This window comes from Bradyrhizobium sp. sGM-13, assembly GCF_018398875.1.
In the GTDB taxonomy this organism is placed as follows: domain Bacteria; phylum Pseudomonadota; class Alphaproteobacteria; order Rhizobiales; family Xanthobacteraceae; genus Bradyrhizobium.
The window spans coordinates 336,043-390,017 of record NZ_JAGWDK010000004.1 but is presented as its reverse complement, the minus strand read 5'-3'; the positions used below and the strand labels follow the sequence as shown (position 1 = coordinate 390,017).

Sequence of the window (53,975 nt, the reverse complement as noted above, 5' to 3'; positions counted from 1 at the left end):
GGTCGGAGGCGGGGTGCTCGGCCAGATCGTAACATTGTTGATGCCATCAATCATGGCCGCAGCCCAGTCGGGCGATCTGAGTATTGGCGGCATTGTCTCGCACGCGATCGCCGGTGGTGCTGGCGGGGCCATACTCACGGCGCTCGTCGGTGCAATCAAGAACAAAGCTGCTGCCTGACGGTCAGCTGGGGTGGGGGGTGCCTCCACGAGTCACGCTCCCCGTATGGAAAGAGCCCCGCCCGGATCGCATCTTCGATGCGATCCGACCTCCCCCGCAAGCGGGAGAGGTGGAGCAATCGGCGAAAGTCAGTTCGTGAAGGCAGCACCGTCTGGTGGCGCTGTTTCGCGAGCGGTCTATATTGTGCGGACGCGCTAATCCCGGGCGGTTGCCATGAACGGAATTGCATCTGTCGATCAACTCTGGCGATCGATCCGCCGTGAGGCGGAAAGCGCCGTGACGCGCGACCCGGTGTTCGGCGCCGCGCTCTCCTCATCTATTCTCGATCATCCCGACTTCGCTCATGCACCGGCGCACCAGATCGGCGCGCGGCTCGGCAAGACGCACGCGGACCGCGCGCGCTTTGCGCAGCTTGCCCGTGACGCTTTCGCGTCACGCGATCTGATCGACGCGGCGAGCCGCGATCTGCAGAGCATCGCCGTTCACGATCCCGCGACGACGACGCTGCTGCCGCCGCTGCTGAACTTCAAGGGCTACGTCGCGCTGGAGGTTTGGCGCGTCTCCAACTGGCTCTGGCGTCAAGGCCGCAACGATCTCGCGCTGTTGCTGCAAAGCCTGTCGTCCGATCAGCTTCAGGTCAGCATTCATCCCATCGCTTCGATCGGCACGTCGGTGTTTCTCGATCACGCCACCGGTATCATCATCGGCGCCTTTGCTGCGATCGGCGACGAGGTGACGATTTTACAGAACGTCACCATCGGCCGAAATCATTCGCAGCCAGACCGCGCGCCGAAGATCGGCAGGGGCGTGTTGCTCAGCGCCGGATCGACCATTCTCGGCAATGTCAGCGTTGGCGATGGCGCCAAGATCGGCGCAGGCGCAGTCGTCGAGCACGATGTGCCGCCCGGCTGCACCGCCGTCGGCGTTCCCGCACGGTTGACCAATTGCCCAGAAGCGTCGGTGCCGGCCTAAGCGCGACATAGCCGATCTCGCGTATTGTCTTCCCTGACAGTCTGTCATCGGGCGCACGTTCTCGAGAACCGGTTTCCTTTTCCTTGAGCAGCGGCGCGGGCGCCCGCATAGGCGGCACGCCGAGTCCTCGAACAGCGTAGGTGGGAAGAAGAGGTAATATGGCTGCCCTGATTTTGTGGGCGCCTCGCTTGGTGTTGTCCGGCCTCAAGCAGCGGTCTGCGTGACCTCGCTACAAAGGAAAACTCGGCAATGCGAGGAACAACGCGTCCCTCGGTAAATTGTTTTGATCGTCTGGGAGACCGCGAATGGTCCCTCCACAACCCCGGAGGTCACCCATGAGCGAGCATTCGAAAAAGGAATCCATTTCGCGTCGCAATTTTATTGGAAAGACACTTTGTGGAGCGGCACTTGCCGGGACGGCGCTGCCGGCATTGGCGGCTCCGTCGATTACGCCTCTGCCATTCGAGGACGGGCTGCTGCAAGAGGTACGCGGCCGGCCAAAAGTCAGCAAAGCATCGGCCCAGTATCGCGATAGTCCAAATGGACCACAGCGCTGCGCCGGCTGCGTCAATTTCCGCGGAGGGACCTGCGCGATCGTCGAGGGACGCATCAGCGCCAACGGCTGGTGTCGCCATTACCAAGCCGCTGGCAGAGGCCGAGCGCCGGGTGCATCCGGTGGCGGAGGTGCGCGTGGAGGCGCCGGAGGCAGTTACTAGAACTGCCCCAATGCGTACGGCACCGTAAGCGGTCTCTGCGCTGACGGTCGTTCTAACAGAGGGGGTACATTGGCTGTGCTGCGACCATAGCGGTGCAGACAACGAACGTCTGGGCGCAGCAAAGACGATGGAGGGCAGACCACTGAAGGGCAGACCATTGATCGACCTGAATGCGGCGCTGCACTCAAATGTCTTAAATTCGAAAAGCCTGACTCGACTTCGATGGGAGGCTCGCAATGAAAATCCCTTCTTCCCGCCTCGTGACCCTTACGGCAGCTCTCGTGGCGATTGGCTTCGCGCTTGCACCAGCCTGGGCCCAGCGTAAAAACGCGCCCGCCGCTCAGCCACCGGCAGAAAAGCCGGCGGACCCGGCGCTGTTGCCCGACCAGGAACTTGGACGCCGGTTCACGGTCAAAGCGGAGGACCTGCCGACCCCGAAGACCGGCCCGATCGTCAGCAGCCGCTCCCTTGTCATTCCCCACCAGGGCCAAACACCCCGCGTCCTTGAAGGCTTCATCACGACAGCCTTCATGACCGGCCTTGAGCATCCGAGGCGTCTGCTTGTGCTGCCAAACGGCGACGTGCTCGTGGCCGAACAGAAGGCGGGCTATCTCACATTGCTGCGCGATGAGGACGGGGACGGCAAGGCCGACTGGGTTCAGCGCCACGCGGAGGGACTCAATCAACCTTACGGACTCGCCTGGCGGGACGATCACGTTCTGATCGCGGATCAGGATGGGATCTGGAAGGTACCGCACCGGCTTGGCGCATTGCGTGCAGGCCGTGGTGGCGAGCAAACGAAGGCTGCCGATGTGCCGCCGGATCAGCGCAAACCTTCGCCCGCCGTGGTTGGCGAGGAAATGATCACCAAGAAGGGCGTGTTCGGCATCGCTCAAGGCCATACGAACCGACACCTCGCGATTGACCCCAAGACTGGCGGGCTGTTCGTTGGCGTCGGCTCGTCCGGAAACATCGGTGTTGAACCGGAGGTCAAGGCGACGATCCAGCGCTTCGATCCCAATGGCGCGAACCAGGTCACGTTCGCTTCGGGATTGCGCAATCCGACGGCGCTCGCCTTCGAACCTGGAACGGGCGATCTCTATGCAGTGGTTCAAGAGCGCGACGGTCTCGGCGACCGGCTTCCGCCCGATTATTTGACGCGTGTCGAGAAGGGCGCCTTCTACGGCTGGCCTTACGCATATATCGGTCAGCACCCGCAGCCCGGTTTCGCCAATTTGAAACCAGACAAGGTCAAGGCTTCAACCAAGCCCGACCTTCTGTTCGAAGCGCATTCCTCGGCGATGGATCTGGTGTTCTACGATGGCGAACAGTTTCCGCCCGAATTCCGCGGCGGCGCCTTTGTTGCCCTCAAAGGATCGTGGAATCGATCCGAACCGACCGGTTACAAGATCGTGTTCGTGCCGTTCAAGGATGGCCGTCCGCAAGGTTGGTACCAGAATTTCGCCGTTGGCTTCTGGGTCTCCGGCATGCATCGCGCGGAGATCTGGGGCCGACCTGCCGCGCTTGCGATCGCCAAGGACGGTTCGTTGCTCGTTGCCGACGACACCGGCGGCACCATCTGGCGCATCGCTTACACAGGGCCTGAGAACCGTACAGGCAAGCCTGATGGCAATACTGTAGCGCCACGCTAGCTTGAATGCCCGTCCGAACCGCCAGCGTGGCGGATGCCGGCACGATCACAACCTGGATTCATGCCGCAGAGTGCGTATCGCAGTCAGGTGCTCCTGAGCTCTCCGTTCATTCCATTCGGGTAGAACCCGCCCTTGCTGACGCCGGCTTTATCGGTCAGATAGACGATACGCAGCACCTGTTGCGGTGTACGCTTGAACGCGATCGCGTCGGGGGTCGAAGGCACGAAGTTGGCTTTGCCATCGACCCTGATGCCTTCGTCTTCTTTTTCGGGGGTCCCGTCAATTTTGTCCCGTGCATCCGAGATTGCGTTGGCGGCGTCCCATGCCTTCTCGCCCATCATGTAGAGTTGGGAGCGCGCCATTCCCATGTGGTAGGCCTCAACAGCAAGTATCCCCGCTGCCGCCTCCACGAATTCCTTTTTCTTGAGCAGGGGAGCCGCACCTGCATAGGCGGTCACGCCGACTTCCTCGAACAGCATGCCGCCGAGCAGCACCGACATGTCGTCGGCAAAGGGATCGAAATCGGCGGGCAATCCGGCAGCCGCAGCAGCAGCCTTGAAGCCGGCATCGAAGTCGATCGCAGGTCTTGAAATGGCGCTTCGGCCAAGCGTCTTGCGATAGAAGCGGACGTGGGCCAGTTCGTTCTCCGCTGTTTCTTCGATGAATTCGCGGATCGCTTTTTCCTTGAATTGGGCCTCGTGGCCGCCCACGACCCTGCCGGCATCCATACCTGCATCGGTATCGCTGATGCCCTTGCCGGTCGTTGCACGCAGATAGAACTCGGCTTCCATATATTCGAGGTTCAGCGCGAACGTAAGAATGTCCTCGTCGTCGATCGCTGCTCCCTTCTTGCCGATCCCAACGCCCGTGGTCTCGCGCTTCTGCTGGGCGTAGGCAGGTGGAATAAGCAATCCCGCGAGTCCTGCGACGGATATGCCGGCGATCGATTGCCGGCGGGAAATGCGCAATGCATCCATGGCGTAACCTCCTCCGTTTCTGGATTGAGAAGCCGCGCCACTCACTGTTCAGCGCTATTGAGGGCGCTCATGGCGCGACCTCGGTACCAGCTAGTGCTGGCGCGGTACAACGTGAGGCCGCAGGTCACGTTCCAAGCGAGCTCGAAACCAGGCAGGCACGAGGTCGTGAGGCCGCTGAGCCATGCTTGGGCCTGTGCATGCAAGAGTGGACAAAGGCGCGAATGCGCCGTGGGCAAATCACTTCTGATTTTCAGAAATCGTGTCAAGCCCGAGAATAAAAAATATTCCGCTTCACGCGAGAGGCAAATCAGCCGCATATTTCTGGCCGTCTCACCCGATGGAGGGGCGGCTCGCGATCGTCACGAACGTGCGGTGAGATGCGATGGACGCTGATGGCGCGCTAGACGTACGCGCGGGAAGCGTACGGCGAAGTCGTGTGGTTCGGGCGTGGCGGTGCTGGCGCTAAGCTGCGTGAAACTATTTGCGCAGCGACGGAGGCAAAAGAGCCGTTCTCCGGGAAGAGCACGAAGTAAGCCGTAAAGCCATTGCGCAGGGAAGGCCGGGATGCTCCCGCTGTACCTGTATGCTCGTGTGCATTTTCTTTAGCGCAAGCAGCACACGAGACCGCGGGTGCAGCCAGCACCCGGTCTTCCCTGCGCCCTCTGAACGCGAGGGCCGGAAGTTTTAAGGCAAACCTCGGGCAATTCATGTCGCGAGATCGCGAAGTCATACTTAGTTGTCATCGCCCGGCCTTGACCGGGCGACCCAGTATTCCAGAGACAGCAGTGATAGAACCGAGAGGCCGCGGCGTACTGGATCCCCGCCTTCGCGGGGATGACAGCTTGTGATTCATGCCGAATGAACCGCCCCACCCAGCCAATCGTCGAAACGCGTCGGCATGATCCGCGCGCCGTCGTCCGGCACCAGCGTGCGCAACGCGAGTGGAGCGCCGAAATACGGCACGTCCACGCCCGCCACGATCTTGCTGGTATCGCCTTGCTTGCGGAGCCAGCGGCCGGCGAAATCCGCAAGCGGCGCCGCTTCGGGACCCGCGACCTCGCATACGCCGTTGGCGGGCTCGCCAAGCGTCACGTCGGCCAGTGCTTCCGCGACTTCGTCGGACAACAACGGCTGCATCAACTGGCTGGAAACGTGAACCTCGCCGCCTCTGCGCCCGGAATCCGCGATCGCGCCGATGAATTCGAAGAACTGGGTGGCGCGCAGGATCGTGTAGGTCACCCCGGAATTTTCAATCAGCCGCTCCTGCGCCAGCTTGGCGCGGAAATACCCGCTGCTCTCAAGCCGGTCGGTACCGACGATCGACAGCGCAATGAAGTGCCGCACACCGGCCTGTTTCGCCGCCGCAATCAGGTTGCGTGTTCCGCTCTCGAAGAAGTGCAGCACGGTCCTGTCCTCGAACGAGGGCGAATTCGAGACGTCGACGACAATGTCGGCTCCCACGAGCGCCGGTTGCAGCCCTTCCCCGGTCACGGCGTTGATCCCGCTGCTCGGGGACGCCTGCAGCACCTCGTGACCGCGCGAGGCGAGCAACGGGGCCAATTTCGAACCGATCAGACCTGTACCGCCGATAATGACGATCTTCATTTCCTCGCTCCTCTGTCGTTAAGGCCGCGGCACCACGCGCCATCGCCAAGACCAACTGGAACGGGCCGGTGTGACACGTGCAACCGTAACCCCGGATTAATTTGCACCACCTATACTGGCAGTCCGCACATCCGTTACCAGCGCAAATGGCCTAAGATCCCATGAAAATCGGTACCCTCCTCACCGCTGCCATCGCTTCGCTTTCCGCCGTCGGCGGCGGGCTCGCCGTCTATGTGGCGGTTTCGAAGTACCAGACCATGGACAAGGTCTCGGTCGCGCAGACCCGGCTGGAAGTGGTGCGCGCGGTCGGCGATATCCCGCGCTATATGAATCCCGAGCGCGGCTTTGCCACCAACATCATGTTCGGACCTCCTGCCGTGGATCCGAAACTGCTCACCGAACTCGATAAATATCGCAAGAACACCGATGCGGCGCGCGACAAGATGAACCGGGTCAAGGCGACCCTGGCGGGCGCGATCGAAGACAGTGCTGCCGTCGGGAGCAGCATCGATGCCCTGAATACCCAGTTCGCCGCGCTGCGCGCAGCCATCGACAAGGCCCTCACCGGTCCGCCGGAAGCTCGCCGCGATGCGGCCAAGAAAATCGTCTCCGACAACTCGGTCTTCAACAAGGCTGTCACGACGCTGCTCGACGAGCAGGTGCGCAAGATCGCGCAGCTCGACGGCACGGCCTACCGGCAGGCAAGCTACGCCAATATCGCCTGGACGCTACGCGACGTCGGCGGTCTCAACTCCAGCCTGCACAAGAATCTCATCGGTGCCAACCGGGTAGCCACTGAAGCAGAGAAGATGGAGATCAGCCGCTCGCAAGGGAGAAACGATCAGATTCTGATGTCGCTGCAGGAATTGCGCGGCAATCCCTCTACGCCGGCCAATGTGGCCGCGGCGCTCGACAAGATGAACGCGGCCTATGTCGATCGCTTCGGCAAAGAGCTGAAGCTCGTCAAGGATGGCGCCATCAGCGGCAAGTATGAACATGATATGGAAACCTACTACGCGGAGACGCAACTCGGTCTTGCATCGATCATTACGGTCCGCGACGCGTTCTACGACAACGCCGAGCAGGTGCTCGGTGAGGCCTATTCCTCCGCGCGCTTCAGCTTCCTGATCGCGCTGGCGGGCCTGATCGCGGTTGTCGCCGCCAGCGCAACGCTGATCGTGATGGTACGCCGCCGCGTCTGTAAGCCGATCTTGGACCTCACCGCAACAATGTCGCGGCTGGCCAGCGGCGATGTATCCGGTGAAATCGCCGGCGCCGGCCGCGGCGACGAGATCGGCGCGATGGCATCGGCGGTAGGCGTCTTCAAGGACAGCATGGTCGAGGCGGAACGTCTTGCCGCCGAGAAGGCCGCCGAGAGCAATGGCAAGATGCGTCGCGCCCAGCTGCTCGACGAACTCACCCGCGCCTTCGAAGCCAAGGTCACCGAATTGGTCGGCGGACTTTCGGCCGCCTCGTCCGTGATGGAAGACACCGCACAGTCGATGTCGTCGACGGCGACCGCCACCAACCGCCAGGCGGCGATCGTTGCCGCCGCTTCCGAGCAGACCTCGGCTAACGTGCAGACGGTTGCCAGCGCCACCGAAGAATTGACCTCCTCGATCTCCGAGATCGGCCGCCAGGTCGCGCAATCTACCGAAATCGCCGCCCGCGCCGTCGATAATGCGCGGCGCACCGGCGAGACCGCCCGCTCGCTCGCCGAGGGCGCGCAGAAGATCGGCGACGTCGTGACGCTGATCCAGAGCATTGCCGCGCAGACCAACCTGCTGGCGCTGAACGCGACCATCGAAGCCGCGCGCGCCGGCGATGCCGGCCGTGGCTTTGCGGTCGTCGCTTCCGAAGTCAAATCGCTGGCCGGTCAGACTGCCAAGGCGACCACCGAAATTTCCGAGCAGATCGCGTCCATTCAGGCGGCGAGCGATCAGACCGTGACGGCGATTCAGAACGTGGCCAACGTGATCGCCGAGATCGATCAGATCGGAACCGCGATTGCCGCCGCAATCGAGGAACAGGGCTCCGCGACCAAGGAAATCTCCCGCAGCGTGCAGGAAGCCGCGCGCGGCACCCAGGAGGTCAATTCCAACATTACCGGCGTCCAGAAGGCCGCCGACGATACCGGCGCTGCCGCCAATCAGGTGCTCGGCGCGGCCGAGCAGTTATCCTCGCAGTCCAAGGATCTCGCCGGGCAGGTCAACCGCTTCCTCTCGGAGGTGCGTGCGGCGTAAATTCGCTTGTCAGTCGGCAAAGCCGACATAGCGGACGAAATCGCGGTTGGCTCCGGCGCGATGCAATGCATGCGTCTCGCGCCTCTCCCACCCGCCGCCGCAAATCGACCAGAAATTGTGTCTAGCCACTGCGCCTCGTATGTGGGGACAAGCCTTGAACAAGAAACTGAAATATGCGGCGACGGCGATCGCCGTCTTGGGCGCAGCCATCTACCTCAACAACACTAACCATCTCGCCGCCCATCAGGAGGGAAAGCCCGTCCTGCTCGCGCATCGCGGCATTGCCCAGCGCTTCGACGAGCGCGAGCTGAAGAACGACACCTGCACGGCGGCGCGAATGCTGCCGTCAAGCCATCACTATCTGGAGAACACGATCGAATCGATCCGAGCCAGCCTTGCGGCCGGCGCCGATGTCGTCGAGCTCGACGTTCACCCGACGACCGACAGCGAATTCGCGGTGTTTCACGACTGGACGCTGGATTGCCGCACCGACGGGCGCGGCCTCACGCGCGAACACTCCATGGCCTATTTGAAGAAGCTCGATATCGGCTATGGCTATACAGCCGATGGTGGCAAGACCTTTCCGTTTCGCGGCAAGGGCATCGGCCTGATGCCGACGCTCACCGAGGTGCTGGCGACCTTTCCGCGAGAGCGGCTCCTGATCAATGTCAAGAGCCGCGACCCGTCCGAGGGGGAGAAGCTGGCGGCCGTGCTGGACAAGCTCCCCGCCGAACGCAGGGCGCAGATCATGATCTATGGCGGCGACGAGCCGGTCGAGATCGTGCGCCAGCGCCTTCCGGATGTCCGGACGATCTCGCGCACCACGATCAAGAGCTGCCTGCTCGGCTACATCGGCTACGGCTGGAGCGGCGTGGTGCCGAAAGCCTGCAGCAACGCGATGGTCATGTTGCCGATCAATGTCGCGCCGTGGATGTGGGGTTGGCCGGACCGCTTCCTCAACCGCATGAAGGCGGCCAACAGCGAGGTTTTCGTGCTCGGCCCCTATCGCGGCGGCGAATTCTCGACCGGGATCGATACGCCGGAGCAGTTCGCGCGGCTGCCAGCAAACTATTCGGGAGGCATCTGGACCAACGAGATCGAGGCCATCGCGCCGCTCGTGGGCAAATAGCGTTCGTGGACTTGCGGGATCCGAGAACCCGACTCGCTGCGAAGCGGAACATCCCTCGCTTGCTGTCGTTTTAGCCGGCGTTAGCGGAAGGGAATGCACCCATGACGTGGAAAGGCAAATGGCGAAATCAATACGGCTCCATCGTCGACATTACCGACGACGCCAATCGCAGGATCAGCGGCACCTTCAAAACCGCGCTGAGAGACAGCGGGTTCTACGGACAGGAAATTCCCGTCGTCGGTATCCATCAGGGTGATTGCATCAGCTTTGTCGCCGGTGGTGCAACTGCAGCGGGAGATGCCGCGGTCTCCTACACCGGCCTGCTGCGCGACGGAAAAATGGAAATGATGTGGTTCGTGGTCGTTGACAGCGAGATCCGGGCGCCGACAGAAGGTGCATCCGGCAAGAAGGAAAAGCTAAACTGGTGGCGTTCAATCAGCACCAACTCCGATACGTTCGAGCGCATCTGACGGCTCTGCATCAACTCCGCAAGCCCGGCGCTTCCTGCCCGGTGCGCGCGACATATTCGGTGTAACCGCCGCCAAATTGGTGGATGCCCTCCGGCGTCAGCTCGAGCACGCGGTTGGAGAGCGCGGCGAGGAAATGCCGGTCGTGGGACACGAATAGCATGGTACCCTCGAACTCGGACAACGCATTGATCAGCATTTCCTTGGTCGCGAGGTCCAGATGGTTGGTCGGCTCGTCCAGCACCAGGAAATTCGGCGGATCGTAGAGCATTTTTGCCATCACCAGCCGCGCCTTCTCGCCGCCCGAGAGCACGCGACACTTCTTCTCGACGTCGTCGCCGGAGAAACCAAAGCAGCCCGCGAGGGCGCGGAGCGAACCTTGTCCCGCCTGCGGAAAGGAATCTTCCAGCCATTCGAACACCGTACGTTCGCCGTCGAGCAGGTCCATGGCGTGCTGGGCAAAGTAGCCCATCTTGACGCTGCCGCCGATCGCCACGGTGCCATCGTCGGGTTCGGCCGAGCCCGACACCAGCTTCAACAGCGTCGACTTGCCGGCGCCGTTGACGCCCATCACGCACCACCGCTCCTTGCGGCGGATCATGAAATCAAGGCCCTGATAGATGGTGCGGCTGCCATAGCCCTTGTGGACGTTCTTCAGGCTGACGACATCCTCGCCCGAGCGCGGCGCTGGCAGGAATTCGAACGCCACCGTCTGCCGCCGCTTCGGCGGCTCGACGCGCTCGATCTTGTCGAGCTTTTTCACCCGGCTCTGCACCTGCGCCGCATGCGAAGCGCGCGCCTTGAAGCGCTCGATGAACTTGATCTCCTTCGCCAGCATCGCCTGTTGGCGCTCAAACTGGGCCTGCTGCTGCTTTTCGTTCAGCGCGCGTTGCTGCTCGTAGAACTCGTAGTTGCCGGAATATGTCGTGAGCGTCCCGCCGTCGATCTCGACGACCTTGTTGATGATACGGTTGATGAACTCGCGGTCATGCGAGGTCATCAACAGCGCGCCCTCGTATCCCTTCAGGAACTGCTCGAGCCAGATCAGGCTCTCGAGGTCGAGATGGTTGCTCGGCTCGTCCAGCAGCATCACGTCAGGCCGCATCAGCAGGATGCGCGCCAATGCGACCCGCATCTTCCAGCCGCCGGAAAGCGCGCCGACGTCGCCCTCCATCATCTCCTGGCTGAAGCCTAAGCCGGACAACGCCTCGCGGGCCCGGCCATCAAGCGCATAGCCGTCGAGCTCCTCGAAGCGGTGCTGCACCTCGCCGTAGCGCGCGATGATATCTTCCATCTCGTCGGCGCGATCCGGATCGGCCATCGCGGCCTCGAGCTCCCTGAGCTCGTTTGCCACGACGCTGACAGGCCCGGCGCCGTCCATCACCTCGGCCACGGCGCTGCGGCCCGACATCTCGCCGACGTCCTGGCTGAAATAACCGATGGTGATCCCGCGATCGAGCGAGACCTGGCCCTCGTCGGGTAGCTCCTGGCCCGAGATCATCCGGAAAAGCGTGGTCTTGCCCGCACCGTTCGGGCCGACGAGGCCGATCTTCTCGCCCTTCTGAAGGGCTGCGGAGGCTTCGATGAAGAGGATCTGGTGGCCGACTTGCTTGCTGACGTTATCGAGACGGATCATTGGGCCCTGAGGGGAGGAAATCGCGGTGGCCGCTGCTTAGGACATCTAGCGTGCTTGTGGAAGCGGTTCCGAAATATCCCGGCCGCTATCTGACGGTGTGCTGGATCGACGCTGCAACTCCATACCCAGAGACTTTTCCCGATGACCGAAATGAGCTCGCGTGCATGGCAGTAAAACCTTCCAGCGCTGCGAACCGATCTGTACCAGCATCGTTAGCCCTTCATCTCCAATTGAACCGACGGAGAGTTCCCATGAGCGCAACGGGTCTCGAAGTATTCGACAGAACACTCCAGATCACCAACACGTGGTTGGACGAAGTGATGGCAAACCTGCCGCGCGATCGCAAGCTGGCGTGGCATATTCTGGGATCGGTATTGCGAACCATCCGCGACCGGGTTCCGGTCAATCTTGCCGCACATCTCGGCGCGCAGCTTCCACTACTGGTGCGCGGCACCTATTACGACCAATGGCGGCCGAGTGAAACGCCGAAGGCGTGGCGATCGGCAGATGAGTTTCTCTCCATCGTCTCGGCAGAACTCAGTTCGCAGAAACCGGTCGATTCCAAGGATGCAGCGCAGGCGGTGTTCCGCGTTCTGAACCATCATGTCGATCCCAATCAGGTCGAGAAGGTGCGCCACGCACTTCCGGAAGACGTTCAGGCGTTGTGGCCGCGTAACAACCGGGTTTCATCAGCGGCCTGATGCGGCATCTGATCGCGGTTCCGATAATCGAAAAGAACCCTGATGTTCGCTGGGCGTTGTCCTGCAGCACAAAAGCAATCAACAACGGGAGCCAGCAATGACCAGACCTCCGCCCGTGCCGCAGGACAATCAAAGCCACAAGGGGACCGGCGATCCCAAATCCGGCAACGCCCATGAAGTTCGGAAGGGCCGCGGCCACGTTGAAAATCCCCGTGAGCAGGGCCAACAGGGCAACACCGCGCAAAACACGACCCATCAGGGGTATCAGCAGGATCGCTAGTCAGGAGCACGCACCATGTCGACTTCAACCAAGACGCCCGCGAGTATTCGGCAGGGCGGCCCGGGCGCTTCCCACGAGAACGCCAGAGCGCCGCTTCACGCCAAAAAGCCGCCTGCCGACGATCCGCAGCGCCGGCACAGTAAAGTGTCGGGCGGCGGAGGCGAGCATGACACCCACCATACTCACGAGCCGGAACGAAAGGGCGGGGGCACCCACCCCGCTGCGAAGGTCAAGCCATGAGTACAAAACACGTGAAACTGAGCAGACCGACCAACGTCGACCTTGTTCGCAATCCGCTGATCGGAGGCTCGAAAGGAGCATCGATGGCGCAGGTAACGTCTGACGAACTCGAGGAATTCGAGGGCGCCAATACGTTCGAGGGCGACATCGAGAATGATACCAATCCGCAGGGTGGTATCGACAAGGCAGAAGTCCGCGACAGACGCCGCGGACCGCCGCAAAACGATCGGGACAGCGGCCCACGGAGAATGCCGCTGCAGGGGAAGAAGACGCATGAGCAGCAATTGCGTATCCTTGAAAGGAAGCCTGATGTCCCCGACGCGAGACAGGTGGAGGAGGAGATAGCGCGCACGCAGCAGGCTGGTGGTGCAAAAACCGTCAAGCGCGAAGCACGCCAATCGGAATTTCCGGTAAGCCGCGGCGGACTCAACCAGGAAAGCCAGCACAACAAGCACAATCGTCCGGGCCAGTCGGGCCACAAGCCTCAAAAGCCAGAGGGATAGAAATCATGACACGTGGAGCACACGGAGACGGCAAGCATCTCGGCCCTGGCGCAAAGGGCAAAGGCGCCGGGACCGGCGCCATGACCGACGTGCAGAACGATCTGATCGGCGACAACGCGGTGCTTTCCAACCGCGACAAGACCGAGCATTCGCGCGATCGTGGCCAGGACAGCAAATGGTCCCAAACCGAGCAGTTGAAAGACCACGCCGCAAACAAGGGCCGCGGATAAGGCGAAAGATTGCCGGCCGGCCACGCGCGGGATTACAGGTTGATCACGCCAAGTCGCGCGGCATGTGCCACGGCATCGGTGCGGCCGGTGGCATCAAGTTTGGAAAGCAGCGAAGCCACGTGGAATTTGGCGGTGTGCACGGATATTCCAAGCTGTCGCGCAATGGCTTTGTTGGATGCGCCTTCGGCCATCAGGATAAGCACGTCGCGCTCGCGCGGCGTGAGATCGATATCGGACGCGCCGACGGCCGTCGGCGCGTCGCATGATACGAGCGCGACCGTTGCTGCCTCTCCGGATGCCGCCAAGCGAAGCCCGGATACGCCGCCGAGCAGTGACGCGAGCCGGTCCGCCAGCACCGGATCGGCGATCTCGATAGCTACCACAATGACCGGTGAGGCCTCCTCGCTCACGCTTCTGGCCTTTCACCGATCGTGAGCTTGACTTGCAGCGGTTGGCCGGCGCGGCGAATTGTAATGTCGACGACGGAGCCGATGCTGTCGGGCCCAAGCGATCGGATCAGCGAGCGCATGCTGGTCAGCTTCTCGTTGTTCCAGCCAATGATCACGTCGCCTTGCAGGATACCGGCGGCGGCCGCGGGACCTGACTTGTCGACACTCATCACCATTGCTCCGACGCCATCGTCGAGCTTGACCGGCTGCAATCCACCCCCGAGATAGCCGCGCGCAATCCGGCCGTGGGTTTCAAGCCTCCCTGCGATCCGGTCGATGGTCGCGCTGGGAATCGCGAGAATGCGTCGCACCCCTTGCACGGCCATGCCGATCGCTTCGCCGGAGGCGTTGACGGCAAGTCCCCCCTCGTGATTGCTGCGCAGCCGCACGTCGAGCTCGATCCTGGCATCGATCTCACCGCCCCGAAGGCTGCGCCAGCGGCCCCCGATTAGCGAGACGACGCCGAGCGCCGCCGTGGGAACGCCATGCTCGGCAGCGACCACGACCATCAGCGAGCCCAGATCCGGAACAACAGGCGAGAGCGCGACGGAGGCAGTATTGCCGGCATCACTCTTGGTCTCGAGCCGCAGCAGCGCGATATCGGTGGTGTGATCGCGTCCTGCGATCTTGGCCGACTGCGTCGTTCCGTCGGCAAACTTGATTGAGATTTCGCCTTCGTCGGCCAGCGCTTCATCAGCCGTCACGATCAGGCCGGGTTTCCAGATGAAGCCCGAGGCCCGCGAGCGGTGCGAATGCACCGAGACGATCGCGGACTTTGTCCGGGCGACGATATCGGCAAGGGCGGAGGATAACGACGGAAGGATAGTTGCGGTCGGGTCGGGCATGACAGAACTCCTGGATCGGTTGAATCCAATCTGGGAGTTCAGATTGCGTTCAGGAACTAGCCTGATGGGCAGGCCGCGGGAGTTTTTCGCCGCGAACGCGAGCCTTCCTGTTTCGCACTATGCCGTGTGTCCGGGATCGACGTGCTTTGGCGTCTTCTTCTCCCGTTGAGGTGTCATCCTCGCAGGATCGGGGGCGCCAGGCACGCCGCGCGGTCCGAGCTGCTCTCGCTGAATATCGTCTTCCGTCTTCTCGGGCTCGACGCCATTGGGCTCGCGATATCGGGTCATGGCTGAATGCTACTCCAAGTACAGGCTCCGCCGTTAAGCTCACGCTGTTAATGCATCAGCAGAACACCTGTTCCTATTCCCGATCTGGCGCACACCGTGAAACCAGGATTGCAGCGTGTTCTCGCGTGACAGCTCCCAAGTGTAGATGCTGCATCAATCAATCATGGGGCGTTTCATAGAAACTTTCTAAGAGCCTCTCTAAGAACCATTCCATTAGAGGAATCGTAATACCTCGCGTATGCGTCACCGCGTTGCGCTGGCCGACTTCCTGAGGGCGCGGCGTGAGTGCTCGCAGGTTGGGGTGAACCTTGAAGTCTCGTGATTTGTTCCGGGTCGCCGCGTTGGCGACCGTGTCCGTATTGGCGTTGTGGCCGCAGTCGACGTTCGCGCAGTCAAGCTCTTCGTCGCAATCCGGGGCGCAGTCGTTACCTCCCGTCGTCGTCGCCTCGCCGGAGGCTCGCCGTCGCACCGCAGCGCCGGAACGGCGCCAGACGCGGCGCACAACGCAGACAGCGCAAACCAATAGACCGCAGCCGCAACGCGGCGTCGGCTTCGTCGAAAACCCGCGCGGCGCCATCCAGGGTTATGTCGCCGGCCGCTCGATGGCGGGCACCAAGACCAACACGCCGATCATGGAGACGCCGCAATCGCTGTCGGTCATCGGCAGCGAACAGATTCGCGACCAGAAACCCGGCAAGTTCGACGAGATCCTGCGCTACACGCCGGGCGTTGTCGCCGGGACGTTCGGCGCCGACACCCGCAACGACTGGTTTCTCATTCGTGGCTTCAAGTCGGAGGACGTCGGCCTGTTCCTCGACGGGCTGCAGCTCTTCTACACGTCGTATGCGAGCTGGAAGCTGCAGCCGTTCAACCTCGCCCGAGTCGAGGTGCTACGCGGCCCCTCCGCCGTGCTCTACGGCGGCTCCAGCCCGAGCGGCATCGTCAACGCGGTCAGCAAGACGCCCCCGGTGGAGCCGATCCGCTATCTCGAGACCGGCGTCAACAATTTCGGCAATGCCTATCTATCTTTCGATTTCGGCGGCCCGGTCGCGACGCAACCGGAGAACGGAAAACTATTCTATCGTGTGGTCGGCCAGGTCCAGAACGGCGGCACGCAAGTCGATTTCACGCCCGACAATAATTACTTCATCGCGCCGTCCGTCACCTATAAGCCGGATGCAGATACGACGTTCACCGTGCTGGCTTCAGCGTCGAAGACGGATACGCGCGGCATTAACTTCTTGCCTTATGTCGGTACGGTGGTCGATGCACCCTTTGGACGTATTCCGACAAAGCTATTCGTCGGCGATCCCAGCGTCGATACGTTCAAGCGCGAACAGGAGATGATCGGCTATCAGTTCGAGCGCAACCTCTCCGACAGTGTCACGTTCCGGCAGAACGCCCGATACGCGCATGTCGACATCACCTATCGCGGTTTTGTCGGCAACAACTATGTTAACAACGACCCCTCCACCGGCGACATTGGCCGCTACAATTGGTACGCAAAGAACACCGCCAACCAGGGCAATCTGGACAACCAGTTGGAGTATCGCTTCGATACCGGCCCCGTGCAGCACACGATGCTATTCGGCCTCGATCTGAAAGCCTATCGGATCGACGACTATCAGCTCTTCGGCGGCGGCGTGCCTCCGATCAACATCTTCAATCCCGTATATGGCGTCGGCGACATTCCGTTCACGGGCAACCCCTTCCGCAATTTCCTCCTGACCCAGAATCAACTCGGCACCTATATTCAGGACCAGATCAAGTTCGGCGGCTTCACGCTGGTGTTGAGCGGCCGCAATGACTGGGTCTCGACCAGCCAGGGCGATCGTCCGACCGGCGCCACGCTGACCAACCGCGAGGACAGCAAGTTCAGTGGCCGTGCCGGCCTGATCTATAATTTCGCCAACGGGCTCGCGCCCTATGTTGCCTACGCGACAAGCTATAACCCGATCATCGGCCTCAACGCGTCGAACCAACTGTTCCTGCCGGAAACCGGCGAGCAGGCGGAGATCGGATTGAAGTTTCAGCCTGACGGCTTCGACGGCCATTTCAGCATTGCCGTGTTCGACCTGAAGCGGAAAAACGTGCCGACGACAGTCCCGGGCATCACGCCGGTTCTTCAGAATCAGACCGGTGAGGTCACCTCGCGCGGTCTCGAGCTGGAGGCCGTAGCCAATCTCGCACCTGGCCTGAAGATGGTTGGCGCGTTCACCACCTACGACCTTTTTATCAGCAAGGACGCAGATCCGGCCCTACTCGGCCTGACACCGACCAACACGCCACAGCAGACAGGATCCCTCTGGGCTGACTACACGTTCCAGGAGGGGCCGCTGCGAGGCTTTGGCTTTGGTGGCGGCGTGCGCTACGTCGGCAAGTCCTTCGCCAACAGCGCGAACACGCTGGTGGTTCCCTCGGTCGTGCTTGGTGACGCGGCGATCCACTACGAATGGCAAAACTGGCGCGCGGCGTTGAACGTCATCAACATCGCGGACAAAACTTACGTCGCAAGTTGCGCGTCCGATACGTCCTGCTTCTATGGTGACCGCCGCCGCGTAACGGCGAGCCTCGCCTACAAATGGTAAAGCGACTGCGATCGGAACGGAGGCAGCCCTGAAAGCCAGAACCGTTCACATCTGGTCGGTGGTCCACACCTGGAGCAGCCTGATATCGACGCTGTTCCTGCTGCTGCTGTGCATCACCGGCCTGCCGCTCATCTTCCATCACGAGATCGATGAGCTGCTCGGCTACGATCCAAAGCCCGAGATCGCACAGCCGGGCGCGGTGAAACGGAGCATCGACGAGATCGCCCGCACGGCGCTTACGAACGATCCTGGTCGCGTCCTGCAATATATCTTGTGGGACAAGGACGAACCGAACAACGTGATCGCCTTCACCAACAACAAGGTCGACGGCGATCCGGATGCCGCGACGCTCAGGGCCTATGATGCACACACCGCCAAGCCGCTCGGCTCGGTCGGCGGTGGCCCGATGCTGATCTTCCTGAAACTCCACGTCGATATGTTTGCCGGCCAGCCTGGCAAGCTGTTCCTCGGCGCCATGGGATTCCTATTTCTTGTCGCCATCGTCTCCGGCGTGGTGCTGTACTGGCCGTTTACGCGGCGCCTGAGTTTCGGCACCCTCAGGGACAAGTCGCGCCGCATTGCCTGGTTCGATTGGCACAATCTTCTGGGCGCGGTGACCATCGCGTGGGCGCTGGTGGTCGGCGCTACCGGCGTCATCAATACGCTTGCGGAAGTGATGCTGAGCCAGTGGAAGGCCGACGAGCTCACTGACATGGTCAAACCCTATGCCGGCAAGCCGCCGCCGGTCCATCTCGCCTCGCTTGATGTAGCGCTTGAGAATGCGCGTAAGGCCGCGCCGGACATGAACGTCTCCTTCGTTGCCTTCCCCGGCACCCCGTTCACGAGCTCGCATCATTTCGCGGTGTTCATGCGCGGCGACACGCCGCTGACGTCGCGGCTGTTGAAGCCGGTGCTGCTGGATGGCGAAACCGGCGAAGTTTCCGACGCGCGCGATCTTCCGGTCTATCTCAAGGCGCTGCTCGTGTCGCAACCGCTGCACTTCGGTGATTATGGCGGCATGCCGCTGAAGATCATCTGGGCCCTGCTCGACATCATGACGATCGTCGTCATCGTCAGTGGGCTCTATCTGTGGGTCATCAAACGCCGCAAGCACCGCAGCCACGCGATCGCGGGACAGCCTGCGTTGCAGCCGTCGCGATGACCGACGCACGCAAGTTGCGCTCCAGTGGCGGTTGGTGGACCGTGTATGGCGGTCCACTGCTGATCGGGGTGCTGTCGGTCGCTGGATTGTTGACGGCGCTGCTTTCGGAAGGCGCCGGCCGTTATTTTTCCTGGATCGCGGTTGGCGCGCCCGTGGCCCTCACCGGCTGGTTTTTGGCGCGGCGCAAACGACGCTAGACCGGCCGCATCAGCTTCAGCGTCGCGGCCAGCCGTAAGCTGCGCTTTCCCGCGAGCGCAATGGCTTCGAGTTCAGCGCCGGCTTCGTCGCAGGTGCCGGTAAAGCCGATGCCCACCTCATGGCCGCCGAACACAGGGTTTTCGCCCTTCGCCGGCGTATGCTCCTGGTTCAGGATCTCGCCCTTCCAGCGGCCGTCGGCCGAAGCATAGGACCCGAGGTAATAGAAGAAAGCGTCGCCGCCGAGGATGCGGCCGTCCAGCAGCAGCATGACGCCGGACAGACCGGCCTCGATACCGTCGAGCGCGCGGAGCTGGAGGGAATAGAGCCCATTGATTATGCCGCCCGGCCCGACGGTGCCGACCGGCGGCAGTGCCTCGTCGTCGAGCCGCGTCAACTCGGCCCAGAACAAGGCGCCGGGCCGCGGCGCGGCGCTTCCTTCAAAACGAATCCTGTTGCCCTGCAGCCTGCCGCGCACGCTGATGGCGGCGACATCGGTATCCATCAAAGGCTTGTAGTGAGGGTCGTCATTATGGCGCTGGGTGATAACCTCGCCGATAATTTCCCGACCCGTCTCCTGGTAGGTGCCGAGATGGGCAAAGGCGGAATTGCCGCCCAACAGCTTGCCATTGTGCATGCACATGATGCTGCGGCCGAACGCGTCGTTCACGCCGTACTCGACCTTGTAGAGCCCGTTCAGCAACGAAATGTCCTGCACTATCGGAATCGTCCGGGCGGGCTTAGCACCGCCGCCGCGATGGAACCAGTGCGTTTTATCGCAGTTTCAATGCCGCTTGAAATACTGCACGGCGCGCTCGTGCTTTTCCGCCGCCGCACGCGATTTGAAGGTTCCGAGGTTACGGCGCTTCCCGGTTTTCGGATTGATTTTGCGGGAATAGAGCCGGTATTCGCCCGATTGCAATTTTCGGATCATGGCCAGCACCGCTTTGTTGCGAGCCCCCGTCCGCAATAATGACGCCACGGGTCCCCTTGTTCCGCTCCGGCTATTCGCGTTGTCTGAGCTTGCAGTGCCGGAATCGTTCGGCCGGCGTGGAATGAACGGGGGATCACGTGCAACATTTCTTCCTCTATCTCCTTGCGCTCGGCGCTGGCGTCAGCGTCGCGACCCAGCAGGTGCTCAATGGCAGTCTGCGCACCGCGCTGGGCTCGCCGGCCTGGGCGGGGCTGATCAGCTATGCGGGCGGCCTCATCACCATGATCGTCGCGGTGATCGCGCTAGGCGAACGCGTGCCGTCCTGGAAAACAATGGTCGATGTGCCGTGGTATGCGTGGTCCGGCGGCGTATTCGGCGCTGCCTTCATCCTGCTGGCGATCCTGTTGTTGCCGTCGCTCGGCGCAGCGACGCTGTTTGCGCTGGTCATTGCCGGCCAGGTGCTCGCTGCAGTGACGCTCGACCATTTCGGCGCGTTCGGGCTGACGCCGCATCCCGTGAGCGCCGCGCGGCTCGCAGGCGCAGTGCTGTTGATCGCCGGTGTCGTCTTGATCCGGGATTGAAATTCAGGGCTCTAGCCCGCTCTCGCGCAAAGCAGGTGCGACCGCAGGCGACGCAAGAAATCGCAGCAGCCTGTCCGCTTCATCCGGCTTGTCGCTCGCTACCATACGCCCACCGGAAAACACCGCGGGCGTTTGCAAGTCGCGTGGGATGGCTCCAACCACCTCGATGCCGCCGACCTGCTTCAACTCGCTGATCTGCTGGACGGCGAGATCGGCCTCGCCGGTCACCAGCTTCTCAGCGGTAAAACCCTGCGGGATGATCTGCGCCCTCGCATTGATGTCGGCGGCAATGCCGAGTTGCTCGATCAGTCTTGCAAACAGAATACCGCTGGCGCCGAGCCGCGAATAGGCCACCGAGCGCGCGCCGAGTAACGCAGCGCGCAGCGCCGCCTCGGTCGCGATATCGGGATGGGCCGCCCCGGCTTTCACGGCGATGCCGACGAAGGAGCGAGCCAGGTCCACGCAAGTCTCCGGGACCACCCGCCCCTCGCGCACGACTTCGTCCAGCCCCTCGCGGGTCAGGATGACGACGTCCGCGGCCTCGCCCGCGCGCAGCCGGTCCAACAGCGCCAGCGTGGGCGCGAAATCGGCGTCGATGCGTGCGCCGCCGGCCGCCTGATACTGGCCGGCCAGGCCTTGCACGGCGCCCTTCAACGCCAGCGTCGAAAGCATGCGGATGGTATCAACCATCGGCTGCTATACCCGGCGCATCAGCTTGAGCACCGCGGTCATGCGAAGGCTGCGCTTGCCGGCGAGCGCGGTCGCCTCCAAGAGCGCGCCTTGCTCGTCGCAGGAGCCGGAAAAGCCGATGCCGACTTCATGGCCGCCGAAAATGGGGTTCTCGCCCATGGCGGGCGTGTGCTCCTGGTTGAGAATCTGGCCTTTCCAGCGGCCGTTCTCCGAGGTGTACGTGCCGAGATAGTAGAAGGATGCGTCGCCGCCGAGGATGCGCCCATCATTGAGCAGCATCACGCCGGTCAGGCCGCCCTCGACGCCGTCGAGCAGGCGAACGTGGATGGAATAGAGGCCGTTGACGATACCGCCCACGCCGACGCTGCCGGCGATCGGGATGGCCTCCTGCTCGATCGGCGTCATTACCGACTGGAACGCCACGCCGGGCAACTCCTTCAGGCCTCCTTCGAAGCGGTACAGATTGCCGTCTGCCCTGCCCTTCGCCAGCAAGGTGGCATCGTCGGTGCCGGCCATCGCGCGGTAATTCGGGTCCGGGTTGTGGCGCACAGTCTGGATCACGATGTCGACGCCATCGTCCCGTTTTTCGTAACTGCCGATATGGGCAAAGGCCGAATTGCCGCCCAGCATCTTGCCGCCGCGCGCATACATCACGCTGCGGCCGACCGCCGCGCCAAGCTGAAACCTGACTTTGTAAAATCCCTCAAACAATGCCGTCACCCCGGCAAACCCGGCTAATTGTCTAGCGCGGTTCATAACGCAGGGAAACGGCCTTGAACGGACGTATTTAAATCAACCTTTCGAGGCTCGGTGTCATCAAAACGCAATGATCCGCCAAGGCGGTGCCTTGGCGGATCAGCTTTGCAACGCGTAAAGCCCGAATTGTATCGTTAAGTCTCTTAGGCCGCGGCCGCCTTGGCTCCGGTCGGCACTTCCGCGATCGTCTTCAGGATCTGGGACGCGATCTGGTAGGGGTCGCCCTGCGAGTTCGGGCGGCGGTCTTCCAGATAGCCCTTGTAGCCATTGTTGACGAAGGAGTGCGGAACGCGGATCGAGGCGCCGCGGTCAGCCACACCGTAGCTGAACTTGTTCCAGGGCGCGGTCTCGTGCTTGCCGGTCAGGCGCTTGTCGTTGTCCGGCCCGTAGACGGCAATGTGGTCCATGAGATTCTTCTCAAAGGCAGCCATCAGCTTCTCGAAGTATTCCTTGCCACCGACTTCGCGCATGTACTTGGTCGAGAAGTTGGCGTGCATGCCCGAGCCGTTCCAGTCGGTATCGCCGAGCGGCTTGCAGTGGAATTCGATGTCGATGCCGTAGCTCTCGGTCAGGCGCAGCATCAGGTAGCGAGCCATCCACATCTGGTCGGCAGCGGTCTTGGAGCCCTTGCCGAAGATCTGGAATTCCCACTGGCCCTTCGCCACTTCGGCGTTGATGCCTTCGTGGTTGATGCCGGCGGCGAGGCAGAGGTTGAGATGCTCCTCCACGATCTTGCGGGCGACATCGCCAACGTTCTTGTAGCCAACGCCGGTGTAATATGGGCCCTGCGGACCCGGATAACCGTCCGAGGGGAAGCCGAGCGGACGGCCGTCCTTGTAGAAGAAATATTCCTGCTCGAAACCAAACCAGGCGCCTTCATCGTCCAGGATGGTTGCGCGCTTGTTCGAGGAGTGCGGGGTCTTGCCATCGGGCATCATGACTTCGCACATCACCAGCGCGCCGTTTTCCCGCGCAGCATCCGGATAGACGGCGACCGGCTTCAGCACGCAATCGGAGCTGTGGCCTTCGGCCTGCATGGTGGACGAGCCGTCGAAGCCCCACAGCGGAAGCTGTTCGAGCGCCGGAAACTTGTCGAATTCCTTGATCTGCGTTTTGCCGCGCAGATTCGGCGTCGGCGTATAGCCGTCGAGCCAAATATACTCGAGCTTGTACTTGGTCATTGAGCCTCTCTTGAGTTGCTATGAAATGCGGAAAACCGAAACCTTGAATTCTGGATTTTGACGCCCAGCCCCCGGAGGTCTCCGCATACGTGTACCCGGCCACGTCAGGCCACTCCCTTCTAAGCATGTAGCGTGCCAATCGCTGCAGTGCGGCATTGGCCATCCACAGCTCGCGCCGGCGGCGGCCCGAAATAGAAGCTGCGACATAGGAGCGCGGCCGGCCCGCAAATCAGGTGGTCTGGCGGCAGGGTTGCGAACTGAATCCAGCCTATTTTTCCGGCATTTTCCCTTCATTGCCGCTACGCGCTTAAAGGTGCGGCATCCTTTTGAGGTCCCCGCGTCAGACGCCAACTCACCCGAGCAACCATCCCGCACGGCCGCGCGTTGGTCACGCAAACGCTGCCTCGCAGAATGCACCGCCAAAACTGCCTACGAAATAAACAAAACCTGCCGCTCTCTTGGTCACTTGCACCCGCCCGGGGCACCGACAATATCGCCTTACGTAACCACTAGAGAACGAGTCGGGCGCACCATGGAGGCTCGCGCGTCGAGAGAAGGAGACTGCAACGATGAATCCGAGTTTGAATCACGGGTCAGCCACGATCTACCAATTCCCAGCCGGGGGCCGGGCGGCTCTCGGGGGACGTCGCTATGGCGAGACCAAAGCCGTGACCGAGTTTGCGGCCCAACCGGTCAACCTCGCGGACTGCTGCGATAGCTGGTACCACGCCGCGGCGATCGAGGATGCCAAGAGCGAGCGGGATCACTGATGCCCGGGAGGTGTTTGGCAGGGACGCGCCGGACAAACGAGGCGCGGACGGAGAACTAGAAAAGGGTCGGAACGAAATCGTTTCGGCCCTTTTTCATGTCTGCTGGCACGTCGTGGTCCGCCGCCTGGCGTGCTTGAGGGTGGTGATGCCAGCTTTGGTGATCCGTAAGGTCACGCCCTTCCCCTGGTAACGCGACCCTGACAGGGTCCAACGCTTGGGCAGCGTCACCGCCTTGCCGTCAAGTTGTAGATGGGCACGCTTGTCGTATTGAAAAAATCCAACCGTGAACTGCGAGCCGTCGGCGCAACGATAATTCTGGAAGCTGGACTGCGCCGATGCCTGTGACGGCATGGTTGCAACCGCGGCGAAGCCTAGCGCCGCGCCAAAAATCGTGATGTTCCGCCGATTCATGCTTCGCCCTCTTGCGAGTTCAGTATAGACGAGACGGGGCCGAACGAAACCCGTCCCTTGTTCTCCGTCCGAACCCTTGCTGCATGATGTCAGATTCCCCTGCCCGCCATCTCAATCTTGCCGGCGCCAGCAATTTTCGCGATCTCGGCGGCTACCCCACAAGCGACGGCCGGACCGTACGCTGGCGGCAGATTTTTCGTTCCAACCATCTTGGCCACCTCACCGAAGGCGATGTCTCCGTCCTGCGGGAGCTGGGCGTCCGCAGCGCGTTCGATTTTCGCGGCACCGAGGAGCGCGCCGTCGCCCTGTGCGGCATGCCGGAAATCACTGTTCATTCGCTGCCGGTCGAGCCGACGGTGGTCGCGGCGCTGCGCGCGATCGCAGCCGCCGGTTCGCCGCTGTCTACGGACCACGCCGTCGAGGTGATGCGCGATTCCTACCGCAGCTACGTACAGAACAACACGCAGCATTTCCGCGCGCTCTTTGCCCATCTGTTGGAAGACCGCGCGCCGCTGGTGATCCATTGCACCGCCGGCAAGGACCGCACCGGCTTTGCGTGCGCGCTGATCCTGCATACGCTCGGTGTTTCCGAGGACATCATCTCGGAAGACTATCTGCTGACCAACCGCTTCTACCGCAGGGACCCCAATCACAGCAGCGACCTGCCCGAGAACGTCAGCCAGGTGCTAGGCTCGGTGCAGGCATCGTTCCTCGCCGCCGCCTTCGAGGCCATCGACGCCGACTATGGCGATCTCGAAAGCTATCTCCGCGATGGTCTTGGTCTCGGCAAAGCCGAACGCGCCCACCTCGAAGCGCGCTATCTGCAGCGCTGATCTAATCCGCCTTCACCTCACCCGCTGCATCGACACGACCTGCGCGGACAGCTTGCCGCCTCTCGCCCTGACGTTGACCTGCACCTTGTAGTCGTTGCTGGTTTCGCCCTTGGGCACATAGAGCATCGCGGTAAAGCGCACGCGGCCGCGCGCATCGAGTGTCACCGGCAGGTCCTCATGCACGCGAAAGAAATTACCCTGGCGATTTCGCGGCGGCAGCCTGGCCGTCATGACAGGCTCGACCAGCGCACGCAGATCGAGCTTGGTCGCCGCTGCACCGTCTATCAGGTAATAGGCAAAGGAATCACTCTCCCAACGACTGTTCGCCACCTCGACGACGGCCCGGCTGTCCGGCGACCAGGCCGCAATCAGTTCGTAGCGGTTCGCCCGCATTTCACCCGTCTCCCAATGGGTACCGCCCAGTGTGGCCAGCACCGCGCCATCGGTGACACGGATCAGGACGTTTTCGACGTCGTTGGGAGTATCCTGGCCGGACGGCAGGCCTTGCGCGGTTCGCCAGGCGAACGCGTAGTCCTTCGAGGGCGAGGTGGTGCCGGCGAAGACGCGCATCGCAGCTTTCCCTTCGCCGCATACAAGGCCGCCGTGCCGATCGGCGACGCAGCCTTGCGCATGTGCGGCGACCACCGACTGCAATGCGACGAGAGCGAGTGGAAATGCGAGAGCGTAGCGCATGCGCTATCTTATCCGCCACGCGCAAGTCGTAAAGCAGACCGTGGCCAAAAAGCTGCGCGCGCTATCGGCTCAGGCCGCCGCTTCCATTTCCAGTTCGGCGTCGAGGTCGGCGATGACGTCCTCGAACGCCGAGATCGCCTGCTGGATCGCTGCGATCTGCATCAATTCCCAGCTCGAGACCGGACCGCTGCGATTCTGCAGCGCTACAACCAGGTCGCGCCGTTGCTCCTTAAGCTGAACAAGCGGTAAACCATGATCCGGCAAACCCATGACAAATCCCCCTGCCTTTTTGTTGGAGTCCTGTTGTACCGAATGGATTCTGCAAACGGCTTACAGAACTCCGGCAAATTTTATCGATTTGGCTCTGCCCCTATGTAGCTCGCTACCGCCAGCCAGCGCGGGCCGCGACAATTTGGGCCGGCGAGACTGACGCTCATGCAGAAATTCGCCGCATTGGGATTGAAAATCTCCTGTTAAGGTGCGCTCCCTCATCCGCATGCGGAGGCCCTTCATGGACGGAAAAGTCATTGTCGTGACGGGCGCGCTGGGTGCGCTCGGCCGGGTGGTCGTGGACGAAGCGCTGGCGCTGGGCGCAAGAATTGCGAGCGTCGACCATGCCCCGACGCAAGTCCCGGCCACGGCCGACCTGTTCGAACTCGGCGGCGTCGACCTCACCGATGCCGCGGTAGCCAAAAAGGCCATCAACGCCGCGGCCGCGCATTTCGGCAAGCTCGACGCGCTGATCAACATCGCCGGCGGCTTTGCCTTCGAGACGGTGGCGGAGGGTGATCCCAAGACCTGGCAACGGATGTATGCGCTCAACGTCATGACCGCGCTCAACGCCTCGCGCGCGGCGATCCCGCATCTCGCCGCATCGGGCGCGGGCCGCATCGTCAATATCGGCGCGAGGGGCGCGCTGCAGGCAGACAGTGGCATGGGCGCCTACGCCGCCTCTAAAGCCGGCGTGCACCGCCTCACCGAGGCGCTCGCCGCCGAGCTCAAGGGCAAGATCACGGTCAATGCCGTGCTGCCGTCGATCATCGACACCGCGGCCAATCGCGCCAGCATGCCGAACGCGGATTTCACCAAATGGGTGACGCCGAAGGAACTGGCCGACGTGATCCTGTTCCTCGCCAGCGACGCCGCAAGCGCCGTCACCGGCGCGCTGCTGCCGGTGAACGGGAGGGTTTAGCCCTCCACTTCCACAAGCTTTCGCAGCACCGCCTTGAATCGGATGCTGCGCTTGCCGACGAGCGCGGTGGCATCACCTTCCGCACTGTCGCGGTCATACGTGCCGGAAAAGCCGATGCCGACTTCATGGCCGCCGAACACCGGCCGTTCGCCCATGGCCGGGGTATGCTCGCGGTTGATGAGTTCGCCCTTCCATCTGCCGTTCGCCGCCGTGTACGCCCCGACATAGTCGAAGAACGCGTCGCCGCCCCTGATGCGGCCGTCTTGCAGCATCATGACACCGGTGTTGCCGGCATCGATTCCGTCGAGCATACGAATGTGGATCGAATAGAGCCCGTTGCCGATCCCCTCAGGGCCGACCGTACCAGGCGGCGGCGCATCGGTATCATCGATAGGGCTCAGAACCGTCGTGAAATGGATGCCGGGCAAGGCCGCGCTGCCGCCGTTAAAATGAAACTCCTCGCCGCGGGGCGCGCCCTGAAATTCATCACGGCATGTTCAACTTCGAACATCGGAACGTATTTGGGATCGTGATAGTGGCGCGACATCGTAACCTCGCAAGAGACGATGCCATCGGTTTCGGTGAAGTGGCCGACAAAGGAAGAGCCGGAATCGCCGCCGTATAGTCTGCCGCCCGATGTCGCAAACATCACGCCGCTGCCCGTGCCGCGGGCCGTGGTGAAGCGGAATTTGTATAGCCCTTGCAACGCGCCTACTCGCTGTGGGAGCGACAAATGCCTGTGGCCCGCGAACGGTCGATTCGCAGGTTCCCTCAAACTGCCGCTGGCCTTGTCCCCGCTCCGACAATAGCCGCTCCGGGGCTATCCGATCAAACGCTTTGCCGGAATTGGGCTAGGCTCGGCGTGTTGAGTCGCGGCAGCCAGCGCCGCCGGAGCCTGCCTTGGAAACCGCACTTTATCTTCCCGTCAAACGCTTCCTCGAAAAGCTCGGCTTCACCGTCAAAGGCGAGGTCGGCGGCTGCGATCTCGTGGCGCTGAGTGGCGACGATCCGCCGATCGTGGTGATCGGCGAACTCAAGCTTTCCTTCAACCTGGAACTGATCCTGCAGGCGGTCGATCGCGCCGGCGCTGCCGACGAGGTCTGGCTTGCGGCTAAATTATCCGCCCGCGGCAAGGGCCGCGAAAGCGACGCGCGGTATCGCAACCTCTGCCGCCGGCTTGGCTTCGGCATGCTCGCTGTCACCAATACCGGCGATGTGGAAGTGCTCGTCAAGCCACCGACATCAGCGCCCCGCCGCGATCCCAAAAAGCGCTCGCGGCTGATCGCGGAGCACCAGAAGCGCAAGGGCGATCCCGTCATGGGCGGATCGACGCGTGCGCCGATCATGACGGCCTACCGTCAGCAGGCGCTGGCCTGTGCCTCCGCGCTGTCAGGCGGGCCGCGGCGCGTCAGGGATCTGCGGGCGGAGATTCCCGATGCCGGAAAAATCCTCTTGCATAATGTTTATGGCTGGTTCGATCGCGCCGAGCGCGGCATCTACGTGCTGACTGATGCCGGCCATGCCGCCCTGAAGCGCTGGCCGCAACAGCCGCTGGATCTGGCTGTCGCCGGCAATCCCTCGCCATGATGGCAAGCACGGTGACACCGAACCGTACGCGCTACCGGACTTGAAAGATTTTAGACGCATGGCTGTATTGCCGAGCGAAATTGATATTGCAATGCAGCATTAGGGCACCTAGGTATCTCCGCAATCAAATGCGAGGCGCCTATGAGCGAAGACTGGAACACGAAATACGGCACACGACGTGTTCGGCGGGATCCGCCGACGCTAGAGGAGGCAATCTTCGCCGCGGTCGGGATCACCGACGATCAGCAGCAGCAGGCGGAAATCGCCGCCGCGCTGATGGGCCTGCCTTATGAGGAAGTGCTGGCTGAAGTGAAGAAGACCGGCCGTGCGCTGGCACGATCGGCCACCCGCGTCATCACAGGCGAGCAAGGCGCACAGCGTTCGGTCGTGGTCGAGCGCCGCGTCGTCAGGCGTTTTGGCAATGACAAGCGTACCGGCACCTGACAAGCCGGCGATTATCTGAATTGCGCGGAGAATTGCCCAAGGCTTTGGGCAATTCTCGAGATTGAACGTACGGATCGCCTTAAGACGCCCCCCACTCGGACGGGGCGGTCCCGGCCATACGAAGCAGCATTCGCCGATAAGCGCGGTTAAAAGCTACCACCGCACGCATCGTCTTCAGCACGCTCTCGATCCAGGACGTCGCAAGTTCGGCCTGATCATACTTCGTCAGATCGATCGTGCCGGTGGATTCGCCGTGGCGGAATACAAGCTGCGCGCCGAACTTGCTGGCGAGCGCGCGCATCGCCTCGTTCTGCGCGCCGGTAGTGATCCGCAGGCTTTTATAGCCCTTGGCGCGTGCTTCCTTGATCAGCTTGCGGAACAGGATGCTGCCGACGCCGCGACGCCGCACGGACGTTTCGACGCTGAAAGCGATCTCGGGAAGCGAATCCGGTGACTGGTCCGGCGGATGCAGCTCCGCCGCTCCGCGAACCACGGCGTTTTCAAAGAAGGCGATGATCGTCGTGCCGTCATTGGCGCATTTCTCGGCGTAGCGCTCAATGAAGCTGTCATCCATGAAGCCATGGAAACGATCGCGGCGGCTGGTGCGGTCGAGCCGCAGCAGGTGATCGCGCAATAGCGGCAGTTCTTCCTGCTGGCTCAGCGTGCGCACGCTGCTATCGGCAAGCGCAGCCGCAATAACGGTGAGGTACATAGTCCAAAACTCCTCTGAGAAAACCCTCGAGGAGGCGTCGAATCCCTAGACTACCCATATTGTGCGGCGCAGCATCGAATTCAAGACCGGATTGCGCCGTGTACTGACTTAAATAACAGCAATGTTTGCAGTGATTTAGGCAACCCGCCATTAACCAATTGTTAAGGTTCGTCGCCCGGCGCAAAGTGGGCATGGGGCTTGCTTATTTTGGATGCGCCAAGCCCCGGCAACGCACCCGGATGGTTCGCGGAGACCCATTGTGGCTGTCATGCTCGACACCAGATCTTGCCTTCCGGAGCGCCGGCTTGCGGTGTGGCAGGACATCGTGTGCGACACCTTCGTTGGGCTCGACTGCAAATCGGACCTGCGCGGCGCGTTTTGGGGCTCGGTGTCGCAATCCAGAATCGGACCGGTCGCGCTCACGGAGGTCGATTCCACGGCACAGCGGGTATTCCGCACGCCGTCGCGAATATCCCGCGCCAGCGAAGATTTCGTGCTGATGGCGCTGGGCAACAACGGCGTGAACGGCGTGTTCCAGGATGGCCGCGAGGCTGTCGTCTCCGCCGGACAATTCGTCATTTACGACACCACCCGCCCCTACGAGCTGCGGTTCGACGACAGCTTTTCGCAGACCATTTTCCAGATGCCCCGCAAACTGCTGCAACAGCGCGTCGGCTCGTTCGATAGTCTGACCGCGACGACGTTTGCAGGCGATCGTCCGCTCGAACGGCTGACATATGATTTCGCGCGCAATGTGAGCAAGACGATCGAGCTGGTTGATCCTGCCGCCGCAACGCGCCTACTCGACCAGGCGCTCGACCTGCTGGCGATGACGCTTGCCGACCGGCTGCATGGCCGTATGCCGGAGCAGTCGGCCCACCGGTCGGCGCTGCTCTATCGCCTCAAGAACCATATCCTGACGCATCTTTCCGATCCCGAACTGTCGCTGCCGCGCGCTGCAGCCGCAGTCGGAATCTCGCCGCGTTACGCCAGCGATCTGATGGCCGCCGAACAGTCCTCGTTCCGCAGCTATGTGCAGGCGCAACGGCTGGAGCGCTGCAAGCGAGATCTTGCCGATCCCGCCTACCAGGCCCGGCACATCGGCGAGATCGCCTTCGCCTGGGGCTTCAACGACCTCGCCCATTTCAGCCGCATCTTCAAGCAGCGCTTCGGCATCTCGCCGCGCGAATGGCGCGAGCAGCAGGGCAAGTAACGTCTTTTCCTCACCTCTCCTTCCCGTTGCGCCCACCCATCGGACGCCGCTTAGCGCTGTCCTCCTGCCGGTTAAGACAAGTTTTCGTTCCGCCGCGGACAAGCGGTGCGCGCGACCACGGCTGTAGGCTTGGCATCAGCGAATGTCAGTTGTCGATGCGGGAGGACGATGCGATGGGTCTGGTTCATCAGAAATACAAGGTGGCGGTGGTTCAGGCGGCGCCGGTTTTTCTCGATCTCGACGCAACCGTGGACAAGACCATCGCGCTGATCGAAGAGGCTGCCGCGCAAGGCGCCAAGCTGATCGCGTTTCCCGAAACCTTTATTCCCGGGTACCCATGGCAGATCTGGCTCGGCGCGCCGGCCTGGGCGATCGGCCGCGGCTTTGTGCAGCGCTACTTCGACAACTCGCTCGCCTTCGACAGCCCGCAGGCGGAAAAGATCCGCCTAGCCGTGAAGCGCGCCAAACTGACCGCGGTGCTCGGACTATCCGAACGCAACGGCGGAAGTCTCTATATCGCGCAATGGCTGATCGGCCCTGACGGCGAGACCATTGCCAAGCGTCGAAAGCTGCGTCCGACCCATGCCGAACGCACCGTGTTCGGTGAAGGCGACGGTAGCGATCTCGCCGTTCACGATCGAGCCGACGTCGGACGGCTCGGTGCATTGTGCTGCTGGGAGCATCTGCAGCCGCTGTCGAAATACGCGATGTACGCCCAGAACGAACAGGTCCATGTCGGCGCCTGGCCGAGCTTTTCGCTGTACGATCCGTTCGCGCATGCGCTCGGCCATGAGGTCAACAACGCCGCCAGCGAGGTCTATGCGGTCGAAGGCTCGTGCTTTTTCCTCGGCCCCTGCGCTGTCGTTTCGCAGGCCATGATCGACGAACTCTGCGACACTCCTGAAAAGCATGCCTTCCTGCATGCCGGCGGCGGCCACGCCGTGATCTACGGGCCGGACGGCAGTTCGCTGGCCGAGAAACTTCCGCCTGACCAGGAAGGAATTTTGTATGCCGACATCGACCTCGGCATGATCGGGGTAGCGAAGAACGCCGCCGATCCGGCCGGGCATTATTCGCGGCCCGACGTCACGCGGCTGCTGCTCAACCCCACGCGCGCCAACCGCGTCGAGCATTTCTCGCTTCCTGTCGATGCCGAGGTCATGAGCGAAATCAGGCTGCAGGCCTGACGCACTTCATTTTTTCGAGAAGGAGCAGGCCCATGGAATCCGCAATCCCTGCGCATCTGCAAACCGCGCGAACGCGTCACCGCCGCGTCGGTGACGATTACGCGCCGCCCTACCCGTCCTTCGTGGCGCGGCACAAGCCAAGCGTGACGCGGGTGGTGATGGCCTATTTCGGTATCCAATCCCGCGGCGCGCTCCCGGCCGCCGCGGAGCAGGCATTGGTGCGGCTCGCTTCGGATTTCGCGGCCGCCGATGGCCCGTCCCATTGGGACAGCGCGAGCTATATCGACGAGGCCGGCTTCACCAACGTCGTCACGGTGGCCTATTGGGATGACCGGCAAAAATTCGATCGCTGGTTTCCCGCCGTGCGCGAGCGCTGGACTGGCGAGCAACGCACCAATAACGGGTGCGGTACTTTCATCGAGGCGCTTTATCCATCCGTGGAGGGCTATGAGACGCTGTTCTCTTCGCTCGGAAGGCCGGAAGGCATGGCCGTTCTCGCCGACGGCATGAGCGGCGAAGTGTTGGAGCACGCCTATTGGGGTGGCATGCGCGATCGCATCCCGTTGTCCCAAACCAGCGAGATGGCGCCCTCAGGTTCCGCGCGAGCCATTCGCGAGGGCGCGCGTATCCGGATCATCCCACACGACAATGTCTGCCTGATCCGCTCGGGCCAGGATTGGGGCGATACCGAAGCCGCGGAGCGCAAGATGTACCTCGGCGATGTCGAGCCGGTGCTGCGCGAAGGCATGGACTTCCTCCGCGACCAGGGACGTTCGATCGGCTGCTACGCCAACCGCTACATGACCGCCATCGGCCCTGACGGCGCGAGAGCCGAAAAGTCCTACGGCATGAGCTGGTGGAAAAGCCTATCGGCGCTGGAGCGCTGGGCTGAATCGCATCCGACCCATGTCAGGATTTTCGGCGCTGCCATGAAGTACCTGTCGACTCTGGGACCGGCCGCAAAACTGCGGCTGTACCACGAGGTCACCGTCGCCCGCGCCGACGAACAGCTCTTCGAATATGTGGATTGTCACCCGCAAACCGGAATGCTGAACGCCGTGCAGAAGGTGGAGATGGCCTGAGGCTACAGCACCATCTGGGTCTGCGTCACGACCGCGACCAGCTTGCCGTCCTCGGTCTCCAGCCGCGTCTGCCAGACTTGGGTGCGGCGCCCCCGATGCACCGGTGTGGCAGTCGCAATCACCGTAGACCCTTCCTTGGCACCGCCGATAAAATTGGTCTTGCTCTCGATCGTGGTGGTGCCCTTGGCATCCTCGGGCAGATTGATGACGGTCGCGGCAGCGCCGACTGAATCCGCAAGGGCCATGATCGCGCCGCCGTGAATCGTATTCCGCAGCGTGCAGAGGTCCGGCCGCACCAGCATCCTGGCGACCACCCGATCCATTCCGGCTTCCGTGAAGGTTACCCCCTTCAGTTCCGCAAACGGCATCTTCATCGACTGGATCTTTTCGAGCGGCGTCATTCGTCCTCCGGCTTTTCTTTGAAGTGATTTCCTGAACAGAATGGAGGCTGCCAGTAAATCAGGCAATGACCTCCGAGGTAATGGCTGCCGTGACATGGCGCGCGAAATTCGGCATACCGTCGGCATGCGCCAGTTCCCGCCCCGCCGAGTTGTCTGCTTAACCGAAGAGACCGTGGAGACGCTGTATCTGCTCGGCGAGCAGGACCGCATCGTCGGTGTCTCCGGCTATGCGGTGCGGCCGCCGCAGGTCCGCCGCGAGAAGCCGCGGGTCTCGGCCTTCATATCGGCGGACATTCCAAAGATTCTGGCGCTTGAGCCCGACCTCGTGCTCGCCTTTTCCGATCTGCAAGCAAACATCGTTGCCGACCTAGTGCGCGCGGGCGTCGCCGTCCATGTCTTCAACCAGCGCGACATCGCGGGCATCCTCGCGATGATCCGCACGGTGGGCGCTATGGTTGGTGCGGCGGAGCGCGCCGATCAACTCGCGCGTGGCTTTGAAGAGCGCCTCGCGCGGATCGCAGCAACGCCCCGCGCCTCGCCCAAGCCGAAGGTGTATTTCGAGGAATGGGACGATCCGCTGATCTCCGGCATCGGCTGGGTTTCCGAACTGATCGAGATCGCCGGCGGCGAGGACGCGCTGCCGAAGCTGCGGTTTCAGCAGGCCGCCAAGAACCGGATCATTTCGTCGGATACGGTGCGTGACACGGCGCCCGACGTGATCCTCGCGTCCTGGTGCGGCAAGAAGGTGGTGCCCGACCGCATCCGGCAGCGTTCGGGCTGGAGTTATATCCCGGCCGTGCGCAACAACCGCATTGTCGAAATCAAGTCGACAATCATCCTGCAACCGGGGCCGGCGGCGCTGACGGATGGGCTGGATGCGATCGTAAAGGCGTTGTGGCCGGAATCGACAATCTAACCGTCGTCCCTGCGAACGCAGGGACCCATAACCACCGGCGCCAATTGGAGCAGAAGGTCACGACCATCTCGCGCCACTGATAAGCCGCGGCGTATTGGTCCGTTCGCAGGGACGACGTAGCTTTCGCAGCGCGCGCCTACATCTTCTCCACCCCGCACCATTCCGCAATGAACAGCGCGGTGGCTTTGGTCGATTTCCGCAACGAGTCCAGCTCGACATATTCGTTGAAGCCGTGCATCGCGGCGCCCTTCGCGCCGAAGCAGAGGCTCGGGATGTTGTAATTCAACCCGTAAAATCGGGTATCGGTCAGCGCGGTGAACGCGCGATCCGGCACCGCGCCGCCATAGACGGCGTCGAACGCTTTTGCGAAGGCCGCTTCCGGCTCGGCCGAGTTCGTCAGTTCATAACCCTCCGACAAAAAGCCCGACCATTCGACCTGCGGCGGGTTGTTGGAGAGGAATCGGTGATCGCGCGCCGCCGCCGACACGCAGGCCAAAATCTCCTTCTGGCATTCGGCGATCGACCAGCCCGGCAGGACCGCGATGCGGCAATCGACGTCGCACCAGGCCGGTACGCTGGAGGCCCAGTCGCCGCCCTTGATGATGCCGGGGTTGAAGTTGAGCGGATGCGCGACCGCCTTGAAATGGCGGTCCGCCTTGGCGCGCTCGTTCCAATCGGCCTCGAGCTTCTGCAGCGCGTGGATCAGATGATACGCTGCCATGATCGCGTTGGCGCCGGCGCCGGCCTCGAACACATGCACCGGGAAGCCGCGCACCTTCAGGCGAAACCAGATCACGCCGACCTGCGAGCGAACCATGGTCTCGCCGGTCGGCTCCGGGATGAAGCAGGCGTCCGCGCGATAACCGCGCTGCAAGGTCGAGAGCGCGCCGACGCCGGTCGACTCCTCCTCGATCACGGATTGAAAATGGATGCGCGCCGTTGGCCTTAGCCCGGCGGCCTTGATTGCATCCAGCGCATAGAGTGCGCCGATGGTACCGGATTTCATGTCGCAGGCGCCGCGGCCGTACATCTTGCCGTCCTTGATGGCGGGCGAGAACGGCGGCGTCTCCCACATGTCGAGGGGACCTGCCGGCACCACGTCGCAATGGCCCTGCAGGATCAGCGATTTGCCTGAAATGTTCGCGGGACGGTACGTGCCGACCACCGTGCGCGCCTTGGAAAAATCATGCTCGATCGGGCCGAAGCCGCGCAGATCCTTCAAATCCTCGACGTCGATATGCCAATCGTCGACCTCGTAGCCGCGCTGGCGCAGGAGATCGCCGATCATGTCCTGGCACGGTCCTTCGGCGCCGCGGGTCGAGGGGATCGCAACGAAATCCTTGGTCGTCGCCAGTTGGGCATCAAAGCCGGCGTCGACGGCATCGAGGATTCTTTGTTGCGTATCGGTCGTCATGCGGCAGCTCCAGTGAAGGGAATTCCAGGAAGGCGGGAGTGCGCACCCTACCCTGATCTCAGCCGCCGGCGTAATGCGCAAAATGCGCATCCCGCAATGCATCTTCGAGCAGGCGGCCTTCGGAATAGCCGCTCAGCGAGGCCGGCCGCTCGACGCCGTCGAGAAGCCGCGGACAGGGTTCCGGCCGGCCCAGCACCGTCCGCACCGGAATACGCTCGGCATAAACAGGCAGTTCATAATCCTCATCGTCGTCAGCGACACCCTTCGACCTGATCTTGGCGGAGGCCTGCTCGATTTCCATCGCGATCACCGACGTCGCCTTAATCTCCTGCGCCGTGCTTTGCCTTAACGTCGCGGTCCGATCGGGAAAGAAGCGGTCGACCATGGCGACGAGCGCGCGCTCCTTCTCCACCGCATCGGTGACGAGATAGGCGGTGCCGAAAGCCATCACGGCGCGGTAATCCGCCGAATGGTTGAAGCCGCAGCGGGCCAGCACCAGGCTGTCGAGATGGGCAACGGTAAGACAGACCCTCTCGCCCTCGGACTGGTTGCGCAGCATCCGGCTGGCGCTGCTGCCATGCCAGTACAGCCTGCTCCCTTCCCGCCAGAAGAATGTCGGCGTGCAATAGGGCTGGCCGTCGATCACGTAGGAGACGTGGCACAGCATCGAGGCGTCGAGCAGGCCGTGCACGGTGGCGTGATCGTAGAAGCCGCGATCATGACGGCGCTTCACCTGGTTGCGCGGCGATAACGGATACACGTCGGCAGTCACGGCTTCGGTCACGGCAGCTCCTGTTGGATCGGTGAGCGGTCGTTGAGAGTTGTACCGGCCAATTTGGTCTGCGATAGTGCCAATTCGATGCGAAAAATTCCGACCAATTCCGCGCCGGCGCGACGCAAGGCCGAACTCGCGCTCGATCTCTCCGGCCCCCACGTGACGCCGGGCGCCTCAGCCCCGCACCGGCTCTATCAGGCGCTGTGCCACGCCATCACGGGCGGAATTGCAAAGCCCGGCGAGCCGCTGCCGCCGTCGCGCACGCTTGCGAAGCAGACCGGCTTCCGCCGCAACGCCGTCACGTCAGCCTATGAGCGCCTGATCGCGGACGGTTTTGCGGTAGCCACCGTCGGTTCCGGCACTTTCGTCGCAACGCGCATTCCCGCCCGCGTCCATGACGCTCGCAGGACGAAGATCGCGATCGAGCCGCCGCAACAAGGCCCGCTGGCGCTCGGCTGCACGCACATCGACGAAAGGGCGCTGCAGCGCTTCAGGTCGTTGGCCGGCCGGCGCATGCGCGCGTTCGGCACCGAGCACCTCCAGTACGGCGACCCCAGGGGCAGCCGCGAACTCCGCGCCGCGATCGCCGATCATTTGTTGTCGGCGCGTGGGCTGCGCTGCGATCCCGACCAGATCATGCTGACGTCGGGAACGCAGCATAGCTTACGGATCGTGCTGGGCGCGATCCTGAAATCCGGCGATCAGATCTGGTGCGAAGACCCCGGCTATCCCGCCGCACGAAGGGCGATCGAGCATTGCGGCCTGCGGCCCATCTCGGTGCCGGTCGACGCTTCGGGCCTGATCGCGGCCAGGGGCCGGGCCCTCGCTCCTTCGGCTGGCGCGGCCTATGTGACACCGTCGCATCAGTTTCCGCTCGGCGTGCAGATGTCGATGGCGCGGCGGCTCGAACTGCTCGACTGGGCAAGGGATGCCGGCGCCTTCGTGATCGAAGACGACTACGACAGCGAATTTCGATACGACGGCGCGCCGTTGCTGTCGCTCGCCGGCATCGATCATCTCTCGCGCGTCATCTACATGGGCACGTTTGCAAAGACATTGTTCCCCGGATTGCGCATCGGCTACTGCGCTCTGCCCGAGCGGCTCGTCGGGCCGGTGACGACAGCCCGTGCCGCGCTCGACCGTTTTCCCGGCACGCTGCTCGAAGGCGCCGTCGCAGACATGCTGAATTCCGGCGCGTTCGCGGCCAACCTTCGCCGGGTGCGCGGGATCTATCGCGAAGCGCGAGACGTTCTGGCTTCGACCCTCTCGGCGGCATCGCAGGGAAAACTCTCGGTCCCGATGCCCTCGCAGGGCCTGCATCTGGTTGCGCAGTTCGATCCATCCGTCGATCCGCGTATCGCCGCGCAGGCCAAGGCGGAGGCCGGCGTCGCAGGTTGGCTGCTGGCGGAAACTTATTTCCGCACACGCCCGCTTCCAGGCTTTGTCCTCGGCTTTGCCGGCCACAAGCTGCCACAACTGATCGCGTCGGCCGAGCGACTCGCGACGTCATCGCTGGCCGCCTTGCAGGCAAATGGCAAGCCGAACAACGCTGGAACTGCCAAGGTCAAACGGCTGAAGGCCGTGACGTGACCGCTCTCGCCGGCCGGCACCCTATCAGAATCGCGGCCGCGTCACTAAGCTCGATGCTCAAAATCAACTTCACGAACGGAAATGCCCAATGCCTGGCCATCGCAACGTCTCGTATCTCGTCATCGGTGCATTGATCGCAGGCGTGCTCGGCTATGCAACGACGGCCCTCGCTCAGACGGTCTCGCGCGAGCAAGACATTGTCGACCTCAGGCTCGGCCAGCGCGTCCTGGTCGATGATGGATCGTGTCCGACGGGACAAATCAAGGAAGTCCAGGGCTCGCAAATGACGACGTCAGGCGTGCTCCGCACCCGCAAGTGCATTCCGCGGCTGGGGACCAAAAAGCGCTAGCGGCGATCACGCCGGCCTAGAACATGCCGTTATTGTTGGCGGCCTTCTCGGGAATTTCCTGCACGACATCCCAGTGCTCGACAATCTTGCCGTTCTCCAGCCTGAAAATGTCGACGATGGCGCGGCCGCGCGTGCCTTTCTCGCGCACGCTATGGACGTGGACGATCACGTAGTCGCCATCGGCAAAAGCGCGCTTGATCTCGCTGCGGGAGTCCGGAAATTTCTCGCGCAGGAAACCGAGGAAGGCCTTGAAGCCCTCGATGCCATCCGGCGCCGTCGGATTGTGCTGAATATAATGCGGCCCGAAAAACTTCGCCGCGGCATCAAAATCCTTCCGATTTAGCGCCGCATCGTAAAACTCGAGCACGGTCTTCTTATTGGCCTCCTGCACCGCTGCGTCGGCAGCGAACGCCGGAGATGTGGCCAGCGAGAATAGGCCGATCAGGCCGACAAAAAGAGGTTTCATGAGAGCTCCTTGTGCAATCGGTCTCGATACGGAGCCTAACCTAGCAGCCTACTGGTTCGTCGCCGGCTCGAACATGCATTGCAGCGTCGGCTTGGCGATCTTGGTGAAGGTCGGGCCGATCAGGGATTGCTTCGACGCCGGCACCCACGCGGTCTCGATCGTCGGCACCCCGGTCTCGCTGATGCCGCGCAACAGCGCTTCGCGCAGATCGGCATCTTCCACGGTTGCGGCGGCGTAGTCGTGCAGGCAGCCGCAAACGGTTTCGGGGTGCGCCCAGCGTCCGACCATATGGGGCGCGCAGAGCCGCACGAACTCGCCGCGCGGATCGGGCATCTTGAAAAAGGAACGGAACGAGGTCTGCGGCGGCTGAAACTGGACTTGAGCCTGTGCCGCGCCGCTGAGAAGAAGAGACGCAAAGATAACAGCAGAACAGATGCGTACGAACATACCGAGCCTTTATCGGCGATCTCGTTGCAAAGGATCCGCTACGCTCAGTTGGCGGCCACGACCATCGGTAGCGGCGCCGGAGCCGCAACCGGCGAGCCGTTATAGGCGAAGGTGCCAATCCCCGGCAGGCCCTGATCCGAAGAACCAGCCATCGAGGGACCAGCCAGGGCGAAGACCAAGGCGAGGATGAAGCTGATGGTCCGCATCTGACTGTCTCCGGTTATCGGTGGTCGGCGGTGCCCGCCGTCTCGTTGGCCACCTGATAACTGTCGGCTGTTTCCAGGCATCTGCGCCAAAAGCGAAAAATGGTTTCGTCGCGCAGGAGAATTGTTTCGTCAGCCCTGTCCGACGAAACAATAGCGGGAAAAATCCAATGAATTCAGCCGGGCCGCTCGTACTTGAGATGCTCAGGCTGAACTTCGCAAGCTGGCCATTGCGGCCACTTTGGCCCTCGTCCAATGACCGAGAACCGCCTCGCTCGCTGGCAGATCGGATGAACCGAAGCTTCGATCCGGCCGACTCAGCGAATGCCACGCAACCTTCCGCGTGCCTGTGCGTTGTGACCCTTCTTCAACAAAAGGACAGCAGTCGTGGGCAATGGCAACAGTGCACCCCCGACCCGCAAACCCGGCCAGCCGGTGGGTGAAAATTTGTCTGGAAGTAACGGCCCTGAACAGCGGATCAATGCTTCCCTGAAGACAGAGCGCCACGGAAAAGCCTCAGAGCATCCTGTGAGCCTTTGTGGCGCGATGTCGCAACAAGGCGGCGAATTTCGCGGCAATGTCTCGGCGCCGCAGAAATTCGTGCATCTGGTCGGCTGCCGCGACCGCAAGGTCGGGCCCGGCCTGGAGGCCCGCCAATATTCCAATCCGCTCAAGCGGTAAGCTCGATGCCCTGATCCGATCTCGGATCCGGCCGGGCTTACTGGATGAATTCACCGCATTTCTGAACCGCGGCCTCAGTGGCACCCCAGGGCATGATCGGCACTGAGGAGGTGGAGTTTTTGGGCGAGCCTTCGATCAATTTGTCCGAATAGACCATGTAGACCAGCACATTGCGTTTAGCGTCGCAGCCGCGAACGATCTGCATCTTCTTGAAGAACAGCGAGCGGCGCTGCCGGAACATATCGTCGCCCTGCTCCAACCTGTGCTTGAACTTGACCGGGCCGATCTGACGGCACGCCAACGAGATATCCGAGACCTCTTCGGCAAGGCCGAGCCAGCCCTTGAAGCCGCCCTTTTCCGGCACCGTGAAGTGACAGGCCACCCCCTCGACCTCGGGGTCATCGACCGCATAGGTCGCGAGCTTGTCGTTGGGGCTAAGCCATTTGAAGACCGTCGAACGGCGAAAGATCAAGTCAGGCTCTTCCGCGGCTGACGCCGGTGCCGCCTGCCACAATGTCAGCGCCAATACCACCAAGGCCAGAATTTCCCACTTCTTGTTACGCTTAACGATGGCCTTGGATGTCATTGATATCTCCGCTGAAGGGCTCGCCGCCTATGTAGTGCCGGGATGTTGCAGAGGAAGGCCGCTAGCGGACTTGGAGGCCTCAGTGCTGCCTTATGGATGGCGTCAGATTGAGCGAGCCAGTGTTTAACGGAATGTGAGGCTTTTTTGCTACGATCGGGGCGAAAAGCGCTGCAATTAGAAGGCCTACGCTGGTGAACGCTTTTCGCCTCTGCGACAACAAACGGATTGGCAGGACGGTGGATTCGAGTACCTGGATTTGAGGGTTATGCGCGTGAGCGGGCATCGGTTTTTCACTGCGAGTACTCCGGGCGCGACGCTTTCGAAGCAGCGATTTTGGCAGATTGCGATGTTGACCGCGGCCGGCATCGTCGCCGCCGCTCCCCAAGCCGACGCAGCCCTGTTTTACTGGCAGGATTCCGATCCGGGCTATTACCGGCCCTTGCCGCCGATGCAGCCGCGCAAACCAAAGACACGCCGGCCGTCAGCCAAAACCGAGACGGCCATCAAGGAAACCAACGCCAAACCGCAGGGGCCGCTGATCATCGCGATCTCGATCGAGCAGCAGAAGGTCCGCGTCTACGACGCCAATGGGTTGTTCGCCGAAAGCCCCGTGTCGACGGGCACGAAGGGCCATCCGACCCCAATGGGCGTATTCAGCATCATCCAGAAGCATAAGATGCACCGCTCCAACATCTATAGCGGCGCGCCGATGCCTTACATGCAGCGCATCACCTGGTCGGGGATTGCGCTGCATGCCGGCATGCTGCCGGGCTATCCGGCGTCGCATGGCTGCATTCGCATGCCAACCGCTTTTGCCATGAAGATGTGGAACTGGACCCGGATGGGGGCGCGCGTCATCATCACGCCCGGCCAGATCACGCCTGCCAGTTTCTCGCACCCGTTGCTGGTGGCGCAGAAAGTCGTCCCGCAGCCGCTCATCGCCGACGACCCCACGACCGATGCGCCCGCGGTAAAGGGCGACAAGGGCGCGGACGCAGGCCATGCGGAGCCAAGCCTCGAACTCCGATCGACCGTCGGCCACGCGGCGCCGCTGGGCGAACGGACCCACACGGCTGATGCCGGCAGCACTCGGCCAACGAGCGCCGTCGTGACCATGTCCGACGCAACGCCTGTCGGTGATACATCGAGCGCGGAGGCAAAGGCGGACCCGTCGAAATCCGAGCCAGCTATCTCGGCAGCCGGTGCGCCTACGAAGGCGATCGCTGATACTCCGGCTGCGTCGGTTGTTGCGCCTGAGGTCAAGAAGGATACCGCGCGTCTGCCAGGTGCGGACAAAGGTCCCAGGGCCGAACCGCCCAGGCGTCCTGGCCTGATCGCGGTGTTCGTCAGCCGCAAGGATTCCAAGCTGTACGTCCGCGAGAGCTTCAAGCCCCTGTTCGATTTGCCGGTGACGATTGCGCCGAGCGACCGGCCGCTTGGCACCCATGTGTTCACCGTCGCGGCTGACAAGAACGATCCCAACCTGTTGCGCTGGTCGGTGGTCTCGCTGCCGGTCACGGCCCGCAACGCTGCGCGGATCGATAGCACCGAGCCCGCTGCGCGGCGCGGCAGGATGTCCGGCGCAGCGCTTGCCGAGGCAAAACTGCTGCCGGCGGCGAACAGTCCGGCCGAGGCGCTGGACCGCATCGCCGTCGCTCCCGAGGCGATTGCGCGGATCGCCGAGATGCTGACCACCGGCAGTTCGATCGTGGTATCCGATCACGGCATCAACACAGGCGGCGAAACCGGCGAAGGCACCGACTTCATCGTCCCGCTGCGCATGGTCCAGCCATAACGGCTTGTTGAGGGGCGGAGGCCCGCGCATTGCGCTATGGTTCGGTCGCTAAAGCGCAGCCCGAGGCTTTTCATGATGAACCGCAGGAGCGTGATGACCGCGGCGCTGGTCGCGATCGCAGGCATGGCCTCGAGCAAGCAATCCCTGGCGCAGGCCGGCATGAGTCGAATCACGGCTTACGCATTTTCGTTTCCGGGATTGGCCGGCGGCGACATCAGGCTTTCCGAATTTGCCGGCCGGCCGATCCTGATCGTCAACACCGCTTCGCTCTGCGGCTTCACCCCGCAATATGGCGGACTGCAGGAATTGTGGACCGAGTTCGGCAGCCGCGGCCTGATGATCGTCGGCGTTCCCTCCAATGATTTCGGCGGCCAGGAGCCGGGCGGCGCGACCGAAATCACCGCGACGGCGCAGAGCCACCATGTCACGTTTCCGATCGCCGCGAAGGCGGTCGTCAAGGGACCGAACGCCCATCCGTTCTACAAATGGGCGGCAGAGGCGCGACTGAAGGAAGTTCCACGCTGGAACTTCCACAAATACCTGATCGGCCGCGACGGCTACATCGCCGACGTCTTCCCGGAATCCATCGAACCCGTAGATACACGGGTCAAAACCGCAGTCGCACGGGCCTTGGCTGCTTCCTGAATTAACCGCCTCGGGGACAAAATCCGTTGCGTGTGATCGCGACGGTTGCATTGGCGCGCGTGCTCCAACTAGGCTACTGTGCGTCGGGGGATGGAGGCAGACCGGACGACGGCAGCGCCACCGACCGGGTGCGGGATTCTAATTTGGGGAAAACAGGATGCGTATTGGGGCGGGGGTGATCGTTGCAGCGGTTTCGCTGCTGGTATCAAACGCGGCGTGGTCGCAGGTTCCACCCGCCAAAGGCGTGACCGCGCCTCAGGCAGCAGCGGCACCAGTTCCGCCGCCAGCGCCTGTCTCGACCCGTCCGCCTTGCAACAATCCGAACGCGCTTGGCATCGGCCGCACGGTCGAGATCGACACGACCGGCGGTCCCGGCTTCGGCTTCGAGCATTTCAAGGAGCTCGACTTCCTTCGCGACAAGGAAGTGGTGCTGACCTTCGACGACGGCCCGTGGCCGGTGAATACGCCTGCAGTCCTGAAGACGCTCGCGGAGGAATGCACTACCGGCATTTTCTTCCCGATCGGCAAGCACGCCACCTACTATCCCGAAATCCTCAGGCAGGTGATGGCGGCCGGCCATTCGATCGGATCGCACACCTGGTCGCATGCCGCCCTCGTCAACAAGAAGCTGAACGACCAGCAGCGCAAGGACGAAATCGAGAAAGGCTTCAGCGCCGTGAAATGGGCACTCGGCGGCAAGGCGCCGGCGCCGTTCTTCCGCTTCCCCGCACTGCAGCACCCGCCGGAGATGGTCACCTATCTTGGCGACCGCAACATCGGGATTTTCTCCTGCGACCTCGATTCCTTCGACTTCAAGGCGAGCAAGGCTCAGACCATCATCGACACCGTGATGCGCAAGGTCGAGAAGAACGGCAAAGGCATCATCTTGATGCACGACTTCCAGAAGCACACCGCGGAAGCCCTGCCCGAGCTTCTAAAGAAGCTGAAGGCCGGCGGCTACAAGGTGGTGGCGATGCGCGCCAAGACGCCGGTACAGACCATCGCCCAGTATGACGAGGACATCGTCAAGGATCTGAAGCTGCCGACCGTGAGCTCGCGCCCGGTTTCCAGCGTCGTCCAGACGATCTCGGAATAGTAGCGGCGCGACGCGGCCCGTGCCGGCGCTGCGCATCGAAGGCTATGTCATCGTCTCCGCGGACGGCATGCTGGCGGATGCCCGCAACATCATGCCGGACGAATTGAAGTTCGAGGGCGACAAGGCGTTTTTTACCGCCGCCCTCGACCGCGCCGACCTGATCCTGCACGGCCGCAGTTCCTATGAGGATCAGCCGAACTCGCCGCGGCGCAAGCGGGTCATCCTGACGCGCAAGGTCGAGGCGATTGCTCCCGACCCGTCCAATCCGAAAGCTACGCTGTGGAATCCCGCGGGCGCTTCGTTCGAAGCCGCCTGCCATCATGCAGGCGTGGATACCGGCACCGTCGCCGTAATCGGTGGCCCAGGCGTGTTCGGCATGTTCATGGACCGCTACGACGTGTTCTGGCTCTCGCAAGCGCCGCATGTCCGGCTACCCGGCGGCGAACCCTGCTTCCCTGGAGTCCCTGCCCGTTCGCCGCAGGAAATCCTTGCCGCGCACGGACTGCGCGCCGGCAAGCCGCAGATGCTTGATGCAGCGCACGAGGTCACCGTCACGCCGTGGCGGCGCGGCGCGTAGGGCGTCATCCTTTCGTCCAATCAATCTCGCCGTAAGCCAACCCGTGGCCAGAGATCGCTTGACAGCGCGCGGGCGCGGTTCCAACCTCAAAAGAAAAAGAAAAACATACGTCATCATCGGGAGGACCACGACATGTTGAGGCGCGCTTCAACTATGCTTGCAGCGGTGACTCTTGGGTTCGTCACTGCTTTGACCGGGCCGGCTCAGGCCCAAACCACCGAAAAGCCGCTAGTGCTGAAGGGTCAATCGACCCACCCTGCATCCTCGAACTTCCATCTCATCTTCAAGCTTTGGGCCGAGACCGTCGAAAAAATGACGGCTGGACGCCTCAAGATCGAGACGCTGCCGGCGGGAGCGATCGTGCCGCCGTTCGAGGTATTCGATGCCACTTCCAAGAACGTTCTCGATGTCGGCATGGGGCCGTTCGGCTACATCCTCGGCCGCAACACCGCGACGATACCGATGTCGCATGGTCCGCTGTTCGGTATGGACGGCTCGGACTACTGGGCCTGGTACTATGACGGCGGCGGCATGAAGCTGCTCGACGAGTTCTATCGCGACGTCCTCAAGCTCAACGTCGTCGGCTTCCCGATCCCGACCGATTACCCGCAGGGAATGGGCTGGTTCAAGAAGGAGATCAACAGTCTCAGCGACCTCAAGGGCCTGAAGTACCGGATCTACGGCATCGGTGCGGAAACCTACGGCAGGCTCGGCGTGTCGGTCGTCACCATTCCCGGCGGCGAAATCGTGCCCGCCATGGAGCGCGGCGTGATCGAGGGCGCCGAATGGATCAACTGCGAGGAAGACAAGAAGCTCGGCCTGCATCAGGTGGCCAAGCACTACTACACGCCGGGCATGCACGAGCCGGTCACCGGCGGCCAGTTGATGATCAACGGTGACGTCTGGAAGAAGCTCACACCTGATCTGCAGGAGATCATCAAGGTGGCGAGCGTCTATGCCACGACGCAACGCAACTTCGCCTTCAATCGCGAGACGGCGCATGCTTGCCAGGACCTGATCAAGGCGGGCGTTCAGATGCATCGCACGCCCGACGAGATCCTGAAGAACTTCCTCGACGAGTGGGAGAAGATCCAGGCGGAGCACGCGGCAAAGAACCCCTTCTACAAGAAGGTGATCGATAGCCAGAAGAGCTATGCCGAACAGATCGTGCCGTTCAAGCTCTCCTGGTTCCCGCCGTACAATTTCGCCGGCGAGTATTACTGGAAGAGCAAGATCTACCTGACCAAGAAGTGATCTCTCTTGCCGCATGAAGCGGAGGTGCTGGTGTTCGTACCGCCGGACGCCAGCACCGTATGAAGAGGAGTGATCATGGCGGCGGACAGCAGCAGTGCTTCGGTCCCGGGCAATCCGGGGGGCGAGTTCCCGCGCGCCTTTTATGGGATTATACGGGCGATCGACCGCTTCACCGACGTGACCGGCAGGTTCATTGCTCTAACGATGCTGTTTCTGATGGTGACGATCTCGTACGAGGTCGTCATGCGCTACGGATTCAACGCGCCGACCGTTTGGGTTTATGAGTCGAGCTTCATGGCAAATGGTTCGGCCTTCATGCTCGGGGCCGCATATGCGCTGTTGAAAGGCGCACACGTTCGCACCGACATCTATTGGGAGAATTACTCGGAGCGAAAGAAGGGCGTCGTCGACCTAATCTCCTACTTGTTATTTTTTTATCCGGCCATGATCACATTCATGCTGATCAGCATTGACGACGCCTTGCACTCCTATGACACCGGCGAGCGCTCGCAGGAAAGCGTTTGGCGCGCGATCATGTGGCCGTTCCGGGCCACGATCCCCCTGGCAGCCCTTCTTCTCATGATCCAGGGCATCTCCGAAGTACTGAAGTGCTGGTACCAGGTCCAGTTCGGGCGCGAGTTCGTGCACAGAGAAAAGATCGAGATATGACGGGACTCGAACTTCTCGGACTTGTCATGCTCCTTGTGATGCTGGGAGCGATCTTCATCGGCCTGCCGATCAGCTTCACGCTGCTGTTCCTGGCGCTGATGTTCGGCTACGTCGGGATGGGCGAGCGGGTCTTCAACCTCGCCTACCTCCAGACCATTGGCCTCATGAAGCAGGACGAACTCGTCGCAGTTCCGATGTTCATTCTGATGGGGTTCATCTGCGATCAGGCCGGACTGATGGAGCGACTGTTCAAAGCGTTCCGCGACCTGTTTGCACCGATCAATGGCGCGCTCTACGTGGTCGTCATCCTCACAGCGACGCTGTTCGGCATCGCCGCCGGAACCGTCGGCGCGACGGTTACGCTCCTCGGCATCATGGCCGGGCCGATGATGATCCGGGCGGGTTATGACGTGCGCATGTCGGCCGGCGCAATTGCCGCCGGTGGCACGCTTGGCATCCTGATCCCGCCGTCGGTGATGCTGGTCGTCATGGCGCCCGTGCTGGATATCTCGATTATCGATCTCTATGCGGCCGCCTTCGGCCCGGGCTTCCTGCTGTCCGCCATGTTCATCGCCTACACCTTGATACGCTCTCACTTCAATCCGAAGCTCGGCCCGCCCGTGCCGATCGAGGATCGGCCCGATTCGATGCGGATCGTGCTGTGGGAGTGTGTGGTCGGTCTTGTGCCGGTTACAGTACTGACGATCCTGACCCTCGGCGCCATCCTCGCCGGAATCACAACGGCGGCAGAGGCCGCGGCGTTTGGCGCACTGGGGTCAATCGTCCTCGTCATTGCCTACGGCCGGTTCTCGTGGCGCGGGTTGCTCGATGCCTGCTACGGCACACTTGCAACGACCAGCATGGTGCTCCTCCTCGCGGTAGCCTCCAACGTGTTCGGTTCGGTCTTCTCATGGCTCGGGACGGCAACCTGGATGACCAATGCCTTGCTGGCCTCGCCGTTGCCGGCCTGGGGCACCATGTCCCTGCTCCTGGGCCTGATCTTCCTGCTCGGCTGGCCATTCGAATGGCCGGCCATCGTGTTCATCTTCCTGCCGATGCTGGCGCCGGTGGCCAAGGGCTTGGGCTACGACATGGTCTGGTTCGGTTGCCTCGTCGCGGTCGTGCTGCAAACCGCCTTCCTGTCTCCGCCGGTCGCGATGTCAGCCTATTATCTCAAGCAGGTCGTCAAGGAGTGGAACCTGAGAATGATCTACCGCGGCATGGCCGACTTTATGGTCATCCAGTGCGTCTGCGTGGTCCTGGTGCTGGCCTTCCCGGCGATCGCGATGTGGTTCCCGCAATGGTTGCAGGCGCGCAGGATTGCAGCACGCACCGCGCAGATCGAACACGTCGCGCCGCCGCCGAATGCGGCCGCAGCGCTCGATGGCCCACGCGTTGCGATCCGGAATTTCTGAGCGCGGTTAGATGTCCCCGTAGGCCGGCTCGTTCGGCCGCGGACCCTTGCCGTAGCCTGCGATCATGAACAGGGCGCCGATGATCGACAGGTTCTTCAGAGCCTCGATCAGCGTCTTGGCATTTTCGGGCGCTGGCTGATTCCAGAAATCGTGGAAATAGAAGGTCGTGGCGAGCACGAAGAAGATCAAAAGGATCGCGAAGAAGCGCGCGCCGAAATTGACCGCGATCATCAGGCCGGCGAGGATTTCGAAACCGCCGACGCCGACCGCCAGCAATTGCGGCATCGGCATGCCCGCCATGGTTTCGAGCTGCGAGGTATAGGGCGCAAGCAGCGCCGGAATCGTCACCTTGGATGCGATGAAGTCTGCCGTCTGCTGTATCGCGAAAAGCTTGGTCGCTCCCGTATACATGAAGAGCACGGCGAACAGGACTCGCCCGAAGGTAACTAACGCTGGCATGGGATCGGCCTCACTGAATGGCATGCAAAGGTTGCAGGCGGCGCGAAACGATTATGGGCGTTTCGTCTCCGCTTTTCAAACGCTCAAATCGAAACCATCCGCGCAGAGCCTGCGCGTGCCCTCAACCAGACATTCCTATAGAAGCAGAACCAAGGCGCTTTCTTGATCATCGTGGCTTTGCGCAAAAGCCGACCGCCGGACTTGGTCCAGACCAGGCTTCGGTTCACGCGACGAAAGCGCGTCAGAACAAAAGGCTAAATCCCGATTTTGATTCAATCTGAACCGGGCTCTATCCGAACAAGGTTGGCTGCTGGCGGCCGGCGCGCTCCTGGGCTTCGACGGCGGCGACCGCCGTCATGTTGAGGACGCCGCGCGCCGTCACCCCCGGGGTGAGGATGTGCGCCGGGCGCGCCGGGCCGATCAGGATCGGACCAACGGGAAGCGCATCCGCCAGCGTCTTGATCATCTGGTAGGCGACGTTGGCGGTGTCGAGGTTCGGCATGATCAGGATGTTGGCATCGCCTTCCAGGTTGGAATGCGGCAGCACGAGTTTTCGCGCGGCAGCCGAGAGCGCGGTATCGCCCTGCATCTCGCCGTCGGCCTCGAGCTCCGGATGCTTTTCCTTCAACAGCGTGGTGGCACGGCGCATCTTGCGCGAGGATTCCGTATCATAGCTGCCGAAATCGGAATGTGACACGAAGGCGACGCGTGGCTTCATGTTGAACCGCTGGACGTGGGTTGCCGCCAGCGACGCCACCTCCGCCAGCTCCTCGGCGCTCGGATTCGGACGCACCTGGGTGTCGGCAATGAAATAGGACCCCTTGCTGGTGATCATCATCGCCAGCGCCGCGAAATCGCTGACGCCGGGCAGGAAGCCGATGATCTCGCGAACATGGCGCAGATGGCTCATATAGCGGCCTTCGACGCCGCAGATCATGGCGTCAGCCTCGCCGCGCACCACTGCCAGCGCGGCAATCACGGTGTTGTTGGTGCGAACCACGGTGCGCGCGGCCTCGGGCGTCACGCCGCGCCTTCCAGCAACGTCGATATAGGTCTGCACGTAGGAGCGGTAGCGCGGATCGTCTTCCGGGTTGACTAGGTCAAAATCCTGTCCGGCCTTGATCGAGAGGCCGAACCGCTTGATCCTGGCTTCGACCACGGAAGGCCGCCCGACCAGGATCGGCCGCGCCAGCTTCTCTTCCAGCACGACCTGCGTCGCGCGCAGCACGCGCTGGTCCTCGCCCTCGGCATAGATCACGCGGACCGGCTGGGTCTTGGCCTTGGCGAACACCGGCTTCATGACGAGGCCCGAGCGGAAGGCGAAGCGTTCCAAGAGCGCGGTATATTCCTCGAAATTCGTGATCGGGCGCGTCGCCACGCCGGATTCCATCGCGGCTCGCGCCACGGCCGGCGCGATGCGCAGGATCAGCCGCGGATCGAACGGGCTCGGGATCAACGAGCCCGGCCCAAAACCTTGCGTCTCGCCGCTGTCAAAGCCCTGCGCCACCGCATCCGACGGCGGATCGCGCGCGAGCTGCGCGATGGCGTCGACGGCGGCATGTTTCATTTCTTCGTTGATCCCGGTGGCGCCGACGTCGAGCGCCCCGCGGAAGATGAACGGAAAGCACAGGACGTTGTTCACCTGGTTCGGAAAGTCGGAACGCCCGGTGCAGATCATCGCGTCGGGGCGCGCCTTTCGGGCTTCGTCCGGCATGATCTCCGGGATTGGATTGGCCAACGCCATCACCAGCGGCTGCTCTGCCATTGACTTGACCATATCAGGCGTCAGCACATTGGGCGCGGACAGCCCCAAGAAAATATCCGCGCCGCCGATCACGTCCGCCAGCACGCGCGCACTGGTTTTTTGCGCATAGACCGCCTTCCAGCGGTCCATCAGCGTGTTGCGCCCCTCATGCACGACGCCGTCGATGTCGCAGACCCAGATGTTCTTGCGCTGCGCGCCCATCGACACCAGCAGATTGAGGCACGCGATCGCCGCAGCACCGGCGCCGGAGCAGACGATCTTCACATCGGGCAATTTCTTGCCATTCAACAACAATCCGTTGACGATGGCGGCTCCCACAATGATGGCCGTGCCGTGCTGGTCGTCGTGGAACACCGGGATCTTCATGCGCTCCTTGAGCTGCGCCTCGATCTCAAAACATTCCGGTCCCTTGATGTCCTCGAGATTGATGCCGCCGAAGGTCGGCTCCAGCGCCGCCACCGTCTCGACCACGCGCTCGATGGTGTCGGCGGCGATCTCGATGTCGAACACATCGATCCCGGCGAATTTCTTGAACAAGACCGCCTTGCCTTCCATCACGGGCTTGGAGGCCAAGGGACCGATGTTGCCGAGCCCCAACACCGCGGTACCGTTAGAGACCACGGCGACCAGATTGGCGCGCGAGGTCAGCGACGCCGCTTGGGCCGGATTGTTGGCGATCTCCGTGCAGGCCGCCGCCACGCCCGGCGAATAGGCCAGCGCGAGGTCGCGCTGGTTGGCCAGCGGCTTGGTCGCCTGTATTTCGAGTTTACCGGGCCGCGGCAACTGGTGATACGCCAGCGCCGCAGAACGCAGATCTTCAGAATAGGACGACATGTAGGCTCCCGCGTTTCCGGTCCCGAACTCTTGTCTTATTGATACTTCCAGATCAGGGTCAGTTTTCCGGCAAAATGAGGGGGATGTGAAGCACGGGCGACCACTCGGATGCAACATCCGAGAACGCCGCCGTCAAGGCTCATCGACGAAGCGCGGCAGATCCGGTAGCATATTCGTCTCCCTACCCCGTCCCCTTGGCCGACTATGTGGCAAATTTGCCTCCTGCAATGTCGGCGTCCGGAGCACAACTGATGGTAAAGATATTGCTGGGTCTGGTCGCCGCGGTCGTGATCGTGGTGGGCGGCTTCTTCGGCTTCGAGTACTACACCCAGCATCGAATCACGCGCGAGGTCGACGCCGCGTTCGAGCAGATCAGAGCCAGCGGTGGCAAGGCCAGCCACGGCAAGGTGTCGTTCGACCTGAAGAGCCGCACGCTCAGGGTAGAAGATATTGCGACTGAATCGGCATCGCAGCCGCCGGTGCGCGTGAAGGTTGCCAGCATCAATGCCTCCGGTGTCGGTCGGCCGGATGCGACGCGCTTCTCGGCCGATGCCATCGAGGCGATCGACCTCGAAATCAATGCCAGCATGCCGGCAGGGGCAGATTGGCAAGTCACCTACAGGGTGCCGCGGATCGCGGCGAAGGATTTTTCCGGTCCGGCAAGTCTGCCGCGGCCACCGGCGTCCTCGTCGACGATAGACCAGTATCGATTGCTTATCGAACAGTTTGGTGCACTCACCGCCTCCTCGATCACGGCACCCAGTGTTGCCGGCACCATGAACTCCGGAAACCCGGCGCTGGGGAAGGGAGAATTCGCCTACTCCAACCTTACGCTGCGCAACATGAAGGCCGGCAAGATCGCCGCCGTCACTCTCGACCGAATGACATTCACCGCGACCACGCAACTGAAGGGCAAGTCCGAGAAGGTGACCGGAGAGCTGGCCAATCTCGCTGCCCAGGACGTCGATATGGTAGCCGCCGCAGCCATCCTCGATCCGCAGCGCGCCAATGACGACCAATACTATCGCGTTTACCGGCAGATTAGCGCCGGCGCCTATACGATCACCTCAGGGCAAGGTCCGGCGGTGCGTATCGAGGGACTGACGGCCGACGATATCGGGGCGCGGCCCTCGCGGCTGCAATTGGCTGCGCTGCTGGCAACGATACCGCCCGGCACGGCCCAGCCCACGCCGGCGCAGGCGCGCGAAATGATGGAACGGGCAGCCAAAATCTACGAGGGCATGCGCATTGGAAACGCCGAGATACGCGGTCTTTCGATGGATATGCCGGAGGGCGGCTTCAAGCTCGCGTCGATGCGCTTCAGTCTGGAGAACGGAAAGACGGGCGAATTCGCAGTCGAGGGTTTTGACGGCCGCACGCCGCAGGGTCCCCCCGTCAAGCTCAGCCGCTTCGCCCTCAAGAGCGTGGATATTGCCGGCTTGTTGCGCATGACCGCGCAGTTCTCGAATCCGGCGCAACCGCCATCGCCTGACCTAGCGCTCGGTATGATCTCCCTGCTCGAGGGCGCCGAGCTCAAAGGCTTCACTGCGCCCTACAAGAACACCGGTAGACCGCTCAACGTCGACCTCGTCAGCCTCGATTGGGGGCAATTCGTCGGACCTATCCCGAGCAAGGCACGGCTGATCGCGAAGATGTCCGGTCCCCTGGACACCACGCATCCCGGCCAGCGAATGCTGATTGCCACGGGCCTCGACAAGTTGGCGCTCGATCTCGATCTCGGCACGGTGTGGACCGAAGCATCACGCTCATTCGTGCTGGAGCCGGCAACGGTCGAGCTTGGTGGCATGCTGAAAGCGTTCGCAAGAATTTCGCTCGCCAACGTGCCGCGCGAGGTTTTCTCGATCAATCCGCTTCAGGCAGCCGCCATGGCGACGCAAATCGAGGCCGGCGGAATCGAACTCACGGTGCGCGATCTCGGTGCCGTTGATCGCGCGGTCGCCCATTATGCCCGGATGCAAAACATCAGCCGCGACGCGGCGCGACAGGCCATTGTCCAGGACGTCAGGGACACCGGCGCCAAAACAGCGGCCAGCAATCCCGATGCAGATGCAATGGTGGATTCGCTGGCGCGCTTCATCGAGACGCCGGGAACAACCCTCACGATCAAGCTTACGCCGCTCGGCAAGGTACCGGCTATGCAGCTATTCCATCTGCTTCAGACCGATCCGCTCATCGCCTTGTCGCAGTTTCGGCTGGAGGCAGCGACGGCGCTCTGAGCCGTCGCGTGCCCGATTATCCCTTGTCCGGCAGGTTGAGCCGGATGTGGAGCTCGCGGAGCTGCTTGATGGTGACCTC

At 62.3% G+C, this 53,975-nt stretch carries 63 protein-coding genes (2 of these 63 only partly in view); 36 read left to right on the top strand and 27 right to left on the bottom strand.

Translation table 11 applies throughout. From position 1 onward, the window contains the following. The 4 genes from KJQ96_RS08565 to KJQ96_RS08550 form a co-directional block, all read left to right on the top strand. Positions 1-178, top strand: partial view of a hypothetical protein gene (locus KJQ96_RS08565; RefSeq protein ID WP_213286221.1) — the 3' portion only. The gene continues 110 nt to the left of window position 1, outside the view; only the last 178 of its 288 coding nucleotides appear in the window; its start codon lies beyond the left edge, outside the window; it ends in the stop codon at positions 176-178. Between the two features lie 213 nt (positions 179-391). Next, positions 392-1,150: a serine acetyltransferase gene (locus KJQ96_RS08560; RefSeq protein ID WP_213286220.1), complete on the top strand. Its 759-nt coding sequence runs from the start codon at positions 392-394 to the stop codon at positions 1,148-1,150. Positions 1,151-1,455: 305 nt separating this feature from the next. After that, positions 1,456-1,866, top strand: coding sequence for a twin-arginine translocation signal domain-containing protein (locus KJQ96_RS41965; RefSeq protein WP_375293149.1), 411 nt, complete (start codon positions 1,456-1,458; stop codon positions 1,864-1,866). Positions 1,867-2,102: 236 nt separating this feature from the next. After that, the gene (locus KJQ96_RS08550; protein ID WP_213286218.1) at positions 2,103-3,518 is read left to right on the top strand and encodes a sorbosone dehydrogenase family protein; all 1,416 of its coding nucleotides are present in this window, start codon (positions 2,103-2,105) and stop codon (positions 3,516-3,518) included. A gap of 83 nt (positions 3,519-3,601) precedes the next feature. On the opposite strand, the gene KJQ96_RS08545 is transcribed toward KJQ96_RS08550, so the two are convergent. Further along, on the bottom strand, positions 3,602-4,495 hold the full coding sequence (locus KJQ96_RS08545) for a ferritin-like domain-containing protein (RefSeq protein WP_213286217.1): 894 nt from the start codon (positions 4,493-4,495) through the stop codon (positions 3,602-3,604). An 849-nt stretch (positions 4,496-5,344) separates the two neighbouring features. Further along, a complete protein-coding gene (locus KJQ96_RS08540) occupies positions 5,345-6,100 on the bottom strand; it encodes an SDR family oxidoreductase (RefSeq protein ID WP_213286216.1) in 756 nt (251 codons plus the stop codon). Positions 6,101-6,261: 161 nt separating this feature from the next. Here KJQ96_RS08540 and KJQ96_RS08535 point away from each other — a divergent pair, with 161 nt between their 5' ends. The 3 genes from KJQ96_RS08535 to KJQ96_RS08525 all read left to right on the top strand — a co-directional run bounded on the left by KJQ96_RS08535 (position 6,262) and on the right by KJQ96_RS08525 (position 9,942). After that, on the top strand, positions 6,262-8,343 hold the full coding sequence (locus KJQ96_RS08535) for a methyl-accepting chemotaxis protein (RefSeq protein ID WP_213286215.1): 2,082 nt from the start codon (positions 6,262-6,264) through the stop codon (positions 8,341-8,343). Between the two features lie 154 nt (positions 8,344-8,497). After that, positions 8,498-9,472 (top strand): glycerophosphodiester phosphodiesterase family protein, encoded by a 975-nt coding sequence (locus KJQ96_RS08530; RefSeq protein WP_213286214.1) that lies wholly within the window; start codon positions 8,498-8,500, stop codon positions 9,470-9,472. Positions 9,473-9,573: 101 nt separating this feature from the next. Beyond that, positions 9,574-9,942 carry an avidin/streptavidin family protein gene (locus KJQ96_RS08525; protein ID WP_213286213.1) on the top strand — a complete coding sequence of 123 codons (369 nt, stop codon included), beginning with the start codon at positions 9,574-9,576 and terminating at the stop codon, positions 9,940-9,942. 10 nt (positions 9,943-9,952) lie between these two features. Here the strand turns inward: KJQ96_RS08525 and KJQ96_RS08520 are convergent, their stop codons facing one another. Beyond that, positions 9,953-11,575: an ABC-F family ATP-binding cassette domain-containing protein gene (locus tag KJQ96_RS08520; RefSeq protein WP_213286212.1), complete on the bottom strand. Its 1,623-nt coding sequence runs from the start codon at positions 11,573-11,575 to the stop codon at positions 9,953-9,955. A 251-nt stretch (positions 11,576-11,826) separates the two neighbouring features. Here KJQ96_RS08520 and KJQ96_RS08515 point away from each other — a divergent pair, with 251 nt between their 5' ends. The 5 genes from KJQ96_RS08515 (at position 11,827) to KJQ96_RS08490 (ending at position 13,529) form a co-directional block, all read left to right on the top strand. Further along, positions 11,827-12,276 carry a DUF2267 domain-containing protein gene (locus KJQ96_RS08515; protein ID WP_213286211.1) on the top strand — a complete coding sequence of 150 codons (450 nt, stop codon included), beginning with the start codon at positions 11,827-11,829 and terminating at the stop codon, positions 12,274-12,276. A 97-nt stretch (positions 12,277-12,373) separates the two neighbouring features. Beyond that, positions 12,374-12,556 carry a hypothetical protein gene (locus KJQ96_RS08510; protein ID WP_065729655.1) on the top strand — a complete coding sequence of 61 codons (183 nt, stop codon included), beginning with the start codon at positions 12,374-12,376 and terminating at the stop codon, positions 12,554-12,556. A gap of 15 nt (positions 12,557-12,571) precedes the next feature. Further along, positions 12,572-12,796 carry a hypothetical protein gene (locus tag KJQ96_RS08505; RefSeq protein WP_213286210.1) on the top strand — a complete coding sequence of 75 codons (225 nt, stop codon included), beginning with the start codon at positions 12,572-12,574 and terminating at the stop codon, positions 12,794-12,796. An 83-nt stretch (positions 12,797-12,879) separates the two neighbouring features. Then, the gene (locus KJQ96_RS40135) at positions 12,880-13,299 is read left to right on the top strand and encodes a hypothetical protein (RefSeq protein WP_249733844.1); all 420 of its coding nucleotides are present in this window, start codon (positions 12,880-12,882) and stop codon (positions 13,297-13,299) included. Between the two features lie 5 nt (positions 13,300-13,304). Beyond that, positions 13,305-13,529, top strand: a complete 225-nt coding sequence (locus KJQ96_RS08490; protein ID WP_065744967.1) for a hypothetical protein — start codon at positions 13,305-13,307, stop codon at positions 13,527-13,529. Positions 13,530-13,561: 32 nt separating this feature from the next. Here the strand turns inward: KJQ96_RS08490 and KJQ96_RS08485 are convergent, their stop codons facing one another. The 3 genes from KJQ96_RS08485 to KJQ96_RS08475 all read right to left on the bottom strand — a co-directional run bounded on the left by KJQ96_RS08485 (position 13,562) and on the right by KJQ96_RS08475 (position 15,111). After that, positions 13,562-13,939, bottom strand: coding sequence for a response regulator transcription factor (locus tag KJQ96_RS08485; protein ID WP_213286209.1), 378 nt, complete (start codon positions 13,937-13,939; stop codon positions 13,562-13,564). Next, a complete protein-coding gene (locus tag KJQ96_RS08480; RefSeq protein ID WP_213286208.1) occupies positions 13,936-14,823 on the bottom strand; it encodes a S1C family serine protease in 888 nt (295 codons plus the stop codon). The genes KJQ96_RS08485 and KJQ96_RS08480 overlap by 4 nt, the downstream gene beginning before the upstream one ends. Positions 14,824-14,940: 117 nt before the next feature. Beyond that, positions 14,941-15,111 (bottom strand): hypothetical protein, encoded by a 171-nt coding sequence (locus KJQ96_RS08475; RefSeq protein ID WP_213286207.1) that lies wholly within the window; start codon positions 15,109-15,111, stop codon positions 14,941-14,943. Between the two features lie 323 nt (positions 15,112-15,434). Here KJQ96_RS08475 and KJQ96_RS08470 point away from each other — a divergent pair, with 323 nt between their 5' ends. The 3 genes from KJQ96_RS08470 to KJQ96_RS08460 are packed head-to-tail and all read left to right on the top strand — an operon-like array spanning position 15,435 to position 19,058. Then, positions 15,435-17,699 carry a TonB-dependent siderophore receptor gene (locus KJQ96_RS08470; protein ID WP_213286252.1) on the top strand — a complete coding sequence of 755 codons (2,265 nt, stop codon included), beginning with the start codon at positions 15,435-15,437 and terminating at the stop codon, positions 17,697-17,699. Positions 17,700-17,757: 58 nt separating this feature from the next. Further along, positions 17,758-18,861, top strand: a complete 1,104-nt coding sequence (locus KJQ96_RS08465) for a PepSY-associated TM helix domain-containing protein (RefSeq protein ID WP_309142382.1) — start codon at positions 17,758-17,760, stop codon at positions 18,859-18,861. After that, complete coding sequence (locus KJQ96_RS08460; protein WP_213286206.1) at positions 18,858-19,058, top strand: hypothetical protein; 201 nt, start codon at positions 18,858-18,860, stop codon at positions 19,056-19,058. The genes KJQ96_RS08465 and KJQ96_RS08460 overlap by 4 nt, the downstream gene beginning before the upstream one ends. Here the strand turns inward: KJQ96_RS08460 and KJQ96_RS08455 are convergent. Further along, positions 19,055-19,759 (bottom strand): GrlR family regulatory protein, encoded by a 705-nt coding sequence (locus KJQ96_RS08455; protein ID WP_213286250.1) that lies wholly within the window; start codon positions 19,757-19,759, stop codon positions 19,055-19,057. The two genes, KJQ96_RS08460 and KJQ96_RS08455, sit on opposite strands and share 4 nt — an antisense overlap. Before the next feature lie 81 nt (positions 19,760-19,840). Further along, a complete protein-coding gene (locus KJQ96_RS08450) occupies positions 19,841-19,990 on the bottom strand; it encodes a hypothetical protein (RefSeq protein WP_141686549.1) in 150 nt (49 codons plus the stop codon). A 137-nt stretch (positions 19,991-20,127) separates the two neighbouring features. On the opposite strand from KJQ96_RS08450, the gene KJQ96_RS08445 reads away from it, so the two are divergent. Beyond that, positions 20,128-20,571 (top strand): DMT family transporter, encoded by a 444-nt coding sequence (locus KJQ96_RS08445; protein WP_065744974.1) that lies wholly within the window; start codon positions 20,128-20,130, stop codon positions 20,569-20,571. Positions 20,572-20,574: 3 nt separating this feature from the next. Here the strand turns inward: KJQ96_RS08445 and KJQ96_RS08440 are convergent, their stop codons facing one another. The 3 genes from KJQ96_RS08440 to KJQ96_RS08430 all read right to left on the bottom strand — a co-directional run bounded on the left by KJQ96_RS08440 (position 20,575) and on the right by KJQ96_RS08430 (position 23,198). Beyond that, positions 20,575-21,261 carry a substrate-binding domain-containing protein gene (locus KJQ96_RS08440; RefSeq protein WP_213286205.1) on the bottom strand — a complete coding sequence of 229 codons (687 nt, stop codon included), beginning with the start codon at positions 21,259-21,261 and terminating at the stop codon, positions 20,575-20,577. A gap of 6 nt (positions 21,262-21,267) precedes the next feature. Further along, positions 21,268-21,972: a GrlR family regulatory protein gene (locus KJQ96_RS08435; RefSeq protein WP_213286249.1), complete on the bottom strand. Its 705-nt coding sequence runs from the start codon at positions 21,970-21,972 to the stop codon at positions 21,268-21,270. A 188-nt stretch (positions 21,973-22,160) separates the two neighbouring features. Then, positions 22,161-23,198, bottom strand: coding sequence for a glutamine synthetase beta-grasp domain-containing protein (locus KJQ96_RS08430; protein WP_213286204.1), 1,038 nt, complete (start codon positions 23,196-23,198; stop codon positions 22,161-22,163). A gap of 569 nt (positions 23,199-23,767) precedes the next feature. On the opposite strand from KJQ96_RS08430, the gene KJQ96_RS08425 reads away from it, so the two are divergent. Next, on the top strand, positions 23,768-23,968 hold the full coding sequence (locus tag KJQ96_RS08425; protein WP_213286203.1) for a DUF2735 domain-containing protein: 201 nt from the start codon (positions 23,768-23,770) through the stop codon (positions 23,966-23,968). A gap of 93 nt (positions 23,969-24,061) precedes the next feature. Here the strand turns inward: KJQ96_RS08425 and KJQ96_RS08420 are convergent, their stop codons facing one another. Further along, a complete protein-coding gene (locus KJQ96_RS08420; protein ID WP_057846552.1) occupies positions 24,062-24,379 on the bottom strand; it encodes an MliC family protein in 318 nt (105 codons plus the stop codon). A gap of 86 nt (positions 24,380-24,465) precedes the next feature. Between KJQ96_RS08420 and KJQ96_RS08415 the strand changes: the two genes are divergently transcribed. After that, a complete protein-coding gene (locus KJQ96_RS08415; protein WP_213286248.1) occupies positions 24,466-25,212 on the top strand; it encodes a tyrosine-protein phosphatase in 747 nt (248 codons plus the stop codon). Between the two features lie 12 nt (positions 25,213-25,224). Here the strand turns inward: KJQ96_RS08415 and KJQ96_RS08410 are convergent, their stop codons facing one another. After that, complete coding sequence (locus KJQ96_RS08410) at positions 25,225-25,905, bottom strand: hypothetical protein (RefSeq protein WP_213286202.1); 681 nt, start codon at positions 25,903-25,905, stop codon at positions 25,225-25,227. A 69-nt stretch (positions 25,906-25,974) separates the two neighbouring features. After that, complete coding sequence (locus KJQ96_RS08405; protein ID WP_028346392.1) at positions 25,975-26,175, bottom strand: hypothetical protein; 201 nt, start codon at positions 26,173-26,175, stop codon at positions 25,975-25,977. A 241-nt stretch (positions 26,176-26,416) separates the two neighbouring features. Between KJQ96_RS08405 and fabG the strand changes: the two genes are divergently transcribed. Beyond that, positions 26,417-27,097, top strand: a complete 681-nt coding sequence (fabG, locus tag KJQ96_RS08400) for a 3-oxoacyl-ACP reductase FabG (protein WP_213286201.1) — start codon at positions 26,417-26,419, stop codon at positions 27,095-27,097. Here fabG and KJQ96_RS08395 read toward each other — a convergent pair. Together KJQ96_RS08395 and KJQ96_RS08390 are read right to left on the bottom strand one after the other, a co-directional pair. After that, the gene (locus tag KJQ96_RS08395; RefSeq protein WP_213286200.1) at positions 27,094-27,525 is read right to left on the bottom strand and encodes a GrlR family regulatory protein; all 432 of its coding nucleotides are present in this window, start codon (positions 27,523-27,525) and stop codon (positions 27,094-27,096) included. The genes fabG and KJQ96_RS08395 overlap by 4 nt on opposite strands. Continuing rightward, complete coding sequence (locus tag KJQ96_RS08390; RefSeq protein WP_213286199.1) at positions 27,495-27,803, bottom strand: GrlR family regulatory protein; 309 nt, start codon at positions 27,801-27,803, stop codon at positions 27,495-27,497. Before KJQ96_RS08390 ends, KJQ96_RS08395 begins: the two co-directional genes overlap by 31 nt. 194 nt (positions 27,804-27,997) lie before the next feature. Here KJQ96_RS08390 and KJQ96_RS08385 point away from each other — a divergent pair, with 194 nt between their 5' ends. Together KJQ96_RS08385 and KJQ96_RS08380 are read left to right on the top strand one after the other, a co-directional pair. Beyond that, positions 27,998-28,684: a DUF2161 domain-containing phosphodiesterase gene (locus KJQ96_RS08385; protein WP_213286198.1), complete on the top strand. Its 687-nt coding sequence runs from the start codon at positions 27,998-28,000 to the stop codon at positions 28,682-28,684. A gap of 141 nt (positions 28,685-28,825) precedes the next feature. Then, complete coding sequence (locus tag KJQ96_RS08380) at positions 28,826-29,128, top strand: hypothetical protein (RefSeq protein ID WP_057846498.1); 303 nt, start codon at positions 28,826-28,828, stop codon at positions 29,126-29,128. 79 nt (positions 29,129-29,207) lie between these two features. Here the strand turns inward: KJQ96_RS08380 and KJQ96_RS08375 are convergent, their stop codons facing one another. After that, complete coding sequence (locus KJQ96_RS08375) at positions 29,208-29,840, bottom strand: GNAT family N-acetyltransferase (RefSeq protein WP_213286197.1); 633 nt, start codon at positions 29,838-29,840, stop codon at positions 29,208-29,210. Positions 29,841-30,099: 259 nt separating this feature from the next. Between KJQ96_RS08375 and KJQ96_RS08370 the strand changes: the two genes are divergently transcribed. The 3 genes from KJQ96_RS08370 (at position 30,100) to KJQ96_RS08360 (ending at position 33,322) form a co-directional block, all read left to right on the top strand. Continuing rightward, the gene (locus tag KJQ96_RS08370) at positions 30,100-31,053 is read left to right on the top strand and encodes a helix-turn-helix domain-containing protein (RefSeq protein ID WP_375293148.1); all 954 of its coding nucleotides are present in this window, start codon (positions 30,100-30,102) and stop codon (positions 31,051-31,053) included. A gap of 173 nt (positions 31,054-31,226) precedes the next feature. Next, positions 31,227-32,240, top strand: a complete 1,014-nt coding sequence (locus KJQ96_RS08365) for a carbon-nitrogen hydrolase family protein (protein ID WP_213286196.1) — start codon at positions 31,227-31,229, stop codon at positions 32,238-32,240. A gap of 32 nt (positions 32,241-32,272) precedes the next feature. Then, a complete protein-coding gene (locus KJQ96_RS08360) occupies positions 32,273-33,322 on the top strand; it encodes a phenylacetaldoxime dehydratase family protein (protein ID WP_213286194.1) in 1,050 nt (349 codons plus the stop codon). Positions 33,323-33,324: 2 nt separating this feature from the next. Here KJQ96_RS08360 and KJQ96_RS08355 read toward each other — a convergent pair whose 3' ends face one another. Further along, a complete protein-coding gene (locus KJQ96_RS08355) occupies positions 33,325-33,723 on the bottom strand; it encodes a PaaI family thioesterase (protein ID WP_213286193.1) in 399 nt (132 codons plus the stop codon). Between the two features lie 124 nt (positions 33,724-33,847). Here KJQ96_RS08355 and KJQ96_RS08350 point away from each other — a divergent pair, with 124 nt between their 5' ends. Then, positions 33,848-34,639, top strand: a complete 792-nt coding sequence (locus KJQ96_RS08350) for a cobalamin-binding protein (protein WP_213286246.1) — start codon at positions 33,848-33,850, stop codon at positions 34,637-34,639. 136 nt (positions 34,640-34,775) lie between these two features. On the opposite strand, the gene KJQ96_RS08345 is transcribed toward KJQ96_RS08350, so the two are convergent. Then, complete coding sequence (locus tag KJQ96_RS08345) at positions 34,776-36,053, bottom strand: ArgE/DapE family deacylase (RefSeq protein WP_213286191.1); 1,278 nt, start codon at positions 36,051-36,053, stop codon at positions 34,776-34,778. A gap of 58 nt (positions 36,054-36,111) precedes the next feature. Continuing rightward, positions 36,112-36,837 carry a pyridoxamine 5'-phosphate oxidase family protein gene (locus KJQ96_RS08340; RefSeq protein WP_213286190.1) on the bottom strand — a complete coding sequence of 242 codons (726 nt, stop codon included), beginning with the start codon at positions 36,835-36,837 and terminating at the stop codon, positions 36,112-36,114. A gap of 75 nt (positions 36,838-36,912) precedes the next feature. Here KJQ96_RS08340 and KJQ96_RS08335 point away from each other — a divergent pair, with 75 nt between their 5' ends. Next, a complete protein-coding gene (locus tag KJQ96_RS08335) occupies positions 36,913-38,418 on the top strand; it encodes a PLP-dependent aminotransferase family protein (protein WP_213286189.1) in 1,506 nt (501 codons plus the stop codon). Between the two features lie 88 nt (positions 38,419-38,506). Further along, positions 38,507-38,767: a DUF6719 family protein gene (locus KJQ96_RS08330; RefSeq protein WP_213286188.1), complete on the top strand. Its 261-nt coding sequence runs from the start codon at positions 38,507-38,509 to the stop codon at positions 38,765-38,767. A gap of 16 nt (positions 38,768-38,783) precedes the next feature. On the opposite strand, the gene KJQ96_RS08325 is transcribed toward KJQ96_RS08330, so the two are convergent. Genes KJQ96_RS08325 through KJQ96_RS08315 form a run of 3 tightly spaced genes read right to left on the bottom strand, consistent with a single transcriptional unit; the run spans position 38,784 to position 39,886 of the window. Next, a complete protein-coding gene (locus KJQ96_RS08325) occupies positions 38,784-39,233 on the bottom strand; it encodes an ester cyclase (protein WP_213286187.1) in 450 nt (149 codons plus the stop codon). A gap of 48 nt (positions 39,234-39,281) precedes the next feature. Beyond that, positions 39,282-39,680, bottom strand: a complete 399-nt coding sequence (locus KJQ96_RS08320; protein WP_213286185.1) for a hypothetical protein — start codon at positions 39,678-39,680, stop codon at positions 39,282-39,284. 44 nt (positions 39,681-39,724) lie between these two features. Beyond that, positions 39,725-39,886: a hypothetical protein gene (locus KJQ96_RS08315; protein WP_213286184.1), complete on the bottom strand. Its 162-nt coding sequence runs from the start codon at positions 39,884-39,886 to the stop codon at positions 39,725-39,727. A gap of 384 nt (positions 39,887-40,270) precedes the next feature. Between KJQ96_RS08315 and KJQ96_RS08310 the strand changes: the two genes are divergently transcribed. Further along, positions 40,271-40,564 carry a hypothetical protein gene (locus KJQ96_RS08310; protein WP_213286183.1) on the top strand — a complete coding sequence of 98 codons (294 nt, stop codon included), beginning with the start codon at positions 40,271-40,273 and terminating at the stop codon, positions 40,562-40,564. A gap of 37 nt (positions 40,565-40,601) precedes the next feature. Here the strand turns inward: KJQ96_RS08310 and KJQ96_RS08305 are convergent, their stop codons facing one another. Then, positions 40,602-41,150, bottom strand: a complete 549-nt coding sequence (locus KJQ96_RS08305; protein ID WP_213286181.1) for a CreA family protein — start codon at positions 41,148-41,150, stop codon at positions 40,602-40,604. A 346-nt stretch (positions 41,151-41,496) separates the two neighbouring features. Here KJQ96_RS08305 and KJQ96_RS08300 point away from each other — a divergent pair, with 346 nt between their 5' ends. From KJQ96_RS08300 to KJQ96_RS08270, 7 genes are all read left to right on the top strand, one after another. Further along, on the top strand, positions 41,497-42,945 hold the full coding sequence (locus KJQ96_RS08300; RefSeq protein WP_249733842.1) for a L,D-transpeptidase: 1,449 nt from the start codon (positions 41,497-41,499) through the stop codon (positions 42,943-42,945). A gap of 72 nt (positions 42,946-43,017) precedes the next feature. After that, positions 43,018-43,590: a glutathione peroxidase gene (locus KJQ96_RS08295; protein WP_213286179.1), complete on the top strand. Its 573-nt coding sequence runs from the start codon at positions 43,018-43,020 to the stop codon at positions 43,588-43,590. 157 nt (positions 43,591-43,747) lie between these two features. Then, positions 43,748-44,686 carry a polysaccharide deacetylase family protein gene (locus tag KJQ96_RS08290; protein ID WP_213286178.1) on the top strand — a complete coding sequence of 313 codons (939 nt, stop codon included), beginning with the start codon at positions 43,748-43,750 and terminating at the stop codon, positions 44,684-44,686. Positions 44,687-44,753: 67 nt separating this feature from the next. Then, positions 44,754-45,263: a dihydrofolate reductase gene (locus KJQ96_RS08285; RefSeq protein ID WP_213286245.1), complete on the top strand. Its 510-nt coding sequence runs from the start codon at positions 44,754-44,756 to the stop codon at positions 45,261-45,263. Between the two features lie 132 nt (positions 45,264-45,395). Then, positions 45,396-46,517: a TRAP transporter substrate-binding protein gene (locus KJQ96_RS08280; RefSeq protein WP_213286177.1), complete on the top strand. Its 1,122-nt coding sequence runs from the start codon at positions 45,396-45,398 to the stop codon at positions 46,515-46,517. 75 nt (positions 46,518-46,592) lie between these two features. Then, complete coding sequence (locus tag KJQ96_RS08275; RefSeq protein ID WP_213286176.1) at positions 46,593-47,186, top strand: TRAP transporter small permease subunit; 594 nt, start codon at positions 46,593-46,595, stop codon at positions 47,184-47,186. Continuing rightward, positions 47,183-48,601, top strand: coding sequence for a TRAP transporter large permease subunit (locus tag KJQ96_RS08270; protein WP_213286175.1), 1,419 nt, complete (start codon positions 47,183-47,185; stop codon positions 48,599-48,601). The genes KJQ96_RS08275 and KJQ96_RS08270 overlap by 4 nt, the downstream gene beginning before the upstream one ends. 6 nt (positions 48,602-48,607) lie before the next feature. Here KJQ96_RS08270 and KJQ96_RS08265 read toward each other — a convergent pair whose 3' ends face one another. Together KJQ96_RS08265 and KJQ96_RS08260 are read right to left on the bottom strand one after the other, a co-directional pair. Then, a complete protein-coding gene (locus KJQ96_RS08265; RefSeq protein ID WP_028346415.1) occupies positions 48,608-49,060 on the bottom strand; it encodes a DoxX family protein in 453 nt (150 codons plus the stop codon). 289 nt (positions 49,061-49,349) lie between these two features. After that, positions 49,350-51,659, bottom strand: coding sequence for an NADP-dependent malic enzyme (locus tag KJQ96_RS08260; protein ID WP_213286174.1), 2,310 nt, complete (start codon positions 51,657-51,659; stop codon positions 49,350-49,352). A gap of 251 nt (positions 51,660-51,910) precedes the next feature. Here KJQ96_RS08260 and KJQ96_RS08255 point away from each other — a divergent pair, with 251 nt between their 5' ends. After that, positions 51,911-53,896, top strand: a complete 1,986-nt coding sequence (locus KJQ96_RS08255) for a hypothetical protein (protein ID WP_213286173.1) — start codon at positions 51,911-51,913, stop codon at positions 53,894-53,896. A 16-nt stretch (positions 53,897-53,912) separates the two neighbouring features. Here the strand turns inward: KJQ96_RS08255 and aspS are convergent, their stop codons facing one another. Beyond that, positions 53,913-53,975, bottom strand: the 3' portion of a protein-coding gene (aspS, locus tag KJQ96_RS08250; protein ID WP_213286172.1) for an aspartate--tRNA ligase. It continues 1,713 nt past the right edge of the window; 63 of the gene's 1,776 nt are visible here — the last part of the coding sequence; its start codon lies off the right edge, out of view; it ends in the stop codon at positions 53,913-53,915.

What these genes read in the sequence shown, in the direction of transcription:
- KJQ96_RS08560 (WP_213286220.1), top strand. Translation starts at nt 392, where the DNA reads ATGAACGGAATTGCATCTGTCGATCAACTCTGGCGATCGATCCGCCGT.
- KJQ96_RS41965 (WP_375293149.1), top strand. Translation starts at nt 1,456, where the DNA reads ATGGTCCCTCCACAACCCCGGAGGTCACCCATGAGCGAGCATTCGAAA.
- KJQ96_RS08550 (WP_213286218.1), top strand. Translation starts at nt 2,103, where the DNA reads ATGAAAATCCCTTCTTCCCGCCTCGTGACCCTTACGGCAGCTCTCGTG.
- KJQ96_RS08545 (WP_213286217.1), bottom strand. Translation starts at nt 4,495, where the DNA reads ATGGATGCATTGCGCATTTCCCGCCGGCAATCGATCGCCGGCATATCC.
- KJQ96_RS08540 (WP_213286216.1), bottom strand. Translation starts at nt 6,100, where the DNA reads ATGAAGATCGTCATTATCGGCGGTACAGGTCTGATCGGTTCGAAATTG.
- KJQ96_RS08535 (WP_213286215.1), top strand. Translation starts at nt 6,262, where the DNA reads ATGAAAATCGGTACCCTCCTCACCGCTGCCATCGCTTCGCTTTCCGCC.
- KJQ96_RS08525 (WP_213286213.1), top strand. Translation starts at nt 9,574, where the DNA reads ATGACGTGGAAAGGCAAATGGCGAAATCAATACGGCTCCATCGTCGAC.
- KJQ96_RS08520 (WP_213286212.1), bottom strand. Translation starts at nt 11,575, where the DNA reads ATGATCCGTCTCGATAACGTCAGCAAGCAAGTCGGCCACCAGATCCTC.
- KJQ96_RS08515 (WP_213286211.1), top strand. Translation starts at nt 11,827, where the DNA reads ATGAGCGCAACGGGTCTCGAAGTATTCGACAGAACACTCCAGATCACC.
- KJQ96_RS08510 (WP_065729655.1), top strand. Translation starts at nt 12,374, where the DNA reads ATGACCAGACCTCCGCCCGTGCCGCAGGACAATCAAAGCCACAAGGGG.
- KJQ96_RS08505 (WP_213286210.1), top strand. Translation starts at nt 12,572, where the DNA reads ATGTCGACTTCAACCAAGACGCCCGCGAGTATTCGGCAGGGCGGCCCG.
- KJQ96_RS40135 (WP_249733844.1), top strand. Translation starts at nt 12,880, where the DNA reads ATGGCGCAGGTAACGTCTGACGAACTCGAGGAATTCGAGGGCGCCAAT.
- KJQ96_RS08490 (WP_065744967.1), top strand. Translation starts at nt 13,305, where the DNA reads ATGACACGTGGAGCACACGGAGACGGCAAGCATCTCGGCCCTGGCGCA.
- KJQ96_RS08480 (WP_213286208.1), bottom strand. Translation starts at nt 14,823, where the DNA reads ATGCCCGACCCGACCGCAACTATCCTTCCGTCGTTATCCTCCGCCCTT.
- KJQ96_RS08475 (WP_213286207.1), bottom strand. Translation starts at nt 15,111, where the DNA reads ATGACCCGATATCGCGAGCCCAATGGCGTCGAGCCCGAGAAGACGGAA.
- KJQ96_RS08460 (WP_213286206.1), top strand. Translation starts at nt 18,858, where the DNA reads ATGACCGACGCACGCAAGTTGCGCTCCAGTGGCGGTTGGTGGACCGTG.
- KJQ96_RS08450 (WP_141686549.1), bottom strand. Translation starts at nt 19,990, where the DNA reads ATGATCCGAAAATTGCAATCGGGCGAATACCGGCTCTATTCCCGCAAA.
- KJQ96_RS08440 (WP_213286205.1), bottom strand. Translation starts at nt 21,261, where the DNA reads ATGGTTGATACCATCCGCATGCTTTCGACGCTGGCGTTGAAGGGCGCC.
- KJQ96_RS08430 (WP_213286204.1), bottom strand. Translation starts at nt 23,198, where the DNA reads ATGACCAAGTACAAGCTCGAGTATATTTGGCTCGACGGCTATACGCCG.
- KJQ96_RS08425 (WP_213286203.1), top strand. Translation starts at nt 23,768, where the DNA reads ATGAATCCGAGTTTGAATCACGGGTCAGCCACGATCTACCAATTCCCA.
- KJQ96_RS08420 (WP_057846552.1), bottom strand. Translation starts at nt 24,379, where the DNA reads ATGAATCGGCGGAACATCACGATTTTTGGCGCGGCGCTAGGCTTCGCC.
- KJQ96_RS08415 (WP_213286248.1), top strand. Translation starts at nt 24,466, where the DNA reads ATGTCAGATTCCCCTGCCCGCCATCTCAATCTTGCCGGCGCCAGCAAT.
- KJQ96_RS08410 (WP_213286202.1), bottom strand. Translation starts at nt 25,905, where the DNA reads ATGCGCTACGCTCTCGCATTTCCACTCGCTCTCGTCGCATTGCAGTCG.
- KJQ96_RS08405 (WP_028346392.1), bottom strand. Translation starts at nt 26,175, where the DNA reads ATGGGTTTGCCGGATCATGGTTTACCGCTTGTTCAGCTTAAGGAGCAA.
- fabG (WP_213286201.1), top strand. Translation starts at nt 26,417, where the DNA reads ATGGACGGAAAAGTCATTGTCGTGACGGGCGCGCTGGGTGCGCTCGGC.
- KJQ96_RS08380 (WP_057846498.1), top strand. Translation starts at nt 28,826, where the DNA reads ATGAGCGAAGACTGGAACACGAAATACGGCACACGACGTGTTCGGCGG.
- KJQ96_RS08375 (WP_213286197.1), bottom strand. Translation starts at nt 29,840, where the DNA reads ATGTACCTCACCGTTATTGCGGCTGCGCTTGCCGATAGCAGCGTGCGC.
- KJQ96_RS08365 (WP_213286196.1), top strand. Translation starts at nt 31,227, where the DNA reads ATGGGTCTGGTTCATCAGAAATACAAGGTGGCGGTGGTTCAGGCGGCG.
- KJQ96_RS08360 (WP_213286194.1), top strand. Translation starts at nt 32,273, where the DNA reads ATGGAATCCGCAATCCCTGCGCATCTGCAAACCGCGCGAACGCGTCAC.
- KJQ96_RS08355 (WP_213286193.1), bottom strand. Translation starts at nt 33,723, where the DNA reads ATGACGCCGCTCGAAAAGATCCAGTCGATGAAGATGCCGTTTGCGGAA.
- KJQ96_RS08350 (WP_213286246.1), top strand. Translation starts at nt 33,848, where the DNA reads ATGCGCCAGTTCCCGCCCCGCCGAGTTGTCTGCTTAACCGAAGAGACC.
- KJQ96_RS08345 (WP_213286191.1), bottom strand. Translation starts at nt 36,053, where the DNA reads ATGACGACCGATACGCAACAAAGAATCCTCGATGCCGTCGACGCCGGC.
- KJQ96_RS08335 (WP_213286189.1), top strand. Translation starts at nt 36,913, where the DNA reads ATGCGAAAAATTCCGACCAATTCCGCGCCGGCGCGACGCAAGGCCGAA.
- KJQ96_RS08330 (WP_213286188.1), top strand. Translation starts at nt 38,507, where the DNA reads ATGCCTGGCCATCGCAACGTCTCGTATCTCGTCATCGGTGCATTGATC.
- KJQ96_RS08325 (WP_213286187.1), bottom strand. Translation starts at nt 39,233, where the DNA reads ATGAAACCTCTTTTTGTCGGCCTGATCGGCCTATTCTCGCTGGCCACA.
- KJQ96_RS08320 (WP_213286185.1), bottom strand. Translation starts at nt 39,680, where the DNA reads ATGTTCGTACGCATCTGTTCTGCTGTTATCTTTGCGTCTCTTCTTCTC.
- KJQ96_RS08315 (WP_213286184.1), bottom strand. Translation starts at nt 39,886, where the DNA reads ATGCGGACCATCAGCTTCATCCTCGCCTTGGTCTTCGCCCTGGCTGGT.
- KJQ96_RS08305 (WP_213286181.1), bottom strand. Translation starts at nt 41,150, where the DNA reads ATGACATCCAAGGCCATCGTTAAGCGTAACAAGAAGTGGGAAATTCTG.
- KJQ96_RS08300 (WP_249733842.1), top strand. Translation starts at nt 41,497, where the DNA reads ATGTTGACCGCGGCCGGCATCGTCGCCGCCGCTCCCCAAGCCGACGCA.
- KJQ96_RS08295 (WP_213286179.1), top strand. Translation starts at nt 43,018, where the DNA reads ATGATGAACCGCAGGAGCGTGATGACCGCGGCGCTGGTCGCGATCGCA.
- KJQ96_RS08290 (WP_213286178.1), top strand. Translation starts at nt 43,748, where the DNA reads ATGCGTATTGGGGCGGGGGTGATCGTTGCAGCGGTTTCGCTGCTGGTA.
- KJQ96_RS08285 (WP_213286245.1), top strand. Translation starts at nt 44,754, where the DNA reads ATGCTGGCGGATGCCCGCAACATCATGCCGGACGAATTGAAGTTCGAG.
- KJQ96_RS08280 (WP_213286177.1), top strand. Translation starts at nt 45,396, where the DNA reads ATGTTGAGGCGCGCTTCAACTATGCTTGCAGCGGTGACTCTTGGGTTC.
- KJQ96_RS08275 (WP_213286176.1), top strand. Translation starts at nt 46,593, where the DNA reads ATGGCGGCGGACAGCAGCAGTGCTTCGGTCCCGGGCAATCCGGGGGGC.
- KJQ96_RS08270 (WP_213286175.1), top strand. Translation starts at nt 47,183, where the DNA reads ATGACGGGACTCGAACTTCTCGGACTTGTCATGCTCCTTGTGATGCTG.
- KJQ96_RS08265 (WP_028346415.1), bottom strand. Translation starts at nt 49,060, where the DNA reads ATGCCAGCGTTAGTTACCTTCGGGCGAGTCCTGTTCGCCGTGCTCTTC.
- KJQ96_RS08260 (WP_213286174.1), bottom strand. Translation starts at nt 51,659, where the DNA reads ATGTCGTCCTATTCTGAAGATCTGCGTTCTGCGGCGCTGGCGTATCAC.
- KJQ96_RS08255 (WP_213286173.1), top strand. Translation starts at nt 51,911, where the DNA reads ATGGTAAAGATATTGCTGGGTCTGGTCGCCGCGGTCGTGATCGTGGTG.